This is a genomic window from Burkholderia sp. AU32262 (genome assembly GCF_020419985.1).
Taxonomy (GTDB): domain Bacteria; phylum Pseudomonadota; class Gammaproteobacteria; order Burkholderiales; family Burkholderiaceae; genus Burkholderia; species Burkholderia semiarida.
The window spans coordinates 224,188-279,447 of sequence record NZ_JAIZRS010000003.1; the positions used below are offsets into that span (position 1 = coordinate 224,188).

Genomic DNA, 55,260 nt, shown 5'->3' on the forward strand with positions numbered 1-55,260 from the left:
GTTGCGCTCTACCAACTGAGCTACTCCCGCGTATTGCTGCACTACTGCTTCCCCGTCACACATTCACTTCGTCGTGCAGCGGAGAAGCGAGATTATGTCGAAGGCACATTCGTATGTCAAGGGCTTTTCCAGCCCTTTTTACAAAAACCGCTGCCACCGAGACTGCGCGGAGGCAGACGCGCAGAGGCGACGCGGGTCACGCGCCGCCGCGCTCGCGAATCTGCGGCCATGCGAGCTTCATGTAGTACAGCATCGACCAGATCGTCAGCACCGCCGCGAGATACATCAGCCACTCGCCCCACACGCGCGTATCGATCGTCACGACGCCGAGCGGCACCGGCCCGTAGAACAGCAGCATCGGAATCGCGACCATCTGGCACGCGGTCTTGAACTTGCCGAGCTGGTTCACCGCGACGCTCTTCGACGCGCCGATCTGCGCCATCCATTCGCGCAGCGCCGAAATCGCGATCTCGCGACCGACGATCACGAGCGCGATCGCCGCGTCGACCCGCGAAATCTGCACGAGGATCAGCAGCGCGGCCGTCACCATCAGCTTGTCCGCCACCGGGTCGAGAAATGCGCCGAACGACGACGTCTGGTTCCACTTGCGGGCGAGGAAGCCGTCGAACCAGTCGGTCAGCGCGGCGAGGATGAAGATCGCCGCCGCCGCGAGATTGCGGTGCGCGCCGCCCATCACCGTGTCCGGCAGATAGAACACGCCGACGACGAGCGGAATCAGCACGATCCGTACCCACGTCAGGAAAATCGGGAAATTGAACGGCATGGCATGCGGGACAGTAAAGGATTCGCAATTGTGCCGTGTCGACCGGCCTGCCACAAGAACGCTGGCAACGCCGCCGGCCGCACGGCCGCGTCAGTGAAGCTGCTTGTAGATCTGCTCGGCGAGCGCGTGCGAAATGCCTTCGACGCTCGCCAGTTCCTCGACACTCGCGGCCACCACGCCGCGCAACCCGCCGAAGCGCGCGAGCAACCGCTGCCGGCGCTTCGCGCCGACGCCCTCGAGCTCCTCCAGCCGCGACGTCTGGCGCGCCTTCGCCCGCTTCGCCCGCATGCCGGTGATCGCGAAGCGGTGCGCCTCGTCGCGGATCTGCGCGACGAGCATCAGCGCGGCGCTCTCCTTGCCGAGCTCGAGCGGCGCGCGGCCGTCCGCGAACACCAGCGTCTCGAGGCCGACCTTGCGCCCCTCGCCTTTCGCGACGCCGACCAGCATCGACGTATCGAGCCCAAGCTCGGTGAACACCTGACGCGCGATCTCGACCTGGCCCTTGCCGCCGTCGATCAGCACGATGTTCGGCAGCAGGCTCGACGCCTCTGCCTGGCGCGTCGACTCGCCGTCGATGCCGGCCGCTTCGTCGGCGGCGGCCGCCTGCGCGGCCTGCTCGACCATCTTCTCGTAGCGGCGCGTGAGCACCTGCCGCATCGCTGCGTAATCGTCGCCCGGCGTGATGCCCGTGATGTTGTAGCGGCGGTACTCGCTCGACTGCATCTTGTGATGGTGATAGACGACGCACGACGCCTGCGTCGCCTCGCCCATCGTGTGGCTGATGTCGAAGCATTCGATCCGCAGCGTCGCGAGATCGTCGCTGTCGTAGCCGAGCGTCTCCGCGAGCGCGCGTGTGCGCGCCTGCTGCGACCCTTGTTCGGACAGCAGCCGCATGAGCGCGATCTGTGCGTTCTGCTCGGCCATCGACAGCCACGCGCGCCGCTGCCCCTGCGGCTGCCGCACCAGCGACACCTTGTGGCCGGCCTGCTCGGACAGCAGCTCGAGCAGGTCGCGGCTCGCGGGCGCATGGCTGACGACGAGCACCGGCGGCACGCGGTTGCCAAGATAGTGCTGCGCGATGAACGCATCGAGCACCTCGGCCTCGACCGAGGCCGCCGCCGTGGCACGCGCGCCGCCGGCCTCTTGCGCGGGCTGGTCGGGCACTGCATCGGCCGGCGCGTCGATCGCCTCCGCCGGCTCGGCCTCTTCACCGAGCCCGCCTTCGGCGAGCGTCAGCGCGCTTTCGACGTGCGTCGGGAAATACGCCTTGTCGCCGAGATGCCGGCCGCCGCGCACCATCGCCAGGTTCACGCACACGCGTCCGCCCTGCGCGACGACCGCCAGGATGTCGACGTCGCTGTCGCTGCCGACCTCGATCGCCTGCTGGTGCAGCACGGTCGCGAGCGAGCTCATCTGGTTGCGCACGGCCGCCGCCTGCTCGAATTTCAGCTCGGCCGCGAACGCGTGCATTTTCTGCTCGAGTTCCTTCATCACTTCGGACTGCCGGCCGAGCAGAAACCGCGCGGCGTTCGACACGTCGACCGCGTAATCCTCGTCGGAGATCGCGCCGACGCACGGCGCCGTGCACCGCCCGATCTGATGCAGCAGGCACGGCCGCGTGCGGTTGTTGAAGACCGAATCCTCGCAGGTGCGCAACTGGAACACGCGCTGCAGGATCTGGATGCTCTCGCGCACGGCCCACGCGCTCGGGAACGGCCCGAAATACTGGTTCTGCTTGTCGACCGAGCCGCGGTAGTAGGCCATCCGCGGAAAGCGGTGCGCGGTGAGCTTCAGGTACGGATACGACTTGTCGTCGCGAAACAGGATGTTGTAACGCGGCGCGAGCGCCTTGATGAGATTGTTCTCGAGCAGCAGCGCCTCGGCTTCCGAGCGCGTGACGGTCGTCTCGATGCGCGCGATGCGCGTGACCATCATCGCGATGCGCGGCGACAGCTGCGTCTTCGTGAAATAACTCGACACGCGCTTTTTCAGGTCGCGCGCCTTGCCGACGTAGAGGACGGCGCCCGCCGTGTCGTAATAGCGATAGACACCCGGCATGTGCGGCAACTGCGCAAGGATCTTCTTCGGTTCGAACGGAGTATCGGAGGCTTCTGGGGATGTCATGCGTGATCCGGGCGCCTTGTAACGCGGAACGGGTCTATTAGAATCGCCAGTTTAGAGCATTCACCGGCCCGCTTCGATGCCACGCCCCACCGCCATCCCCCTCCGCACCGTCCCGCTCGCGCCGGGCGAACCGATCGCCTGCGACCTCTTCTGCACGGTGATCGACAACTTCGGCGACATCGGCGTGTGCTGGCGCGTCGCGCGCCAGCTCGCGCACGAGCACGGCTGGCAGGTTCGCCTGTTCGTCGACGACCTGCACACGTTCGCGCGCCTGCTGCCGCAGGTCGATCCCGACGCCGCGCGGCAGACGGTCGACGCGACCGTGATCGAGCACTGGCATGCGGACGTCGGCGACGCGCTGGACATCGCCGATGTCGTGATCGAGGCGTTCGCGTGCGAGCTGCCCGCTCCCTATCTCGCGGCGATGGCGCGGCGCGCGCGGCGCCCCGTGTGGATCAACCTCGAATACCTGAGCGCCGAGGACTGGGTCGCCGATTTCCATTTGCGGCCGTCGCCGCATCCGCGCTACCCGCTGCTGAAGACGTTCTTCTTCCCGGGCCTGTCGGCGGGCACCGGCGGCGTGCCGAAGGAGCGCGACCTCGACGCGCGCCGCACGGCCTTCGACGCCGATCCGGCAGCCCGCGCCGCGTGGTGGCGGCGCGCGACCGGCGGCGCGCCGCCGGCGCCCGGCACGACGGTCGTCAGCCTGTTCGCCTACGAGAATCCCGCCGTCGATGCACTGCTCGCGCAGTGGCGCGACGGCCCGTCGCCGGTGGTCGCGCTCGTGCCGGCCGGGCGCCTGTCGCCCGCCGTCGCGCGTTTTTTCGGGGCCGAATCGTTCGGCGCCGGCGCGCTCGCTCGTAGCGGCAACCTGACCGCCCATGGGCTCGCGTTCGTTCCGCAGGCCGACTACGATCCGCTGCTGTGGGTCGCCGATCTGAATTTCGTGCGCGGCGAGGATTCGTTCGTCCGCGCGCAATGGGCGCGCAAGCCGTTCGTGTGGCACATCTACCCGCAGGCCGACGACGTGCACCTGCCGAAGCTCGATGCCGCGCTCGCGCACCTGTCGGCCGGCCTCGCCGATGCGCCCCGCACGGCGCTCGAGCGGTTCTGGCACGCGTGGAACGGCGCGGGCACACCGGACTGGGCCGATTTCTGGCAACACCGCGCCGCACTGGACGCCAATGCGGCCCGCTGGGCCGACGCGCTCGCGGCCGTTGGCGATCTCGCCGGAAAGCTGGCGGAATACGCAAAATCTCAGTTAAAATAAGCGGTTATCCGACGGCTGGCCACGCAAGCGCTCGCGTTTGAGCTTTAGGCGCCCACCGGAACGCATCTGCTTGGCGCCTCACCCGTTGTGCACCGCTCAGGCACTTATTTATTTGATTTGATCAGGACAGTTTTTTTATGAAAACCGCACAGGAACTCCGCGTAGGCAACGTCGTGCAGATCGGCAACGATGCCTGGGTCATCGCAAAGACGGAATACAACAAGTCGGGCCGTAACGCCGCCGTCGTCAAGATGAAGATGAAGAACCTGCTGACGAACGCGGGCCAGGAATCGGTCTACAAGGCCGACGACAAGTTCGACGTCGTCGTGCTCGACCGCAAGGAAGTGACGTACTCGTACTTCGCCGACCCGATGTACGTGTTCATGGACGCCGACTACAACCAGTACGAAGTCGAAGCCGAAATGATGGGCGAAGCGCTGAACTACCTCGAAGACGGCATGGCTTGCGAAGTCGTGTTCTACAACGAGAAGGCGATCTCGGTCGAACTGCCGACGATCCTCGTTCGCGAAATCACCTACACGGAACCGGCCGTCAAGGGCGACACGTCGTCGGGCAAGGTGCTGAAGAACGCGAAGCTCGCGACCGGCTTCGAACTGCAAGTGCCGCTGTTCTGCAACACCGGCGACAAGATCGAAATCGATACGCGCACGAACGAATACCGCAGCCGCGCATAAGCGCCAGCGATATCCGCGTCGAACAAAGCGCCCTTCGGGGCGCTTTTTGTTTGTCTGGCGCCAACAGCTGCCGCAGGCAGCAACCATGCGCAGCACAAAAGCCACCGGTAAAGATATTCAATTTGTATCATCGGTAACTGTTTTATAGCGCCGGAGAAATAATGCGCGTGACGCGTTCGGTGGGGCATAAAATCAATCTTTAATCCGACATGCGGCTGCGGTCCGCTGGCCGACAGCCCGCCTCTCTTGACTCGACTCGCGTCCACCATGCCACACGCCCTGATTGTCGAAGACGATCCCAACAGCCTGTCAGGCCTCACCGCGCTGCTCGCCGCGGACGGCTTCTCGGTCGACACGGCCACGTCGCTCGCCGAAGCGCGCACGGCGCTCGGCCGCTCGATTCCCGACGTCGTGCTCGTCGACCTGAACCTGCCGGACGGCAGCGGGTTCGACCTGCTCCAGCACCTGCCGCAGCAACAGCCGAACGGCTCGCTGCCGGTGATCGTGCTGACGGGCAACGCGACGGTCGAGAGCGCCATCGAGGGCTTGCGCCACGGCATCTGGGACTACCTGCTCAAGCCGATCAACATTCCGCGCCTGCGCAGCCTGCTCGCACGGATTCCCCGCCCGTACGAGCTGATCGACGAAGTGCAATCGTTGCGTGCGTCGCTGCGCCATCTCGGCCGCTTCGGCGCGCTGGTCGGCCGCAGCGACGCGATGCAGCACGTGTACGACATGATCGAGCACAACGCCCACACCGAAACGGCCGTGCTGTTCTCCGGCGAGGCCGGTACCGGCAAGAAGCTGGCCGCGCGCACGCTGCACGAGCTGAGCCGGCGCCGTAAAGGGCCGTTCGTGTCGTTCGACTGCCGCATGCTCGCGCAGGCCGGCCGGCACGGCGCCTCGCTCGACAGCGTGCTGTTCGGCCACGAACGCGGCGCGTTCGACGGCGCCGAGCGCCGCGAATCCGGCCTGTTCGAACAGGCCGGCGGCGGCACGCTGTTCCTCGACGAAATCACCGCACTGCCGCTCGTGCTGCAGGAAGCGCTGCTGCACGCGCTCGATTCGCAGAACTTCATGCGAATCGGCGGCACGAGCTCGATCACCAGCGATTTCCGGCTGATCGCGGCCACGCGCCGCCCGGCGCGCGAAGCGGTGGCGAACGGCACGCTGCGCGAGGATCTGTGGCTGCGCCTCGACGCGGCGTCGATCACGATGCCGCCGCTGCGCGAACGCGACGGCGACGCACTCGCGATCGCGGATGCGCAGATCGACGAACTGAACCGCGAAGCGCGCGCGACCGGCCGCAGCACGACCGACAAGCGCGCGGCGCCGGGCTTCGTGCGCGAATGCCTGTCCTACGAATGGCCGGGCAACGTGCGCGAGTTGCGGGAACGCGTGCGCTTCGCGTACGACGCATCAGGCGACTTCATCGAGACGCTGCGCGCCGGCGAGGCCAGCTTCTCCGCTGGCGCCGCACTGAACGGCAGCAGCGTGCAGATCAAGGTCGGCACGCCGCTGTCCGACGTCGAGGATCTGCTGATCCGGGCAACGCTCGACGCGGTCGGCGGTACGCGCCACCGCGCGGCGACGCTGCTCGGCATCAGCCCGAAGACGCTGTACAACAAGCTGCAACGGATGAAGGTGAACTGAGCGGACGCGCCCCTGCATGCGGGCGCTGGTCGAGTTTGACCGTTAGTTGCATCAAAGTCCGCTCCGGCGACTGCCCGACTCAGGGCTGTCGCAACGCGTAAAAAAGCCGCGCGACTGCGCGGCCTTTCGTTCGGGGAGACCGGAACGGCGCGACTCGCGCCATCCCTGCCCGCTTACGCGAGCGCGCTGTTCAACAGCGCCCGCGCCTGCCGATACTCGGGTTGCGCGATCAGCTTGTCCCACTTGAGCGCCTTGCCGCGCGCGCGCATCCGCTTGAGGCGCCGCACCGATTCGGCCGAGGCCCGCGCCTTCAGTCCGTTCAGCACGACCTCGGCCGCGTCCGGCTGGTTACAGACGAGCACCATGTCGCAACCGGCGGCGAGCGCGGCGTCGGCTGCTTGCGTGAGCGTGCCGCCTTCGCGGGCGGCCTCCATCGACAGGTCGTCGCTGAAGATCGCGCCCGTGAAGCCGAGCCTGCCGCGCAAGATGTCCTGCAGCCACACGCGCGAGAACCCGGCCGGCCGCTTGTCGACCTGCGTGTAGATCACGTGCGCCGGAATCACCGCGGCCAGCGACAGCCCGAGCCAGTCGTACGGCGCGACGTCCTGTTCGAGGATCGCGTCGAGCGTGCGGTCGTCGGTCGGCAGCGCGACGTGCGAATCGGCTTCCGCGAAGCCGTGCCCCGGGAAATGCTTGCCGCAGTTCGCCATGCCCGCGAGCGACAGCCCGTGATTCAGGCTCTTCGCGAGCAGCGTGACGACGCGCGGGTCGCGATGGAACGCCCGATCGCCGATCACCTTCGAGTGCCCGTAGTCGAGGTCGAGCACCGGCGTGAAGCTCATGTCGATCCCGCATGCGCGCAGTTCGGCGGCCAGGATGTAGCCGACGGCAGTCGCGACCTTCGTCGCGAGCAGTACGTCGCGATCCCACAGTTCGCCGAGGCGGCGCATGGCGGGCAGCACGGTAAAGCCGTCGGTGCGGAACCGCTGCACGCGCCCGCCTTCGTGATCGACGGCGATCAGGATGTCTTCGCGCACCGCGCGGATCGAGTCGGTCAGCGCGGTCAGCTGCGCACGATTCTGGAAGTGCCGCGCGAACAGGATCACGCCGCCGGTATTCGGATGCGCGAGGCGCCGCGCATCGTCGCGCGACAAGGCCGTGCCGACGACGTCGAGCATGACCGGGCCGGGAGTCGTTTTCATCAGAATTTGCTCCGAGAAACTCCGCCATTGATGGCGGGAAGGAAAGGGGTGCTATTGACAGGCAGCTTCTTCCACGGGTTAGGATCACCTGCATGATCCTTGTCTCCAGCTACCGGGTGAAGTCGCTCAACGGACTGCTACGTTCGAGGAAATCAACGAAAGCGGTTCCACCCGGTCCTGTTCGGCGTGCGGGTCGCAAGACAGCACGGCGCGGCCGAAAGGTAACGCGGGACTGAGAATAAGAGAGTGGGCCTGCAGTGGCTGTGGTGTCGTGCATGATCGAGATACCAACGCTGCGCTGAACATTCTCCGATGCGGACGTGCATCGCCAGGTGTGGGAGTCCCACCGCCTTTAGGCGGTGGATGACGTCAACGAATCGGGAATTCCGTCAGGAGGAGGTTCGGGAAACAGGTGCTGGGGCACGCGCGGCGGCCGTTTCAGCGTCCGTCTCGGCGATCACGAACGACACCGCGTAGTCGCGTTCGTCGCTGACCGTCACGCGCGCCGTGATGCCGCGCGCGGCCAGCCAGTCGGCCAGCTCGCCCGATGCGACCACGTACGGCTCGCCGCTCGGATGATTGAGCGTCTGCAGTGCGCGCCACGTCATCGGCCAGTGCATGCCGAGCCCGATCGCCTTCGAGAATGCTTCCTTCGCGGAGAAGCGCGTCGCGAGAAACGCGATGCCGCGCGCCTCGGAGCGCGCGCGCCGGGCGTGGAACACGCGTAGCTCGTCGGGGCCGAGCACCTTCTCGGCAAACCGGCCGCCCGTGCGCTCGAGCACGGCCGCGACGCGGCTCACTTGCGCGATGTCGGTACCGATACCGTAGATCGCCATGTCAGTCTCCGCGGGGGTGGCCCGGCGAGGCCGGGTCAAGAGCGTCGGGAACGGCGCGCGGGGCGCGGCGGCCTCGCATCGTCAGCGCGCGCCGCCGTGCAGCGCGGCGACGCGTGCGGCGACCATGATCGCCTTCATCTCGCGCACCGCGTTGTCCCAGCCCGCGAAGATCGCGTGCGCGACGATCGCGTGGCCGATGTTCAGCTCGACGATGCCGTCGATCGCGGCGATCTGCTGCACGTTCGTGTAGTGCAGCCCATGGCCCGCATTGACCTTCAGGCCCAGCTGCGCGCCGGCCTGCACGCCCGCGACGATACGCTCGTATTCGCGCTGCTGCTGCGCTTCGTCGTGCGCTTCGGCGTAGCGGCCCGTATGCAGCTCGATCACCGGCGCACCTGCTTCGTGCGCGGCGCGAATCTGCGTGTCGTCCGGGTCGATGAACAGCGACACGCGCACACCCGCGTCGGCAAGCTGCTTGCACGCCGCACGCACGGCCTCGAAGTGGCCGGCCACGTCGAGACCGCCCTCGGTCGTCAGTTCCGCGCGCTTCTCCGGCACGAGGCACGCATCGTGCGGACGCACTTCGCAGGCGATGTCGAGCATCTCGGCCGTCACCGCGCATTCGAGGTTCATGCGCGTCTTCAGCAGCGGGCGCAGCTCGCGCACGTCGGCGTCGACGATGTGGCGGCGATCCTCGCGCAAGTGCAGCGTGATCGCGTCCGCGCCCGCCTCTTCGGCGGCGAGCGCCGCGCGGATCGGATCGGGATAGCGCGTGCCGCGTGCATTGCGCAGCGTCGCGACGTGGTCGATGTTCACGCCGAGGTCGATGGCGGTGGGCGTTGTCAGGAAGAAGCTCATAGGTTTTGCAGGTCGATCAGGATCTGACGCGTGGCGAGCGGCGTACCGCCGAGATAGGTGTTCAGCAGGAAGCGCATCAGCGTCTTGCTCTGCGCGACCGTCTGGGCTCGATGGTAATCGTCCTGCTCCATGTCGAGCAACGTCTGCCCGGTGATGACCGGCCAGTGCGACGGCACGTCGTCGTCCGCGTTGCGCACGCCGCGCTCGGGATCGAACACGTAGCGCCGGTCGGGTTCGACCGCACGGCGGGCGACCGTGCGGTTCAGCGCCATCGCATAGCCGGTCTCGCGCAACAGCACGCGCTCGAACGAGCGCAGCACCTGCACGGCGGGCTCGCCGTGCGCGAGGCGCGTGAGGGTCAGCACGTAATGATTGAACAGCGGCGGCTGGGGATCCTCGCGCGCGCAGAATTTGACGAGCAGCTCGTTCGCGTAGAAACCGCACAACAGCCCGTCGCCGCCGAGCGGCAGCATCCCGCCGACCCATTCGGCGCCCGTCAGCGTGCGCACCTCGGATTTGCCCGACCACGACAGCAGCAGCGGCTGGAAGGTCTGCAATACGCCGCGCAACGCGGAGTGCGGGCGCTTCGCGCCCTTCGCGACGAGCGCGAGCCGGCCGTGGTCGCGCGTCAGCACGTCGACGATCAGGCTCGTTTCCCGATACGGATAGCTGTGCAGCACGAACGCCGGCTGCTCGGCGACGCGGAAATCGGACGTGCGAGACGTCGCGCGCCGCGCCTTGCGCGGCGGTTCGGGCGGTGCCGGCAGCGGCGCGTCGTTCGCGCCGGCCGTCACCGCGTCTTCGGTCGACGTCAGCGCGTCATTCGTACCCATAGGCACGCAGCCCCGCCTCGTTGTCGGCCCAGCCGCTCTTCACCTTCACGAAGGTCTCGAGGTACACGGGGCCGTCGAACAGCTTTTCCATGTCCATCCGCGCCTCGGTGCTGATCTGCTTGAGCTTCTCGCCCTTCTTGCCGATCACCATCGCCTTGTGCGAATCGCGCTCGACGAGGATCGTCGCGAAAATGCGCTTCAGGCGGCCCTCCTCCTCGAACTTGTCGATCAGCACGGTGCTCGTGTACGGCAGTTCGTCGCCGGTCCAGCGGAACACCTTCTCGCGCAGGATTTCGGCCGCGAGGAAGCGCGAGCTGCGGTCGGTCAGTTCGTCCTCGCCGTAGATCGGCTCGCCTTCCGGCAGGTACGGCTTGATCGTGTCCAGCAGGCGCTTGATGTCTTCCGGCTTCTGCGCCGACAACGGCACGAGCTCGGTGAATTCGCGCAGCTCGCTCACCTTCTGCATGAACGGGAACAGCGTGGCCTTGTCGTTCACGCGGTCGATCTTGTTCGCGATCAGCAGCGTCGGCATGCCGGGCGGGATCAGGTCGAGCACCTTCTGGTCGTCGGGCCCGAAGCGGCCGGCCTCGATCACGAACAGGATCACGTCGACCGACGTCAGCGTCGACGTGACCGCGCGGTTCAGCGAACGGTTCAGCGCGGTGCTGTGACGGGTCTGGAAGCCGGGCGTGTCGACGAACACGAATTGCGCGTCGTCGAACGTGTTGATGCCGGTGATGCGGTGGCGGGTCGTCTGCGCCTTGCGCGACGTAATGCTGATCTTCTGGCCGACGAGTGCGTTCATCAACGTCGACTTGCCGACGTTCGGGCGGCCCACGATCGCGATCATGCCGCAACGGAAACCGGTAGGAGCGGGAGTGTTCATATCGTTTGGGAGACAGGTTCGGAAACGGCCGCGCGGCGCGCGGCACGATCGATGGGCAATTCAGTGGTCGGCATCGGCCACGCGCGCCTGCGCGGCAGCAAGGCTCGCGCCGCCGGGCGGCGTCTCGGCGTCGGGCGCCGCGGCATCGCGTGCGCGCGCCGGCGTACGCGCGGCGGAGTCGCCCCCCGCGGCAGGCTTGTCGGCCGGCGACGATGCCGGATCGGCTGCGTGGCCGGCCGGCTTGTCGGCTGCGCGAGGCGCGGCCTCGGCGGGCTTTTCCGCGGCCTTGTCGGGCCGCTCGGCCGGTTTGTCGGCAACTTTGTCAGCCGCCGGCTTCGCCGCCCGTTCGCCCTTGTCCGCCGCCGGTTCGACATGCGCCGCGCGAATCGCGGCCATCGGCGCGACGGCCGGTTCGGCGCCAGCCGTCGCAACCGTTACGGCCGGTACCGCGCCGCCCGCCCTCGCCTCGCGCGCCGCCGCACGCTCCTTCCGCTCGGGCGAGCGCAGGTCGAGCGCTTCCTGCACGCCCTTCACGCCCGGCACGATCTCGGGTTCGACATGCTTCGACCCGCGCGCGTTTTTCGAGCGCTTCGGCTTCGCGGCCAGCATCGGCGCGGCCGCCATCACCTCGTCGAGCGCCTTCTTCGCGGCGGCCTGCTCGGCCGCGCGCCGGCTCGCGCCGGAGCCCGATACCTTCACGTCCAGCTTCGGCACCGTGCATTCGACCTCGAACTGCTGATTGTGCGCCGCACCATGCGTCGCGACGACCGTATAGGTCGGCAGCGCGATCTTGTGCCCCTGCAGGTATTCCTGCAGCAGCGTCTTCGCGTCCTTGCCGAGCGTGCGGGGATCGATGTGGTCGAGAATCGGGATATAGAGGCGCTTGATGACCCCTTGGGCGGCTTCGAAGCCGCCATCGAGGAACACGGCCCCGATGATGGCTTCGAATGCGTCCGCGAGGATCGACGGGCGGCGGAAACCGCCGCTGCGCAGCTCGCCCTCGCCCAGCCGCAGGCCGTCCGAGATATTGAGGGCCTGAGCAATTTCATACAGCGACTGCTGTTTGACGAGGTTGGCGCGTACGCGCGACAGGTCGCCTTCGTCCAGCTTGCCGAAGCGCTGGAACAAAAGGGCGGCCACCGCGCAATTCAGAACGGAATCGCCGAGAAACTCGAGCCGTTCGTTGTGCGTGGCACTGTGACTGCGATGGGTCAAAGCCTGGCGCAACAATTCCGCATTGCGAAATTCGTAGCGCAGCCGGCTTTCCAACTGGGATAGGGGCATGTGCAGGAGTATAACGCGGGCGCCCGGTCGGGCCGAAACGGCACGGCCGGACACGAAAAGGCGTGACGAGGCGGTGTTACCGCCGGTTCTTAAAGTAGTTCGGCAATACGCGACGCGGCCCGTGCGTCGCGTAGTGCGTGTGAATCAATGCATCAGTTGAAGGAACCGATGCGCTTCAGGTCGCTGAAGTTCATCCAGATGAAGAACGCGCGGCCGACGATGTTCCGGTCGGGCACGAAACCCCAGTAGCGGCTGTCCGCGCTGTTGTCGCGGTTGTCGCCCATCATGAAGTAGTGACCGGGCGGCACCTTGCAGATCACGCCGCGGCTGTTGTACGTGCAGTTGTCGCGATACGGATAGTCGTATGCGCCCATCACGAACGGCGGCACGGCCGGGTTGTTGAGGATCGCGTTCTTCTTGTTGCCGATCGTTTCCTCGAACTGCTTCGCGTAATTCTGGCGCTCGTCGTCGAAGTAATCGGGCAGCGGCGCTTCGGGCACCGGCTGGCCGTTGATCGTCAACTGCTTGTCCTGATACGCGACCGTATCGCCCGGCAGGCCGATCACACGCTTGATGTAGTCGACCGATTCGTCCTTCGGATAGCGGAACACGACGACGTCGCCGCGCGACAGCGGGCTGCCCTGCGTGATCTTCGTGTTGGTGACCGGCAGGCGCAGCCCGTACTCGAACTTGTTGACGAGGATGAAATCGCCGACGAGCAGCGTCGGCACCATCGAGCCCGACGGAATCTTGAACGGCTCGACGACGAACGAACGCACGACGAACACGGCCAGGATCACCGGAAAGAAACTCGCCGTGTACTCGAGCCACCACGGCTGACGCAGCTTTTCGTCACGCAGCTTCGAGCGCGTCTGCGCCGCGTTTTCGTCCGCGAAACGCTTGTCGATGCGCGACTGCTGGCGATCGAATTCCTCGATCGCCGAATCGGCCGCCTTGCGACGCCGCGGCAGGAACACCAGTTTGTCCAGCACCCACGCTACGCCCGTCACGACGACGAGCACAAAAAGAATCAGCGCAAAATTCATAAAAGGATCAGTCCTGTTATTTGTCTTCGACGCGCAAGATCGCGAGGAACGCCTCCTGCGGGATCTCGACCGAACCCACCTGCTTCATGCGTTTCTTACCTTCTTTCTGCTTCTCGAGCAGTTTCTTCTTCCGCGTGATGTCGCCGCCGTAGCACTTCGCGAGCACGTTCTTGCGCAGCGCCTTGATGTTCTCGCGCGCGACGATGTGCGCGCCGATCGCGGCCTGGATCGCCACGTCGTACATCTGGCGCGGAATGATCTCGCGCATCTTCGCGGCGACTTCGCGGCCGCGGTATTGCGACTGCGACCGGTGCACGATGATCGACAGCGCATCGACCTTGTCGCCGTTGATCAGCATGTCGACCTTCACGACGTCCGACGAACGGTATTCCTTGAACTCGTAGTCCATCGACGCATAGCCGCGCGACACCGACTTCAGGCGATCGAAGAAGTCGAGCACGATCTCGGCCATCGGGATCTCGTACGTGAGCTGCACCTGGCGGCCGTGATACTGCATGTTGATCTGCGAGCCGCGCTTCTGCTCGCACAGCGTGATCACCGAGCCGACGTAATCCTGGGGCATGTACAGGTTCACGGTGACGATCGGCTCGCGGACTTCGGCGATGCGGCCGGGCTCCGGCATCTTCGCCGGGTTCTCGACCATGATCGTCGAGCCGTCGCTCTGCACGACCTCGTAGACGACCGTCGGCGCGGTCGTGATGAGATCCATGTCGAATTCGCGCTCGAGCCGCTCCTGCACGATTTCCATGTGCAGCAGCCCGAGGAAGCCGCAGCGGAAACCGAAGCCGAGCGCCTGCGACACTTCAGGCTCGTACTGCAGCGATGCGTCGTTCAGCTTCAGCTTCTCGAGCGATTCGCGCAGCGCGTCGTACTGGTTCGCCTCGACCGGATACAGCCCCGCGAACACCTGCGGCTTCACTTCCTTGAAGCCCGGCAGCGGCTCGGCGGCGGCCTTGGTCGCGTGCGTGACGGTATCGCCGACCTTCGCGGCCGTCAGTTCCTTGATGCCGGCGATGATGAAGCCCACCTGCCCGGCCGACAGCGATTCGAGATTGCGCGACTTCGGCGTGAACACGCCGACGTGCTCGACCGGATACTGCGCGCCGGTCGCCATCATCTTGATCTTGTCCTTCGGGCGCAGCGTGCCGTTGACGATGCGCACGAGCATCACGACGCCGACGTAGTTGTCGAACCACGAATCGATGATCAGCGCCTGCAGCGGCGCGGCCGGATCGCCCTTCGGCGGCGGCACCTTCGCGATCAGCGCCTCGAGCACGTCCTCGACGCCGAGCCCCGTCTTCGCGCTGCAGCGCGTCGCGTCGGTCGCGTCGATGCCGATCACGTCCTCGATCTCCTCGATCGCGTTCTCGGGGTTCGCGGCCGGCAGGTCGATCTTGTTCAGCACGGGCACGACCTCGACGCCGAGCTCGATCGCCGTGTAGCAGTTCGCGACCGTCTGCGCCTCGACGCCCTGGCTCGCGTCGACCACGAGCAGCGCGCCTTCGCACGCGGACAGCGAACGGCTGACCTCGTACGAGAAGTCGACGTGCCCCGGCGTGTCGATCAGGTTCAGGTTGTAGACCTTGCCGTCGCGGGCGCGATACGACAGTGCTGCCGTCTGCGCCTTGATCGTGATGCCGCGCTCGCGCTCGATGTCCATCGAGTCGAGCACCTGCGCTTCCATTTCACGGTCGGCGAGGCCGCCGCATACCTGGATGATGCGATCCGCGAGCGTCGACTTGCCGTGGTCGATGTGCGCGATGATCGAGAAATTGCGAATATGATCCATTCAGTGCCGATCAAGCGAAAAAGGCGCGCTCGACGACTGCGGAGCACGCCTTGTGTAAGTCGGTGAAAAAACGGCTTATTTTAGCCGAAAAGGCTTACGCCGGGCGGGATTTCGGACGGCCCGCCACGCGGGGCGCCGGCGGGGGCCGCCCGCCGGATCAAGCCCCATGCAATGCGGCGCCGGCCGGCGGCGTGCCAGCATCGCGCCGGGCTGCCAGCGCGTCGCGCACCCGCGCGTCGTCGAACCGGTGGCGGCACACTTCCGCACCGTCCAGCAGCAGCACGGGCACGTCCTCGTCGTAACGCGCGACGAGCGCCGCATCGGTATCGATGTCGACGTAGTCGACCGCGACGCCGAATTCGGCCGCGACCGGCGCCAGTGCGTCGCGCATGTCGTCGCACAGGTGGCACCAGCCGCGGCCGTAGAGCGTGAACATCGGCGGGTTACTTCTGGCGCGGCCGCACGGGCACGAACTGCGTGTTGTCGCCGCGCCGCACGAGCACCGCGACCGCCTTCTGCGGGTCGAGCTGCGCGGTCACGTCGGCGAACTGCTTCGCGCTCGTGATGTCGGTGTCGCCGACGCGCAGCACGATGTCGCCGCGCTGCAGGCCCGCCCGGGCGGCCGGGCCGTCGACGCCGTCGATCTGCACGCCGTTCTTCAGCTTCAGCGTCTTCATCTGCTCCGCCGTCAGGTCGCTGACCGTCAGGCCGAGCGAATTGCTCTGGCGCGGCTTCTGCGGCGCGTTCTTGCGCTGCTCGGCCTTCGCCGTCGACTCGGCCGGCGTCTCGGCGATCGTGATCGGCAGATCGCGTGCCTGACCCTTGCGCCACACGCTGACCGTCGCCTTCGTGCCGGGCTTCGTGTCGCCGACCATGCGCGGCAGATCGGACGCCGCATCGACCGGACGGCCGTTGAACTTCAGGATGATGTCGCCCGGCTGGATGCCCGCCTTGTCGGCCGGGCCGCCCGGCTCGACGCTGCTGACGAGCGCGCCTTCGGCCTTCGGCAGCCCGATCGAATCGGCCACGTCCTTCGTCACCTCGCCGATCGCTACCGCGATCCGGCCGCGCGTGACCTTGCCCGTCGCCTTCAGCTGGTCGGCCACGCGCATCGCCTCGTCGATCGGAATCGCGAACGAAATGCCCATGAAGCCGCCGGTCCGGCTGTAGATCTGCGAGTTGATGCCGATCACCTCGCCCTGCATGTTGATCAGCGGCCCGCCCGAGTTGCCGGGGTTCACCGCGACGTCGGTCTGGATGAACGGCAGGTAGTCGCCCGTGTTGCGGCTCTTCGAGCTGACGATGCCGGCCGTGACCGTGTTGTCGAGGCCGAACGGCGAACCGATCGCGACGACCCACTCGCCGACGCGCACCTTGTTCGAATCGCCGATCGCGACGACCGGCAGGTTCGACGCCTGGATCTTGACGACCGCGACGTCCGTGCGATCGTCGACGCCGATCAGCTTCGCCTTGAATTCGCGCTTGTCGGTCAGCGTCACGTAGATGGTGTCTGCATCGTCGACGACGTGCGCATTGGTCATCACGTACCCGTCGGCCGACACGATGAAGCCCGAGCCGACGCCGCGGTTCTGCTCGGTGTCGGGCGGATTGTCCGGCGTCGGCGCGTTCTTCGGGTTGCCGCCGTTGCCGGGCGCCTGCGGCAGCGGAATGCCGAAGAAGCGCCGGAAGAATTCCGACATGTCGCCGTTGTCGAAGCCAGGCGGGAGCACGCCGCGCGGGCCGGGTACCGGCACGTTCGCGGTAGTCCGGATGTTCACGACCGCGGGGCCCACCTTTTCGACGAGGTCGGCGAAATCGGGCAGGCTGGCAGCCGGAGGCGTGACAGCGATCGCGGTTTGCGGGACGAGCGGCAGGCAGGCACACAGCGCCGCCGCCGCGAGCACTTTGCGCAGCGTGAGTTTCGTCATGTCGGAAGCCGTAGCGTTACTTGGAAGCCTTGTATTCTATGGCAGACGCGAACTGCTGCAACGTTGCCGGCGGCACTTCGCCGAGCACGGTGACCCAGTAGTCGCCGCGACGCTTCACGAGAACGTGCGTCGCACCGGTGCTGCCCGCGCCTTCCTTGCGCGTATTTTTCTCGGCCGGCTCGATGAAGACCGAGACCGTCGCGAGGCCGTCGGTGAAAACGGCCTGATCGACCGGGATCGGCGGATCGCCCGCATCGCGCGCGGCCATCGGCCGGCGCACTTCACGAATCTTCTGGAAGCCGGCCACGCTCGGCGCGAGCTGCCAGCCCTGCGCTTCCATGTCGACCGTCGCGACCGGCGGGCGCACGACCGTCCAGCCGTTCAGGTTGCGCATGCCGGCGGCAATCGCGGCCTTGTCGCCGCTTGCACCGCCCGTCTGCAATTGCGAGAACGCGATCTGCTCGAGCACGTGATCGTTCGCGTCGAGCGTCTGCGAACGCAGCAGCAGCCCGGTGCGGGCGTCGGCCCACAGCTTGTACGTGAAACGGTACGCATCCTTCGGCACGAGCTCGACGACCTGCGCGTCGATCCCGGCCACGCGGTCCTTGCCGAGCGGCTTCGCATCGTACACGGACATCACGTGCTCGCCGCTCGCGCCGAGCAGCGCCGGAAAGGAATCGCGCGTCTGGCGACGCTCGACCACGCACAGCTTGCGCTCGGGTACGAACGTGTACAGCTCGTCGTTATGCCGCAGCAGCTTGCGCGGCTTGCCGTCGAGCGTCTCGATCCGCTCGAATTCGCCGTCGCGGGACGCGACGTGCGCGATGCGCGACGACTGTACGTACCCGCCGCGCTGGTAGACGAACGTCCCTTCGTAGCTCTGCTGCTGCGCCGCCTGCTGGACGCGGTCGAGCCAGTCCGCGGCGCCCTTGCGGGTGGCGAGGGGATCGTCCGGTTGCTGGGCGCTGGCGGGAAGGGATTGAACGGACAACAGGGCGGCTGCGCAAAGCAGGAGGGCCGGCAGCCGCTTCCATCCGGAGATGGCGTGATTCAACTGCAATGTCCGCATCGGGTTTATTGGCCTGGCGTGGTGGTCACGGCAGCGCGGATCAGCGGCATCGAACCCGTGACGACGGGCTGCTGCGCGAATTGCTGGTGCGCTTCAAGGTATTGGTCGAGGCTGGCGTCGCGAATGATGTTGACGTCCTGCAGGCCCGGCTGGGCCGATGCCTGCGCAACCGTCACGCGCTGCAGGTTGCCGTTCTGCGGCGCGCCTGCCGACGCGACCTGGACGGCGCCCGGCGCACCGGCCGTCTGCATCTGCGGGACGACGATCCACGTCAGCGTGGCGGCCGCGGCGGCCACCGCGAACGCGGGCACGACACGGCGGCGCAGCGACAGCAGCTTGCGCGCGACCGGCGCGGCCGCCGGCGCCAGCAGGTGCGGCTCGCTTTCGAGCGCGGCCGACATGCGCGCGGTGAACGCGACGCTCAGCGCGGGCGGCAGCGCGAGTTCGTCCGAGCGCAGCGCATCGCCGATCAGGTGGTAATGGGCCCACGCAGCGCGATCCGCGCGGTCGAGCTCAGCCAGAAACTGCCCGTGATCCGGGCCATCGAACATTTCGCCGTCGACCAGCGCGGAAAGGCGCTCGCCGCGCGAGCACGCCTGCGATTGCGTATTGACCGACCCCATGATGCTCCCCATCTTGCACACCCCGTCGTGACTTCACGACTCTATCCGTAACTAGACCCCGACCCGCGTCGCTCCGCCCGTCGCGCTTACCAGCGCTTGCCTTCGGGCGTATCGAGCAGCGGACGCAATTTGGCAGCGATTGCTTCGCGCGCGCGGAAGATCCGCGAGCGGACCGTCCCGATCGGACAGCCCATCATTTCCGCGATCTCTTCGTAGCTCAGGCCCTCGATCTCGCGCAGCGTGATTGCCTGACGCAGTTCCTCGGGCAGCAGAGCCATCGCAGCGTTGACCGTCTCGGCAATCTGCTTGCTCATCAACATCGACTCAGGCGTGTTGATATCCCTTAGTTGGTCTGCGTCGGAGAAAGTTTCCGCTTCCTCCGCATCGGCCTCGGTGGAGGTCGGCGCCCGGCGGCCTTGCGTCGCAAGGTAGTTCTTCGCCGTGTTGACGGCAATTCGGTACAACCACGTATAGAACGCCGATTCGCCGCGAAATTGCGGCAGCGCACGATACGCCTTGATGAACGCGTCCTGGGCCACATCCTCGACCTCGGCGGGATCCCGCACGAGGCGCGAGATCAGCCGAATGATCTTGCGGTGGTATTTGGAGACCAGGAGTTCGAACGCCGCCTTGTCGCCCTTCTGTACGCGCTCGACCAGAGCCTGATCGATTTCTTTTTCACTCACCTGACAAATCCGTTAACTAGGGATGCAACGCGGAGCGTTATTGTAGCGTTCCGGCGCCGGCCGCTGGTTACGGTCGGTAACCATGCCGTCGTCATGCCCGCCCCGCCGCCCCGGCCGTTCTCGCCAGCACCGACAGCGCGCTGAACGACGCGGCATCGAGCGCGTCGGCCGGAATCAGCAGCGGCCGGGCACGCCGGGCGCCCTGGCCAACCGACAGCACCAGCAGCAGGCTGCTCCAGTGCGCGTGGCCCGTCACGCGGCCGCGGGCGAGCAAGCGCCCGGTGCGGCCAAACGCCGCGATCTCCCCGAACGCATCGATCCGCAACTCGGCCGGCAGCCGGCGAGCGCAAGCCCGCACCGCGCATACGGCCAGCAGTGCAGCCGTCACGGCCGACACGCCCGCGCCGGCGGCAGCGCCCGCGCGCGGCGCCCAGAACAGGTACGCCGAGGCGGCAGCCGACGCGACGAACGCGGCCAGCACGAAATACGACACGGCCGAGGCCCGCAACGCAAAGCGCTGCGGACGCCCGGCCGGAGCATCGAATGGACTCGTCAAGCGATTCAGCGTCAGACGCGCTTGAACACCAGCGTGCCGTTGGTACCGCCGAAGCCGAAGTTGTTCTTCACGGCCACGTCGATCTTCATGTCACGCGCGGTGTTCGCGCAGTAATCGAGATCGCACTCGGGATCCTGGTTGAAGATGTTGATGGTCGGCGGCGACACGTTGTTGTGCAGCGCCAGCACCGTGAACACCGATTCGAGGCCGCCCGCGCCACCCAGCAGGTGGCCCGTCATCGACTTCGTCGAGTTGACCACCATCTTGTACGCGTGCTCGCCGAAGGCCGCCTTCACCGCGTCCGACTCGTTCTTGTCGCCCAGCGGCGTCGACGTGCCGTGCGCGTTCAGGTACTGAACTTCATCCGGGTTCACGCCGGCGTCGCGCAGCGCCGCGACCATGCAGCGGCGCGGGCCGTCCATGTTCGGCGCGGTCATGTGGTACGCATCGCCCGTCATGCCGAAGCCCGAGACTTCCGCGTAGATCTTCGCGCCGCGCGCCTTCGCCGCCTCGTACTCTTCGAGCACCATCACGCCGGAGCCCTCGCCCAGCACGAAGCCGTCGCGGTCCTTGTCCCACGGACGCGACGCGGTGGCCGGATCGTCGTTGCGGGTCGACAGCGCGCGCGCCGCCGCGAAGCCACCGATGCCGAGCGGCGACACCGTCGATTCGGCGCCGCCCGCGACCATCACGTCGGCGTCGCCGGCCTGGATCAGGCGCGCGGCGAGGCCGATGCTGTGCAGGCCGGTCGTGCAGGCCGTCACGGCCGCGAGGTTCGGGCCCTTCAGGCCGAACATGATGCTCAGGTGACCCGAGATCATGTTGATGATCGAACCCGGCACGAAGAACGGCGAAATCCGGCGTGCGCCGCGATCGACGTAGGTCTGGTGCGTATCTTCGATCATCGGCAGGCCGCCGATGCCGGAACCCACCAGCACGCCGATGCGTTCCGCGTTGGCTTCGGTCACTTCCAGCCCGCTGTCCCGCATGGCCTGGACGCCGGCGGCGATGCCGTAATGGATGAACGTATCCATGTTCCGGGCTTCCTTCGCGGGGATGTACTCCTCGGCGCTGAAACCCTTCACTTCGCCCGCGAAATGGCAGGCGAGGTTCGACGCATCGAACTTCGTGACGGTGGCGATACCGGACTTGCCGGCGACGAGATTGGCCCAGCCGTCGGCAACATTATTGCCAACAGGCGAAATCAGCCCCAGGCCTGTAACGACAACACGACGGCGGCTCACGGTAACCTCTTTTCCATTATTGGATGACAAAAACAAAAGCCACAGTGGCCACAGGAACCAGCCCTGCGAGCCCTGTGGCTGTTAGTCCGTCCGGCGCGAAGCCGGCAGGATGGCGCGTCAATCGCGAAGATCGCGGCGACGTGGCGGACAAGCGCGAAAGGCGCTTACGCCTTGACGTTTGCGCGAGCGTAGTCGATCGCTTGCTGAACGGTCGTGATCTTCTCTGCTTCTTCGTCCGGGATTTCCATGCCGAACTCGTCTTCGAGCGCCATCACCAGTTCGACCGTGTCGAGCGAGTCCGCGCCCAGGTCGTTCACGAACGAAGCCTCGTTCTTGATCTCGGCTTCCGCGACGCCCAGTTGTTCAGCGACGATCTTCTTGACACGTTGTTCGATGTTGTCCATTACCCCTCCGAGGGAAAGTTCAGATTTACAAGTGCGCGCATTTTATCAGGTTTGCTGACGCCAAAACGCGCGTTGGCTTGATGGTCGATCAAGCGCCGGTCCGCCTGAAAAACGGGATACGGCGCGGATGGTAAACGAAAACCGTTACGACATGTACATGCCGCCGTTCACGTGCAGCGTCGTGCCGGTGATGTAACCGGCCTGCGGCGATGCGAGGAACGCGACGGCATGGGCGATGTCCTCCGGGCTGCCGAGTCGGCCGAGCGGAATCTGGGTCTTGAGCGCGGCCTGCTGTTCTTCCGGCAGCGTCTTCGTCATGTCGGTGTCGATGAAGCCCGGCGCCACGCAGTTCACCGTGATGCCGCGGCTGCCGATTTCGCGCGCGAGCGCGCGCGTCATGCCCGCGACGCCGGCCTTCGCGGCCGCGTAGTTGACCTGCCCCGGATTGCCGGCCGAGCCGACCACCGACGTGATGTTGATGATACGGCCGCCGCGCGCCTTCATCATCGGGCGCAGCACCGCGCGCGACAGGCGGAACACCGACTTCAGGTTGGTGTCGATCACCGCGTCCCAGTCCTCGTCCTTCATCCGCATCGCGAGCTGGTCCTGCGTGATGCCCGCGTTGTTGACGAGCACGTTCAGCGCGCCGAATTCCTTCACGGTCGCATCGATCAGCGCCTCGGCGGCGGCCGCGTCGTTGACGTTCAGCACCGCGCCGCGGCCCGTGACGCCCGCTTCGGCGAACGCCGCGGTGATCGCGGCGGCGCCCGATTCGCTCGTCGCCGTGCCGATCACCGTCGCGCCCAGGCGCGCGAGTTCGAGTGCGATCGCACGGCCGATGCCGCGCGACGCGCCGGTCACGATCGCAACCTGTTTATCGAGAGTCTTGTCCATGAATCGAATATCCGTTGCTTGGGAAAAGGCGCCGCGTCAGGCGGTCGCGAGCTTGAGCGCTTCGTCGAGCGAAGCCGGATCGAACACCGACGCGCCCGTCAGGTTGCCGTCGATGCGCTTCGTCAGGCCGGCGAGCACCTTGCCCGGACCGCATTCGATCACGTGCGTGACGCCCGTGCCCGCGATGTGACGCACGCACTCGACCCAGCGCACCGGCCCCGCGGCCTGGCGCACCAGCGCATCCTTGATCGCGGCCGGATCGCTGAGCACGGCGACGTCGATGTTGTTGACGACCGGAATCTGCGGCGCCTTCACGTCGACGTTCGCAAGGTAGTCGCGCAGCTGGTCCGACGCCGGCTTGAGCAGCGACGAATGGAACGGCGCCGACACCGGCAGCGGCAGCGCGCGCTTCGCGCCCTTCGCCTTCGCGATCTCGCACGCCTTTTCGACCGCGGCCTTGCTGCCTGCGATCACGACTTGCGCGGGCGCATTGAAGTTCACCGCTTCGACGACGCCCGCTTCCGCGGCCTCGGCGCACACCGCACGCACCGTGTCGTCGTCGAGGCCCAGGATCGCGGCCATGCCGCCCTGGCCGACCGGCACGGCCGTCTGCATCGCCTGCGCACGGAAGCGCACGAGCGGCACCGCGTCCTTGAATGCAATCGCGCCGGCCGCGACGAGCGCCGTGTACTCACCGAGGCTGTGGCCGGCGACGATCGACGGCGCCGGGCCGCCCGCCTGCTGCCACGCGCGATAGCACGCGTACGCGGCGGTCAGCATCACGGGCTGCGTGTTGGTGGTCAGGTTCAGCTCTTCGGCCGGACCCTCGGCGATCAGCTTGCCGAGATCCTGGTTGAGCACATCGGACGCTTCCTGGAGCGTCTCGCGCACGACGGCCAGATCGGCGAATGCGTTGAGCATGCCGATCGCCTGCGAGCCCTGCCCCGGAAAAACGAATGCAAATTTCATATCGTCCCCAATTGAATCGATGCGGACGGCGCGCACGAGCGGCGCGCCGACGGGATCCGCGCGCGGCAAAAACGCGCGCCGCGGATCAGAAACGGAAGACCGACGCGCCCCAGGTGAAGCCGCCGCCGACGCCTTCGATCAGCACGTGCTGGCCGCGCTGGATGCGGCCGTCGCGCACCGCGGCGTCGAGCGCCAGCGGAATCGACGCGGCCGACGTGTTGCCGTGCTGGTCGACCGTCACGACCATGCGCTCCTGCGGCAGGCCGAGCTTGCGGCAGGTGCTCGTCATGATGCGGATGTTGGCCTGGTGCGGAATCAGCCAGTCGATTTGCTCAGGCGCGAGATTCGCCTTCGCGAGCGCTTCGATCGCGACCTTTTCGAGCACGTTGACCGCGAGCTTGAACACGGCCTGCCCGTCCATGTGCAGGAACGCGCTGCCGTCGATCACGCCGCGATTGACGTTGCCCGGCGTGCACAGGATGTTCGAGTAGCTGCCGTCCGCGTGCAGCGCGCTGCCGAGCACGCCCGGCTCTTCCGATGCGGACAGGATCACCGCGCCCGCGCCGTCGCCGAACAGCACGCAGGTCGTGCGGTCCTTGAAGTCGAGAATGCGCGAGAACGTCTCCGCGCCGACGATCAGCGCCGTACGGTGCTGGCCGCTGCGGATGAAGCTGTCGGCCGTCGCCATCGCGTACGCGAAGCCCGAACACACGGCCTGCACGTCGAACGCCGCGCCGCCGTTCTTGATGCCGAGCTTGTTCTGCAGCAGGCACGCGGTGCTCGGGAACACGAAATCGGGGGTCGAAGTCGCGACGATGACCAGGTCGATCGACTGCGGATCGACACCGGCCGCTTCGATCGCACGACGCGACGCCTCGAGCGCGAGATCGCTCGTCGTGACGTCCGGTGCGGCGAAATGGCGCGCATGGATACCCGTGCGCGCCACGATCCATTCATCGCTGGTCTCGATGCCTTCCTTCGCGAGACGATCGGTCAACTGCTGGTTCGTGACGCGGTCGGGCGGCAGGTAGCTGCCCGTGCCGAGCACGCGGGAATAGAGAGTCGATTGGGCCATTTATGCTTTAGAGGATTGCGCAGCGGAAGGTTCGGCGTGATGGCCTGGGGCCGGGCTTGCATGGCCCGAGCCGCCCGCGTCGTGTTCGCCATCGCCGAGCGACACTGAATTATCCGCCATCGCGCGCGCGAGGCGCTCCAGCACCCCGTTTTTGACGGCATCATACCCGCGTTTGATCGCCCACTCAAACGCGTAGGCGTCGGCCGAACCGTGGCTCTTGATCACGAGGCTCTTCAGCCCCAGCAGCGCCGCGCCGTTGTACTGGCGGTGGTCGACGCGCTTCTTGAAACGCATCAGCACGGGCAGCGCGAGCAGCGCCATCAGCTTCGACATCAGCGAACGGCCGAACTCCTCGCGGATGATGTCCGACAGCATCTGCGCGAGCCCTTCGGACGTCTTCAGCGCGACGTTGCCGACGAAGCCGTCGCACACGATCACGTCGACGGTGCCCTTGTAGATGTCGTTGCCTTCCACGTTGCCGCGGAAGTTGAGCGTGCTGGCGCGCAGCAGCTCGCCTGCGCGCTTGATCGTCTCGTTGCCCTTGATGACCTCTTCGCCGATGTTCAAGAGGCCGATCGTCGGGCGCTCCTTGCCTTCGAGCGCGGCCACGAGCGCATGCCCCATCTCCGCGAACTGCAGCAGATGCTGCGGTTCGCAGTCGACGTTCGCGCCGAGGTCCAGCATCATCGTGTAGCCGGTCGGGTTCGGCAGCGCGAACGCGATCGCGGGCCGCTCGATGCCGGGCAGCGTCTTGAGTACGTAACGGGAAACGGCCATCAGCGCGCCGGTATTGCCGGCGGAGATGCAGGCCTGCGCCGCGCCTTCCTTGACCTGGTTGAGCGCGACGCGCATCGAAGAATCCTTCTTCTTGCGCAGCGCCACTTCGACAGGGTCGTCCATCGCCACGACTTCGGTGGCGGGCACGATGGTCAACGCGGGATCGTCGAGGGCTTTCAGCTTCTTGAGCTGAGCGCGAATCGCGCTTTCGATGCCGACGAGCATCAGGTGCGCATCGGGATGCGCGCGGACGAACTTGACTGCCGCGGGAACGGTCACGGACGGGCCGTGGTCGCCTCCCATGCAATCGATTGTGAGCTTTACGGTCATGGAATGCGACGAATTTCAGGCACAAAAAGCGGCAGTTGAATGCCGCCTTCTTGTTGAGCCAGGAAAGTGTCAAGCGAACCAGTTGTCACGCGAACGGCGAACGTAGCGCGCAACGCGTGACTTGACGCTTAGTCGTTCTTCGTCTTGACGACTTTCTTGCCGCGATAGTAGCCGTTCGGGCTGACGTGGTGACGCAGGTGCACTTCACCCGTGCTCGGCTCGACTGCCAGCGGCGCTGCCGTCAGGAAATCGTGCGAACGATGCATGCCGCGCTTCGACGGCGACTTCTTGTTTTGCTGGACTGCCATGACTAACTCCTAAATAATTTTCCGGATTCTAACACAGCCCGATCCGGCGCTTGACTACCCTGGCCCAAAGCCCTTACGCCTTCCCGCGCCACAACTGCTTAGTGTTTCTTGGTGCCGTCACCGTCCTTCTTCAACGCTTGCAGCGCTGCGAACGGATTCGGCCGTTTGCCTTCGTCCCCGGCTTCGTCGGACGCCTCGTCCGCCGCTTCCACGGGACCGCTCGCACCCGACACGAGGCTTTCGTGAACTGCCGGGCAAACCTCGTGCTTGGGCACGAGCGGCAACGAAAGCAGCAATTCCTCTTCGATCAAGTCGACGAGATCGAACTGGCGTGAGCCCACGATCACATCGGCTTCATCGTCGTCGAGCGGAAATTCCTCAGCTTCTTCTTCGGTCGCGACGACGCGGTACGTCATGTCGACGTCGAACGTCTGGTCGTACGGCGTCATGCAGCGCTGGCACGTGAGCCACGCATGACCGTGCACCGCGAGGCGCAGATACGGCTGCTGCCCGTCGGCGCCGTCGTCCTGCAACTCCTTCTGCGTGAACCCTTCCGCCTGCCATGTGAAGACCGTGTCGCGATCTGGCGCGTCCGTCGGCACTTCGTTTAACATGCGCGGCAGTTGCGACAGGTGCGCCGCGCCAGCCGCCTGCCGCCCGCTGCGGGCGAACTCGAACAGGTCCACCGCGTGCGGATCGAGCGCCGCCGCAGGTTTGCCAGAAGAAGTGTTCATGCGCGCTCCTGTCTACAGGCTGACTTGCGGGATCCGGCTTGGCGCCGGGCTCATCGAAGGATGACGTACCTTGCTTCCGAAGACCGGCAGGCGCCACCTCAGCGAAAGCCTGCCGACGAAAAGCGGGAAAGCATACCTGTTTTACCTTTTGCGGTCAATCACTTAAGCTTGCGTCCGCGCAACGCCGCGCCACACCTGACGACTCACCGATCCAACCGACCATGCCGGATACCGTTTGCCGCCCGCCGCGGCTGATTCTTGCTTCCAGTTCCCGTTACCGCCGCGCGCTCCTCGAGCGCCTCGGCGTGCCGTTCGACGTCGTGTCGCCCGACCTGGACGAAACTCCGCTCGCCGGCGAAACGCCGGCCGCGACCGCGCTGCGCCTCGCCGGCGCGAAGGCACGCGCCGTGGCCGCCACGATCGATGCGCCGGACGGCGTGCTGGTGATCGGGTCGGATCAGGTCGCGACCTTCGACGGGCATCAGATCGGCAAGCCCGGCACGCACGAGCGCGCACTCGCGCAGCTCATGTCGATGCAGGGCCGCGAAGTCGAATTCCACAGCGCGCTCTGCCTGTACGACAGCCGCACCGACGACGCGCAGGTCGAGGACATCGTCACGCACGTGCGCTTCCGTTCGCTGCCCGAGGCCGAACTCGACGCCTACCTGCGCGCGGAAACGCCGTACGACGTGGCCGGCAGCGCGAAGTCCGAAGGGCTCGGCATCGCGCTGCTCGACGCGATCGACTCGGACGATCCGACCGCGCTCGTCGGCCTGCCGCTGATCGCCCTCACGCGGATGCTGCGCGCCGCCGACTACCCGTTGTTCGCTACCACCCGAGGAGACCGCGCATGACCGCCGGCACGCTTTATCTCGTCCCGAACACGCTCGGCGAAGGCGACGAATCGATGCTCGCCGCCGTGCTGCCCGCCGCCGTGCAGGCGCGCGCCGGCACGCTCGGCTATTACATCGGCGAGAACGCGAAAACGACCCGCGCGTTTCTGAAGAAGATCGGTACGACGCGGCCGATCCAGGAAATCGAGATCAGCGAGCTGAACGTCAATACGCCGGCCGGCGCCATCGACCGGCTGCTCGCGCCCGTGCTGGCCGGCGCGGACGCCGGTCTCGTGTCGGAGGCCGGCTGCCCGGCCGTCGCCGACCCCGGCGCACTGCTGGTGCGCCGCGCGCACGAGCGCGGCGTGAAGGTCGTGCCGCTCGTCGGGCCGAGCTCGATCCTGCTGGCGCTGATGGCGTCGGGCCTGAACGGCCAGAGCTTCGCGTTCAACGGCTACCTGCCGGTCGATGCGGCCGCGCGCGCGAAACGCCTGCGCGAACTCGAGCAACTGTCGCGCAAGGCGCGCCAGACGCAGATCTTCATCGAAACGCCGTACCGGAATCACGCGATGCTGGACACGATGGCTGCGACCTGCGCGCCGTCGACGCAGATCTGCGTCGCGGCCGATCTGACCCTCGCGACCGAGACGATCGCGAGCCGCACCGTCATGGACTGGAAAAAGGCGCCCGCGCCGAATCTGCACAAGCGCCCCGCGATCTTCCTGCTGCTCGCGAACTGATGCCGCGACCGGCGATCGGCTGACTGAATGAAAGGCGGGCCATCACGGCCCGCCGGGTACCGTCGATCGTCAGCGCAGGCTGACCGCCGCGCCGCCGGCCGTCAACGCCTTCATCGCGGCGCCCCCGACGGCCGCGCCGAACTTGCGCGCGACCCGATTCGTCAGGCTTTCCTTCACCGTATAGTCGACCAGATCCGGCGCCTTCAGCACGTCGCGCGCGACCGTATCGGTCGTGCCGTAGCCGTCGGCGAGCCCGAGCTCGACGCTCTTCTCGCCGGTCCAGAACAGGCCCGAGAACATGTCGGGCGTCTCGTGCAGGCGCTTGCCGCGGCCATCCTTCACGGCCTTGATGAACTGCGCGTGCACCTGGTCGAGCAGTGCCTGCGCGTGTGCGTCCATCTTCGGCGTTTCCGGCGAGAACGGATCGTAGAAGCCCTTGTTTTCGCCCGACGTATGCAGGCGCCGCTCGACGCCGAGCTTGCCCATCAGCCCGGTGAAGCCGAACCCGTCCATCAGCACGCCGATCGACCCGACGATGCTCGCCTTGTCGACGAAGATCTTGTCGGCCGCGGACGCGATGTAATAACCGCCCGACGCGCACATGTCGGTCACGACGACGTACAGCGGCTTGTCCGGATACTTGCCGCGCAACCGCCGGATCTCGTCGTAGACCATGCCCGCCTGCACCGGGCTGCCGCCCGGGCTGTTGATCCGCAGCACGACGCCGACCGTGCCGTCGTCGTCGAACGCGGCGTCGAGCGCCGTGTTGATGTCGTCGGCGTTCGCGTTGACGCCGGCCGCGATCTCGCCGTCGATCGTCACGAGCGCCGTATGCCGCCCGCTCGACGAGAGCTTCGAATCGCCCGAGAAATCGATCAGCGCGAACGCGAACAGCACGAACACGCCGAGAAACGCGAAGCGGAAGAAGATCTTCCAGCGCCGTGCCGCGCGCTGTTCCTTGACGGCCGCGAGCGCGATCCGTTCGAGCGCCGCGCGCTCCCAGCTCGGTTCACGGCTGTCGGGACGGGCGGAGGAATCCGGGGAATTCGGTTGATCGGTCATGCAGTGGTGTCGTCAGTCGGTCGTGGCGGGAGTGGTGGGAGTGGTGGGAGTGGCGGGATGCAGATCGGCATCGGGCACCCAGAATACCGCACGGCCGTCGGGCGTGTCGCGCTCGTCGACCTCGACCGGCCGCAAGCGGCCGCCGCGGCACGGGCCGCCGACGCACTTGCCGGTATCCGGCGCGTAGATCGCACCGTGCGTCGCGCACATCAGATAGAGGCCCGACGACTCGAAGAACTGCCCTTCGGCCCAGTCGAGCTCCATCGGCACGTGCGCGCAGCGGTTCAGGTAGCCGTACGCGCGGCCGTCGTAGCGCACGAAGAACACGACGGCCTGCTCGCCGCGCAGCGTCGCGTCGACGCGCACGCCGGCCCCGCCGTCGGTCAACGCGCTCGATGCGCACACGCGCACGGCGTCCGGCGCCGCGCTCATGCGTGCTCCCGCAGCCATGCGGCCAGCGCGCCGACGTCCGGCGCGACGAAGCGCGGGGTGAGCGCCGCCAGCGCATCGGCCGTATGCGCGCCGTATGCCACGCCGACGCCGGCCGCGCCGGCGCTGGCGGCCATCTGCAGGTCGTGCGTGGTGTCGCCGATCATCACGGTGCGCGACAGGTCCTGCCCCAATTCCCGCGACAACTCGTGCAGCATCGCCGGATGCGGCTTCGAGAACGTCTCGTCCGCGCAGCGCGTCGCGTCGAACCAGCTCGTCAGCTTCGACTGGTCGAGCACACGGTTCAGCCCGACCCGGCCCTTGCCGGTCGCGACGGCGAGCAGATAACCCATGTCGCGCAGCTCGGCGAGCAGCTCGCGGACGCCGGCGAACAGCTCGATGCGCTGGTCGTCGAGCAGATAGTGATAGCGGTAGCGCTCGGCCAGCCGCGCGTAGTCGGACGGATCGAGGGTCGGCGCGGCGATCTGCAGCGCGTCGCGCAGGCCGAGGCCGATCACGTAGCGGGACGCCTCGTCGGACGGCGCGGGCAAGCCGAGATCGCGGCACGCGGCCTGGATGCTGTGCGCGATGTGCGCAGTCGAATCCATCAGCGTGCCGTCCCAGTCGAAGACGATCAGGTCAAATTGCTGTCGTGCCATGCGGTTCAGGCGGTATCGCGCAATGCGCTGAGTTGATCGAGGAAGCGCCGGCATTCGGCCGGCAGCGGCGCATCGAACTGCAGCGCCTCGCCGGTCAGCGGATGGGCGAGCTTGAGGCGGTGCGCATGCAGGAACATCCGTTTCAGCGACGGCTGCGCGTTCGCGCGCGCCAGCGCCTTGTTCAGTGCGAAATCGCCGTACTTGGCGTCGCCGGCGATCGGCAGGCCGAGATGCGCGAGGTGCACCCGGATCTGATGGGTCCGCCCCGTTTTGAGTTCCGCTTCGACGAGCACATAGTCGGACCAGCGGTCGACGAGGTTGAACACCGTATGCGACGGCAGCCCGTCGTCCTGCACGCGCACGCGGCGCTCCCCTTCCGGGGTCGAATACTTGAACAACGGCGCCTTCACCGCGCGGCGGCGCCCCCAGTCGGGCTGCCATTCGCCGTGCGCGCACGCGAAGTAGCGCTTGTCCATCCGGTTCTCGCGGATCTGCTCGTGCAGCCCGACGAGCGCCGTACGCTTCTTCGCGAGCATCAGGATCCCGGACGTCTCGCGGTCGAGCCGGTGCACGAGTTCGAGGAATTTCGCGCGCGGGCGCGCCTGGCGCATCTGCTCGATCACGCCGAACGCGACGCCGCTGCCGCCGTGGACCGCGACGCCGGCCGGCTTGTCGATCACGAGCATCGCGTCGTCCTCGTACAACACGTCGAAATTCGCGGGCGGCACGACGGGCGTGTCGGCGCGCGCGAGGTCGGCCGCCGCCACGCGCACCGGCGGCACGCGGACGAGGTCGCCCAGCTCGAGGCGGTACTGCGCGTCGATCCGGCCCTTGTTCACGCGCACTTCGCCGCTGCGGAGGATCCGGTAAATATGGCTTTTCGGCACGCCTTTACAGACGCGCAACAGGAAGTTGTCGATGCGCTGACCGGCCGAGTTTTCGTCGATCTCGATCATCGATACCTGGCCGCTTGCGACCGAATTCTGGGATATTTTGCCTAACTCATTCATACTGAATATAATTTTGCCCAGCCTGACGTTGTGGGTGGCCTGACCGGCCGGCCCCGGCTGAATCGGGCAAGGCGCAAGCGCAAACTGCTATTTTACTTGCGCCGGGGGTCCGCTGCTCGCCCCTGATCAAAGAGATGCAGCAAGTTGCACGCACGGCGCCGCCCGTCGGCAAGGATCTCGCCCACAGGCGGATTCGGTCGGCAAGGCGCCGCGGTAACGGAAAGTTGGTTGAAAAGAATTCGATCGGCAGCCCGACGGCGCGAAGTGCGTCCGCAGGCTGCCGGTTGCGAAAATTACGGCGTTGCGCCCGATTTGGCCCCGCGAAGCGTGCGGGGCTTGGCGACGTCAAACCAGGGAAGTACACCCCAAGCGGGAAAGTCGGGCTGGATTCGATACTCCCCGCTGCGGCCCAAGCCGCAGCATCTGCCGCCCGTCGGCGCGCGCGACGCATTGCGCGCGCCCGTGGCGATGCCCGGATCAGGCTTAGCGCGCTTTTGCAGCGTGCGGTGTGTGAACGCCGTGCTTTGAAGCCGTATTCGCAGGTGCCCTATGGCCGCCGGCCCCGTCTTTCGGGCCCAAGCGCCTCTTCAGGCAATTCTCCCCGCCAGCGTTCCCGCTCCAGCGTGCTCGTGACAACACAACAAGGTGCGGCCTGCCGTCGTTCCCGCCCTCGCGCCTGACAACCGCGAGGCGTCGGCAGCGGAGCCGCCTGGAGCCGTTCATGAAACGCATGCTGTTCAATGCGACGCAGCAGGAGGAGCTGCGCGTCGCCATCGTCGATGGGCAAAAGCTCATCGACATCGACATCGAAACCGCCGGGCGCGAACAGCGCAAAGGCAATATCTACAAAGGGGTCATTACCCGTATCGAGCCGTCGCTCGAAGCGTGCTTCGTCAACTACGGCGAAGACCGCCACGGCTTCCTGCCGTTCAAGGAAGTCGCGCGCCAGTACTTCAAGGACGGTGTCGACATGCGCTCCGCGCGCATTCAGGACGCGCTGCGCGAGGGCCAGGAACTGATCGTCCAGGTCGAGAAGGAAGAGCGTGGCAACAAGGGCGCCGCCCTCACCACCTTCATCTCGCTCGCCGGCCGTTACCTCGTGCTGATGCCGAACAATCCGCGCGGCGGCGGCGTGTCGCGCCGGATCGAAGGCGACGAGCGCCAGGAACTGCGCGAAACGATGGCGCAACTGCAGATTCCGGACGGCATGAGCATGATCGCCCGTACCGCGGGCATCGGCCGCAGCGCCGAGGAACTGCAGTGGGACCTGAACTACCTGCTGCAACTGTGGCGCGCGATCGAGGCTGCCTCGCAAAGCGGCAACGCCGGCCAGCCGATGCTGATCTATCTGGAATCGAGCCTCGTGATCCGCGCGATCCGGGACTATTTCCAGCCCGATATCGGCGAAATCCTGATCGACACGAACGAAATCCACGATCAGGCCCGTGCGTTCATGGACATCGTGATGCCGGACAACGTCGCGAAGGTGAAGCGCTATCACGACGACGTGCCGCTGTTCTCGCGATTCCAGATCGAGCACCAGATCGAAACCGCGTACTCGCGCACGGTGCCGCTGCCGTCCGGCGGCGCGATCGTGATCGACCACACCGAAGCGCTCGTCGCGATCGACGTGAACTCGGCCCGCGCGACCAAGGGCGCGGACATCGAGGAAACGGCCACCCGCACGAACCTCGAGGCGGCCGACGAAGTCGCCCGCCAGTTGCGCCTGCGCGACCTCGGCGGCCTGATCGTGATCGATTTCATCGACATGGAGTCGGCGAAGAGCCAGCGCGAAGTCGAGCAACGCCTGAAGGACGCGCTCAAGCACGACCGTGCGCGCGTGCAGATGGGCAAGATCTCCCGCTTCGGCCTGATGGAGCTGTCGCGCCAGCGCCTGCGTCCGGCGCTGTCGGAAGGCAGCCACGTGACGTGCCCGCGCTGCAACGGCACCGGCCACATCCGCGATACCGAATCGTCCGCGCTGCAAGTCCTGCGGATCATTCAGGAAGAAGCGATGAAGGAAAACACCGCGGCGATCCATTGCCAGGTGCCGGTCGAGGTGACCGCCTTCCTGCTGAACGAAAAGCGTCAGGAAATCAACAAGATCGAGTCGCGCTTCAAGGTCGGTATCGTGCTGATCCCGAACAAGCACCTCGATACGCCGCACTACAAGCTCGAGCGCCTGCGTCACGACGACGCGCGCCTCGACGATCCGCGCGCATCCTGGAAGATGGCCGAGGAAGCGGCGCGCGAGCTCGAGTCGGAAACCGGCTACAGCAAGCGCGCGGCCGAAGTGAAGCCGAAGCAGGAAGCCGCGGTCAAGGGCATCACGCCCGAGCGTCCGGCGCCGAGCCCGGCCCCGCAGCGCGCGGTCGAGCCGGTTCCAGCGCCCGCGCCCGCGCCTGTCGCGGCCACGAGCGGCGGCTTCATCGGCTGGCTGAAGGGCTTGTTCGGCGTGTCGCCGGCACCGGCGCCCGCACCGGTTGCCACGCCGGCACCGGCGAAGGAGCAGGCAGCCCGTCCGGCTCGCGAACGCACCGAAAAGACCGAGCAGCGCGGCGGCGATCGCAATCGCAACCGTCGCGGCGGCGCCCAGCAGGCGCAAGGCGGCCGCGACCAGGCGGCTGCCGGCCGTGGCCAGCCGCAACGCCAGGAGCGCGAAGGCAAGGAAGTGCGCGAACCGCGTGAAGGCCGCGAGCCGCGCGAGGGCCGTGAGCTGCGTGAAGGTCGAGAGGGTCGCGACGGCCGCGAAGGTCGTGAAAACCGCGAAGGTCGCGAGGGCCGTGGCCCGCGCGAAGGCCGCGAGCCGCGTGAAGGCCGTGAGCCGCGCGAACCGCGTGAGAACCGCGAGCCGCGCGAGCGTGCCGAACAGCCGGAAGGCGTCGAAGCAGGCGGTCGTGGCGAGCGCCAGGAACGCGGCGAGCGTCGCGAGCGCGGCGAACGCCGCAAGCCGACCCAGCATGCGGCCACGCTCGAAACCGTCACCCGTGGCGAAAACCATCCGGAACCGGAAACCGACAAGGCCGCGGCAGAAGCCCTGCCCGGCGCGGACCTGGCAGCCGATGCGGAAGCCGGTGCGCGTGACGGCGAAGAACGCCGCCGTCGCCGTCGTGGCCGCCGCGGCGGTCGTCGCGAGCGCGAGGAAGACGGCGCGGTCGTCGACCAGGCAGAGCAAGGCGCAGATGGCGAAGTCGCGGCGCAAGCCGTGACGCCGGCCGCCCCGGTCGCAGCCGAACCGGCTTACACGGCCGCACCGGCTGTCGTCGCGGCCGTGGCCAGCGCGGTCGCCGTCGAAGCCGTCGCCGAGCAGCAGGCCGCACCGGCCGTTGTCGAAGCTCAGCCGGCTCCGGCACACGCCGAAGCGGCGCCGGTCGCACCGGTCGAGCCCGTCGTCGCCGTCGAGGCAGCAGAACCGGCACCGGTCGCAGCACCGGTAGCCGCGGAAGCAGGTCCGACGCCGGTCGCGGTGTCGCCGACCGATGCGTTCGAAGTGCCGGCTGCCGCTGCGGCCGCTGTCGAGGCGCCGCAAGCCGCGGCCGTCGAGCCAGCCGCACCGGCCGCCGTGGCGATCGAAGCCGCGCCGGTGGCGGTCGAGGCGCCGGTCGAAACCGCGCCTGCGCCCGCGCCGGCCGAGGCCGAGGCCGTTGCCGCACCGGCACCGGCACCGGCATCGGCACCGGCTCCCGCCCCCGCACAACCGGCAGCCGCACCCGCGTCGGCAAGCCTGGATGTCGTGCTGGAGCAGGCTGGTCTCGTCTGGGTGAACACGGACGCCGACAAGTTCGCGGCCGCGCAGGAAGCCGCGTCGCGGCTCCCGCGTCCGGCCCGCGTGCCGCGCGAACGCAAGGTGCTGCCGCCGGTCGATACGGCCCCGATGCAGCAGGTCGAAACGACGCACCGTTGAACGGCGCATCGCCCGACCAGGAAAAGCCCGCCTTCCGGCGGGCTTTTTTACGTCCGCGCTGCGGGTTTCCGCTCACCGGCCCCGTCAGCCGGTTGCAGCTAAAATAGCGGTCTGGCTCGTACTTCTTTCAACATGTCCCGACGCATCATTCCTCTCGCCGACGTCAGCGGGATGCCGGACGTCTCCGGCGTCGCGCATGCCCCCGACGGCACGCTGGCCGACACGTTCGCCAGGCCGCTGCGCGATCTGCGCATTTCGGTGACGGACCGTTGCAATTTCCGCTGCGTGTACTGCATGCCGCGCGCGGTCTTCGACAAGGATTACCCGTTCCTGCCGCACAGCGCGCTGCTCACGCACGAGGAAATCGAGCGCGTGGCGCGGCTCTTCGTCGCGCACGGCGTCGAGAAGATCCGCATCACGGGCGGCGAGCCGTTGCTGCGCAAGAACCTCGAATTCCTGATCGAGCGCCTCGCGCGCCTGACGACGCACGCCGGCCGCCCGCTCGACCTGACGCTGACGACCAACGGCTCGCTGCTCGCCCGCAAGGCGCGCGCACTGAAGGACGCCGGGCTCACGCGCGTCACGGTCAGCCTCGATGCGCTCGACGATACGCTGTTCAAGCGCATGAACGATGCCGAGTTCGCGAGCGCCGACGTGCTCGACGGCATCTTCGCCGCGCAGGCCGCCGGCCTCGCGCCGGTCAAGGTCAACATGGTCGTGAAGCGCGGCACCAACGACAGCGAGATCCTGCCGATGGCCGAGCGTTTCCGCGGCACCGGCGTGATCCTGCGTTTCATCGAATACATGGACGTCGGGACGTCGAACGGCTGGAACATGACCGAGGTGCTGCCGTCGGCGGACGTCGTCGCGCGCATCGCCGAACATTTCCCGCTCGTGCCGCTCGAGCCGCACACGGCGGCCGAAACCGCGCAGCGCTGGGGCTATGCGGACGGCCGCGGCGAGATCGGCGTGATCTCGAGCGTCACGCAGGCCTTCTGCGGCGACTGCACGCGCGCGCGGCTGTCGACCGAAGGCAAGCTGTACCTCTGCCTGTTCGCGTCGGCCGGCCACGATCTGCGCGCGCTCGTGCGCGGCGGCGCGAGCGATGCCGAGATCGCGACCGCGATCGCCCGCATCTGGCAGGCGCGCACCGACCGCTATTCGCAACTGCGCGGCAGCGCATCGGCCGCCGCCGCGCCCGACGGCGCGGGCAAGCGCGTCGAAATGTCGTATATCGGCGGCTGACGCACGCCGCCCCTTTCCGCCTTCGCACGATGCCCGCTCCCGCCTCCACGTCGATCGCCGGCCTGCTGCTTGCGGGCGGACGCGCCACGCGCATGGGCGGCGTCGACAAGGGCCTGCAACTGCTCGACGGTACGCCGCTCGCGCTGCACGTGTTGCGCCGGCTGTCGCCGCAGGTCGACGAGACGCTGATCAGCGCGAATCGTCATGCCGATCGCTATGCCGAACTCGGTGCGCCGTTCGACGCGCGGATCGTCGCGGATGAAACCCCCGACTTCCCCGGGCCGCTCGCAGGCCTGCTCGCCGGCATGCGCGCGGCGCGCGCGCCGCTGGTCGCGTGCTCGCCGTGCGACACGCCCTATCTGCCCGCCGACCTCGTCGCACGGCTGCATGCGGCGCTCGACGCTCAGCAGGCCGACATCGCGATGGCGGTCACCGTCGACGCGCAGCGGATGCGCTCGCCGCAGCCGACGTTCGCGCTGCTGCGCACGTCGCTGGCCGACGATCTGGCCACCCGGCTCGCGGCCGGCGACCGCAAGGTGCGTGCGTGGTACGCACGCCACAAGACGGTCGAAGTCGAGTTTCGCGACGAGCGTGCGTTTTACAATGCCAACTCCTGGCAGGAACTCGCCGCGCTGGCCCGCCGCTGACGGCCCCGTGCCGTTCCCGCCCGGCGCCCGCCACACGCGACACCCGCGCCCAGGCACCCTCCTCGCGCCACCGGCCACGAACCCGATACGCCTCGCGGCGCAGTCCGACTGATGATCACGCAATCCTCGCCCGCCTCCCGAACCGCACCCGACCCCGACGCCCCGCTGTCGCTCGCCGACGCGCAGGCGCTCGCGTGCCGCTTCGCGACGCCCGTCGACGCGTGCGACACGGTGGCACTGCGCGATGCGCTCGACCGCGTGCTCGCGGCCGACGTGCGCGCGCCGTTCGACATTCCCGCGTACGACAACTCGGCCATGGACGGCTATGCGTTCGACGGCGGCAGCGCGGCGCTCGCGGCGCCGCAGGGCGAGGTCGCGATGGCGGTCGCCGGCAGCGCGTTCGCCGGCCATCCGTTCGACGGCGCCGTGGCGGCCGGCGCATGCGTGCGCATCATGACGGGCGCGCCGATGCCGGCCGGATGCGACACGGTGATTCCGCAGGAACGCGTGCGTGTCGACGGCGACACGATCCGCTTCGCCGCGCACGACGTCGCACGCGGCGCGAACCGCCGCCAGGCCGGCGAGGATCTCGCACGCGGCGCCTGTGCGCTCGCCGCGGGCCGCATCCTGCGGCCGTCCGATCTCGGCCTGCTCGCGTCGTTCGGCATCACCGACGTCACGGTGCGCCGGCGCGTGCGCGTCGCCGTGTTCTCGACCGGCGACGAGTTGCGCGAGCCCGGCGAACCGCTCGGCCGCGGCGCGCTGTACGACAGCAATCGCGGGATGCTGATCGCGATGCTCGAACGGCTGCACGTGGACGCGATCGACCTCGGGATCGTCCGGGACGACCCGGCCGCGCTCGAAGCCGCGTTGCGCGACGCCGTCGCCGCGCAGGCCGATGCGGTCATCACGTCGGGCGGCGTGTCGGTCGGCGAAGCCGACTTCACGCGCGACGTGATGGCGCGGCTCGGCGACGTGACGTTCGCGAGCCTCGCGCTGCGGCCCGGCCGGCCGCTCGCATGCGGCACGCTCGCACGCGCAGCCGACGGCGCCGGACACGCGCTGTTCTTCGGGTTGCCCGGCAATCCTGTCGCATCCGCCGTGACGTTCTACGCAATCGTGCGCCCCGCGCTGCTGACGCCGGCCGGCGCACGGACGCCACCGCCGGCCATGTACACGGCACGCAGCACGCAGCCGTTGAAGACGCGTCCCGGCCGCACCGAATACCTGCGCGGCATCGCGACGCGCGCCGCCGACGGCCAATGGCACGTCGCGCCGGCCGGATCGCAAAGCTCCGCGTCGCTGAGCGGTCTTGCCGCCGCCAACTGTTTCATCGTCCTGGGCCACGATACCGCGGCAGTCGACGCGGGCGCCCCGGTCGACATCCTGCCGCTCGACGGCCTGATCTGAATTCCACTATCGGTATATTTCTACGGGGGCAATTCGCACATGAAGAAACAAATCTCGTCGATCGCCGCGGGGCAGACCGCGAAGGCGCTGATTCTCGTCTACCTGACGTTCAGCGTACCGATCGTGCTGCTCGGCATTCTCGTCGCGTACATCCGCTACGGGATGGTCGAGCTGAGCACGATCCTGAGCGCGCTGCTGCTGAACGCGATCCTCGGCTTCGTGCTGCTGTGGATCGCGTGCCACGCGTACAACTGGGTCGCGTCGCGCTTCGGCGGCATCGAAATCGTGCTGTCCGATCCGCCGGAGGAAGCGTGAGCGGCACGCCGCTGATCCGCGCGGCCGATCCGCGCGACGTCGGCGCGATCCTCGCGCTGATGCGCGAGCTGGCCGAATTCGAGCAGCTCACGGCGCTGTTCGTCGCGACCGAAGCCGATCTGGCCGACGCGCTGTTCGGCGAGCGCCCGGCCGCCGAAGCGCTGGTTGCCGAGCGCGACGGCGCGATCGTCGCGTACGCGCTGTTCTTCCACAACTATTCGACGTTCCTCGGTCGCCGCGGGCTCTATCTCGAGGATCTGTACGTGCAGCCGTCGCAGCGCGGCACGGGCCTGGGCACCGCGATGCTGCGTCATCTCGCGGCGCTCGCCGTCGAGCGCCGCTGCGGGCGCTTCGAATGGTCGGTCCTCGACTGGAACCAGCCGGCGATCGATTTCTACGAGAAGATGGGCGCGACCGTGCTGCCGGAGTGGCGCATCGTTCGCGTGACGGGCGACGCGCTCGACATGCTTGCCGCGCATTGAGCGCGCACCGGCCGCGCCGGCGATCGCCGCAAAGGAAAACGGGCGCCGCGGCGCCCGTTTTCTCTATCCGACGGCTATCGACGACGTGCGTCACGCGTCGTCCGCATCCGCGCCGTCGGCCGCTTCCGCGCCGAGCAGCCCGGCCGCCGTCTCTCCCGGCAGCGCCTCGACCTGCTTCAGCTTGCGGCTCATCACACGCGTGCGCTGCTCGGCGGACTCGATCGAGCGCGTGACCGTTTCGAGCTGCGCCTTCGTGCGCGCGAGCACGTCTCCGAACTTGCCGAACTCGGTCTTGACCGCGCCGAGCACCTGCCATACCTCGCTCGAGCGCTGCTCGATCGCGAGCGTGCGGAACCCCATCTGCAGGCTGTTCAGCAATGCGGTCAGCGTGGTCGGCCCGGCGACCGTCACGCGATAGTCGCGCTGCAGCAGGTCGGTCAGCCCCGGGCGGCGCAGGATCTCCGCATAGAGCCCCTCGGTCGGCAGGAACAGCAGCGCGAAATCGGTCGTGTGCGGCGGCGCGACGTACTTCTCGGCGATCGTGCGCGCCTCCATTCGCACCCGCGCCTCGAGCGCACGCGCCGCTTCCTCGACGGCCACCGCGTCGGCACGCTCCTGCGCGTCGATCAGCCGCTCGTAGTCTTCGCGCGGGAATTTCGCGTCGATCGGCAGCCACACCGGCGGCGCGTCGCGCGTGCCGGCTTCGCGCCCCGGCAGCCGGATCGCGAATTCGACGCGCTCTGTGCTCTTCGGCACCGTCGCGACGTTCTTCGCGTACTGGTCGGGCGTGAGCATCTGCTCGAGCAGCGCCTCGAGCTGCACTTCGCCCCAGGTGCCGCGCGTCTTCACGTTGGTCAGCACCTTTTTCAGGTCGCCGACGCCGGCCGCGAGCGTCTGCATCTCGCCGAGCCCGCGATGGACCTGTTCGAGCCGGTCCGACACGAGCTTGAACGATTCGCCCAGCCGCTGCTCGAGCGTCGCGTGCAGCTTCTCGTCGACGGTGCGGCGCATCTCCTCGAGCTTCGCCGCGTTGTTCGTCTCGATTTCCTTCAGCCGCTGTTCGAGCGTCGCACGCACCTCGCCGATCCGGCGATCGTTCGCCTCGGTCAGTTGCGTGAGCTGCCGGTGCAGCGTGTCGCCGAACAGCCGCAGCGCGCCCGTCTGTTCCTCGCGCGCCTGCTGCGCCTGCCGCTGCAGGCTCTCGCGCATCGCGTCGAACTGCTGCGCATTGCCGGCGACGAGCTTGCCGAGCTGCTGCGCGAAGCCCTCGATCTGGTTGTTCTGCACAGTCGCCACGCTCGTCAGTTGCGCGGCGAGCGTCTGCTGCAACTGGGCGAAGCTGCCGGCCAGCTCGGTACGCGAGCCGCGCGCGTTTTCGACGATCTCGCCGCGCAATTCGCGTTCGAGCCGCTCGACGGCACGCGCCTGCGCATGCGCGGCATCCTCGATCTGATCGCCGAGCACGGCCGCATCGTCGTGGCGGCCGCCGCGCACGAGCGCGACGATCGCCACCGCGAGCGCGACGGCCAGCACGACGACCGCCGCAAGCAACAACGTCATCGTCATGCGCGCGGCTTCCCGATCACGTCAGGGTTGATCGGATTCGGCGGCTGCCCCGCGCGCGGCCCCTCGCCCAGCGCGGCGATCAGGTTGTCGGCGGCGAGATTCGCCATCGCGCGGCGGGTCTTTTCGGTCGCGCTCGCGATATGCGGCGTCAGCACGACGTTCGGCACCTCGAGCAGCGCCGGATGCACGGTCGGCTCGCCTTCGTACACGTCGAGGCCCGCCGCGGCGATCGTCCCGTCGCGCAGCGCGGCGGCCAGCGCCGCATCGTCGACGATCCCGCCGCGTGCGATGTTGGTCAGCGTCGCCGTCGGTTTCATCTTCGCGAGCTCGGCCGCGCCGATCGTGTGATGGTTCTCCTTCGTGTACGGCAGCACGAGCACGACATGGTCGGCGCGCGCGAGCAGCGCCTCCTTCGACACGTATTCGGCATTCAGCTCGGCCTCGATCTCGGGCGCGACCCGCGACCGGTTGTGATAGATCACCTGCATCCCGAAGCCGCGCGCACGGCGCGCGAGCGCCTGGCCGATGCGGCCCATGCCGATGACGCCGAGCGTCGAGCCGTAAATGTCGGCGCCGAGGAAACCGTCGTACGCCCACTTCTGCCAGTGACCGGCGCGCAGCCAGTGCTCGGATTCGGCGATCCGGCGCGCGGCGGCCATCATCAGTGCCCAGCCGAAATCGGCGGTCGACTCGTTCAGCACGTCAGGCGTGTTGGTGCCGAGCACGTTCGCCGCGTTGAACGCGGCCATGTCGAAGTTGTTGTAGCCGACCGCCATGTTCGCCACGACGCGCAGGCGCGGCGCCGCCGCGAGCGTCGCCGCGCCGACCGGGTCGCCGGCCGTCAGCGCGCCGTCCTTGTCGGCCAGGCGCGCGGCGAGCGCGTCGGGCGCGAGCGCGTCGCCATCGTTCCAGTCAACGTCGAAATACTGCTTGAGCCGTTCGATCACGTCCGGAAAGATCGGACGCGCGACCAGGATCTTCTGCATCGCCATCTCCGCATGCCGCGGGCCGATCGCGGCGCGCATCGCGCCGCCGGGACTGCCCGCGCTTGGTTGAAAGTCGTCAGGTTACGCCGGGAAGAAAATCACCGACGTCAGCAGGAACACGGGCACCAGGATAACGAGCGCCCAGCCGAGGTACGCGAAGAAGCTCGGCATCTTCACGCCGCGCGATTCGGCGATCGCCTTCACCATGAAGTTCGGCGCGTTGCCGATGTAACTGTTCGCGCCCATGAACACCGCACCGGCGGAAATCGCGGCGAGCGTCGACGCGCCGGCCGTCATCAGCGTCTGCGCGTCGCCGCCCGCGAGGTTGAAGAACACGAGATAGGTCGGCGCGTTGTCGAGGAACGACGACAGGATGCCCGTCGCCCAGAAGTACATCGCGTCGATCGGCTTGCCGCCGGCCCCCGTGACGAGATGGACGATCTGCGCGAACGCGCCGTCCGCGCCCGCGCGCAGGATCACGATCACCGGCGCGATCGTCACGAAGATGCCCGCGAACAGCTTCGCGACCTCCTCGATCGGCGCCCAGTTGAACGCGTTGCCTTCACGTGCGGAACGCGGCGTCAGCGCGAGCGACGCGAGCGTCACCGCCACGAGCGCGACGTCGCGCACGAGATTCTGCAGCGCGACGTGCGTACCCCACACGTCGAACGCGATGCCCGGCTTCCATACGCCGCTCATCAGCACGAGTGCGATCACGGCCGCCAGCAGCACGAAGTTGATCTTGCCGTCGATCGACAGCGCCGCGCCGTCGGGCGTCGGATCGAGCACGGCCGGCCGCTCCTCGCCGCCCTTCCGGTAGAAGTACGTATCGAGCGCGAAGAACAGCGTCAGCAGCACCACGCAGATGAACAGCATCGGCAGCGCGAGATGCGTGGTCGTCCAGAAAAAGCTCACGCCGTTCAGGAAGCCGAGGAACAGCGGCGGATCGCCGAGCGGCGACAGCGAGCCGCCCGCGTTCGCGACGAGGAAGATGAAGAAGATCACCACGTGCACGACGTGCTTGCGGTTGTCGTTGGCGCGCAGCAGCGGCCGGATCAGCAGCATCGCGGCGCCCGTCGTGCCCATCACGCTCGCGAGCAGCGTGCCGAGCGCGAGGATCGCCGTATTCAGCTTCGGCGAGCCATGCAGATTGCCGTTCACGCAGATGCCGCCCGCGACCGTGTAGAGCGCGGTGAGCAGCACGATGAACGGAATGTATTCCTCCAGCAACGCATGCACGAGCGTGCCGAACGCGGCGCCGGCGCCGAACGCGACGGCGAACGGCGCGAGGAACACGATCGCCCAGCCGGCTGCGATCTTGCCGAAGTGGTGATGCCAGAACACGGGGGCGACGAGCGGGAACAGCGCGATGGACAGCAGGATCCCGGCGAACGGGATGCCCCAGAGCGCGGACAACGTGGCTCCGTCGAGCGTGGCGGCCGATGCGAGCGCGGGCGCGGCGCCAAGCGCGATTCCCGACGCCATGCCCGCCCAGGCGGCATGTCGTTTCATGCAGAACTTCCTTGTTCGAGTAGCGGTGGATGCGGCGGGTGCGTCATGCGCCCCGTACGACGATCGCGTGCACGCGGTACGGGCCGTGCGCGCCCAGAATGATCGTTTGCTCGATGTCGCCCGTGCGCGACGGGCCCGACACGAAATTGACCGCACGCGGCAGCTCGCCGCGCTCCGCGCGAATCAGCGCGAACGCGTCTTCATGACCGGCGACGATGCGCGACGCCGGCACGATCGCGATGTGGGTTTCCGGGAGCAGGCCGGCCGATGCATAAGTGTCGGGGCCGGACAGCAATACCAGCGACCCCGTTTCGGCGGTCGCGCAAAAGCAGCCGGTCAAGCCGACGAGATCGCCGTCGCGCGGCTTGCGGCACTCGACCGACAGGCCGGCGCCCGCCCAGTCGAAATCGGCCAGCGTGCGCCATGCGACGGCCTGCGTCGGCAGACCATGAGCGGCAAGATAACGGGCGGCGGCGGCAGGCACGTCGGCCAGCGTCGCGACTTCGTCGACCGTGGTCGACAGGCGTGCAGCCTCGTCGACGAAAGCGGCGACGAGATCGGCCGGCGCCGGCGGGCGCGGGCCCTGCGGATGACGGGCGAGATAGTCGGCGACGCCGTCGCGCTCCGCTGCATCGGGTTCGGCCGCGCGCCCCTGCGCCGCGCGAATGCGCGCGAGGATCTGGCGACGGGCAGCGGAAGTGTCCATGAACGGTCCTCGTGACGTTGGCGTGCAATACGTCGGATTATACCGGCCGCCCCTGCCGCGACGCACCTTCGGCCGAACGGCCAAAGCCTACTTCGACGCGTCTTCCTCGACCGGCTGCGCGATGCCGAAGACCTGCCGCAGGTACGCGAGATACGCCTTGTCGTCGCACATGCTCTTGCCAGGCGAATCGGACAGCTTCGCGACCGGCTGGCCGTTGCAGCGGACCATCTTGATGACGATCTGCAGCGGCACGTAGCCGAGATCGTTGGTGAGGTTGGTGCCGACGCCGAACGCGAGCTTGCAGCGGCCGCGGAACCGTTCGTACAGCTGCATGACCTTCGGAATGTCGAGCGCGTCGGAGAACACGAGCACCTTGGTGCGCGGGTCGCATCGGTTCGCCTCGTAATGGCGCAGCATCCGCTCGCCCCAGTCGAACGGATCGCCCGAATCGTGGCGCGCGCCGTCGAACAGCTTGCAGAAGTACATGTCGAAGTCGTTCAGGAACGCGTCCATGCCGTAGACGTCCGACAGCGCGATGCCGAGATCGCCGCGATATTCCTTCGCCCACATCTCGAAGCCGTAGATCTGCGAATCGCGCAGCCGCGGGCCCAGCGCCTGGCACGCCTGCAGGTATTCGTGCGCCATCGTGCCGAGCGGCGTGATGCCGTGCTTCATCGCGTACAGCACGTTGCTCGTGCCCGCGAACTGCGGGCCGAGCCCGTCGCGCAGCGTGAGCGCGACTTCCTCGTGCCAGACCTTCGAGAAGCGCCGGCGCGTGCCGTAGTCGGCGATCTTGCAGTCGGCGAATTCGGGCTTCGCCCCGAGCAGCTTGATCTTCTCGCGCAGCCGCTCGCGGCCTTCGCGATAGTCGGGCTCGCGCTGCGTGTTGCGGAAATAGACTTCGTTGACGATCGCGAGCACCGGAATCTCGAACAGGATCGTATGCAGCCACGGGCCCTCGATCACGATGTCGATCTCGCCGTTGCCCTTCGGCGACGGCGTGATCGAGATGTACTTCTCGTTCAGGTGGAACAGCGCGAGGAAATCGACGAAGTCGCTCTTGATGAAGCGCATGCGCCGCAGGTAGTCGAGTTCGACGTCGGAAAAGCGCAGCGAGCACAGGCCGCGCACCTCGTCGCGAATCTCGTCGATGTACGGGACGAGATCGACGCCGGGCGTGCGGCACCGGAAACGGTATTCGACGTTTGCGGCGGGGAAGTGATGCAGGACGACCTGCATCATCGTGAACTTGTAGAGATCCGTGTCGAGCAGCGAAGTGATGATCATGATGACGGCAGCGCCAATATCGTGACCGGCCCCGGCGCACCGCGCGCCGCCCGGTCTGTCGGTCATGTTACCCGAATGCGTGCCGGACCATCGTGAAACCGCCCCGCCGGCTCGCGCTTCGCGCCGCCGGTGCGTGTGCGGGTGTCCGCGTTGCGCACGCCATAAACTAATCACGAAACGATATAAGCCGGATAGCCGACCACGACATGCGGGTTTTGCGCTTCAGTTACAATGCCGCTTTTGGCGCAAACGCCACCCCATATACCGCCAAGCAGGAGCGTTTTAATGACTCACGTTGTGACCGAAGGCTGCATCAAGTGCAAATACACGGATTGCGTGGATGTGTGCCCGGTGGATTGCTTCCGTGAAGGTCCCAACTTTCTCGCCATCGATCCGGACGAGTGCATCGACTGCGCCGTGTGCGTCGCCGAATGCCCGACCAATGCGATCTATGCCGAAGAAGACGTTCCGGGCGACCAGCAGCAGTTCACCGAGCTGAACGCCGAGCTGGCGAAGAACTGGCCGTCGATCACGAAGACCAAGCCGGCGCCCGCCGACGCGGACGAGTGGAAGGACGTGCAGGACAAGCTGCACCTGCTCGAGCGCTGATCGCGCGGCGGCCGCAAAAAATTTTTATGTGTCGCGGCTCCAAAGTATTGACAGGTTAGCGAACACTCCATACAATCTCGTTTCTCTGCTGTTGTTGTTTGTTCCCCGATAGCTCAGTCGGTAGAGCGCCGGACTGTTAATCCGTAGGTCCCTGGTTCGAGCCCAGGTCGGGGAGCCAAAAACGCAAAGGCCCGTTGAAAGTGGACGGGTTTTTTGTTGGAAAGCACGACACGCAGATGTACCGATTTATTCCCCGATAGCTCAGTCGGTAGAGCGCCGGACTGTTAATCCGTAGGTCCCTGGTTCGAGCCCAGGTCGGGGAGCCAAATAGCGAAAGGCCCGTCATTCGACGGGCCTTTTGTTTTTCCGGCCACCGTTCCGTCTTTCTGCTTTTCGTGGCCCGGCCATGCGCATGCTAGAGTCTCTGTCCCGCATTCGCATCCTCCGGTTCCGTCGATGAAGCATCGCCTCCTCCGTTTCACCCCCGTCGCCCTCCTGCTCTCCGCCTTCGCCGCCGCACCGCTCGCGCACGCGGAGGAAGTCGGCAGCGTCAACACCCATTTCCGCGTCACGGGTTCCGACCGCGTGGTCGTCGAGGCCTATGACGATCCGGTCGTGAACGGCGTGACCTGCTACGTGTCGCGCGCCCGCACCGGCGGCATCAAGGGTACGCTCGGCGTCGCCGAGGATCCGAGCGAAGCGTCGATCGCGTGCCGGCAGGTCGGCCCGATCAGCTTCAAGGAGCCGCTCAAGCAGCAGGCCGACGTGTTCAGCGAACGCATGTCGTTCATCTTCAAGACGCTGCACGTCGTGCGCGTGGTCGACAAGAAACGCAACACGATCGTCTACCTGACCTACAGCGACCGTATCGTCAGCGGCAGCCCGAAGAACGCCGTCACCGCGGTGCCGATGCCGGCCGGCACGACGATTCCGCTCAAGTAAGCCCGCACCCGCCGGGCGCGCGAGCGATACACTGTCGGTTCGACCGCTCCCGCGCCCGATCATGCCCGCCACCCGCCTTCCCGATTCCGCACGCTACTGGCGCACGCCGCTCGTGCCGGACGCGGATCTGCTCACGGCCACCTACCGCGATCACGCGTTCGCGCCCCACTGGCACGACGCGTACACGATCCCGGTGATTCTCGAAGGCGCGGAACGCTTCACCTATCGCGGCACCGGTTATGTCGCCGAGACAGGCACCGTGCCCGTGATCAATCCCGGCGAAGTGCATACGGGCTCGCGTGCCGCCGACGAAGGCTGGTGCTATCGCGTCAGCTACATGCCGGTCGAATTCATCCGCGAACTCGCGAGTGCGATCGCGGGCCGCCCGCACGATGCACCGTGGTTCGCCCCCGGCGTGATTCGCGACGCCGATCTCGCGGCGCGGCTCACGCGGGCGCACCGGATGCTGGAAGCCGGCAGCGAGCGCGCGCTGTCGTCGCATGCGCGTGCGCCCGGGCAGCCGGTAGACGATCCGGCGGCCGGCGTGCCGCGCCCGTACGATCCGCTCGCCGCCGAAACGGCAATGCTCGACGCGCTGTCGACGCTGATCGCGCGCCACGCCGACGCGCGGCCGCGACCGGCGCCGCTCGCGGCCGACGAACCGCGCGTCGACGCGATGCGCGAGCGGCTCGCCGCCGATCTGACGAGCACGGTGACGCTCGACGATGTCGCACAGGCAGCCGGCCTGTCACCGTTTCACGCGGCGCGCCTGTTCACGCGCACGACCGGCATGCCGCCGCATGCGTGGCGCAACCAGTTGAGGCTGCAGCGTGCGCTGGCGCCGCTGCGCGCGGGCGTGCCGGTCGCCGATGTCGCGGCGGCCAGCGGCTTCGTCGACCAGAGCCACTTCACGCGGCATTTCAAACGGATGTTCGGCGTGCCGCCCGGGCGCTGGCAGGCAAGCTGACGCGCGGCTTCCCGCAGCCGGCCACCACGCTGCAACTCGCTCCGGCCCTCACTCGGGCACCGGCCCCGCTTCGGCGAGCGCAAGAACATACAAGCCGGCCCGCCAGCGGCCCGCTATCCTCCCGCTCATGGAGGAGCGCTTCTTGAACAACACACCCGCATCGCCCCCGCGCCGCCCGCTCAACGAATGGCTCGACGGCGCGCGCGACACGATTCCGATGATGATCGGCGCCGCACCGTTCGGCGTGATTTTCGGCACGCTCGTCGGCGGCGGCCCGCTCGCCGCATGGCACGGCGCACTGATGTCGCTCGCCGTGTTCGCGGGCTCCGCGCAGTTCATCGCACTCGGCCTGATCGCCGGCAGCGCGAGCTTCGTCGTGGTGCTTGCCACGACGCTGATCGTGAACCTGCGCCACCTGTTGTACAGCGCGACGCTCGCGCCCTATGTCGCGCACCTGCCGCTGCGCTGGCGCGCGACGCTCGGCGCGCTGATGACCGACGAAGTGTTCGCGGTCGCCTACGGGCACTACCGGCACCACCCGCCCGGCACGATCGGCCCCCACTACTTCTTCGGCTCCGGGCTCGCGATGTACCTGAACTGGCAGGTCTGGACGCTCGCGGGCATCGGCTTCGGCACGGCGTTCCCCGGCCTGCAGTCGCTCGGCCTCGATTTCGCGATGGCGGCGACGTTCATCGCGATCGTCGTCCCGCAGCTCGGCACGCTGCGCTATTTCGCGGCGGCCGCCACGGCCGGCACGCTCGCGTACTTCTGGCAGAGTTGGCCGTACAAGCTCGGGCTGCTCGGCGCGGTCGCCGCCGGCGTCGCGATCGGCGTCGTGCTCACGCTGCGGCACGATCGCACGCGCGCCCGCTCTCGCCCGGAGGCCGCATCGTGAGCTACGCGCTGTTGATCCTCGGCATGGCCGTCATCACGTACGCGATCCGCTCGACGCTGTTCCTGTTCGGCGAGCGGCTGACGTTCCCGCCGCTCGTGCGCACCGCGCTCGGCTTCGTGCCGGTCACCGTGCTGACCGCGATCATCGTGCCGATGACCGTCTCGCCGCATGGCGGCACGGCCGAACTGACGTGGCGGAATCCGCAGCTCGTCGGCGCGCTCGCGGCCGTACTCGTGTCGGCCGCGACCCGCCGCCCGCTCGTGACGATCGCCGTCGGGCTCGGCGTGTTCTTCCTGTGGCAAGGGGTCGTCCTCCCGCACTGGCCGCCGGCCTGAGCGCACGCTCCACCGCGCGCGCTCAAGTTTCCGCCCGGCGCGCCGATATAGGAGAGGAAGACCCGCCACCGGCCCCGGCGCGCACCGGTCAGTCGACGCTGCGCCCGCTCCGGTGCGCCGTGCCGGCGCCGGCTTGCGCGGGCCGCCATCGAGACGATTCATGGGCCAGATCACCCTTTCCCTCAAGGACGACACGCTCGAGTCCCTGCGCAAGGACTACGACGCGTTCGTGCGCGTGTCGCTGAAACTCGACCCGCAATTCGCGACGCCGTCGTTCGAGGATTTCCTGCGCGCGAAGCTGCTCGACAACATGGTGCCGCTGACCGAGCACGCCGTGCAGCGAATGCTGCAGGGCGGCCAGTACGCGTGGGCCAAGCGCACGCTCGACAAGGAATTCCCGGACGTCGTCGCGATCCTGATGCGGCAGGCCGGCGAATTCGGCTTCGGCTTCGCGTCGCGCTCCGAATGGACGCCCGACGAACTCGCGAAGGCGTGCCGCGACTGGGCGAAGGCGATCGTCGCCGAAGCGCAGGGCGACGCGTCGCTGATCGACCCGCTCGCGTCGCAGATCAAGGGCGCGGCGCAGGACATCCAGACGCTCGAGGAACTGATGCAGACGCCTGCGTGGCGGCTCGCGGAATCGCTGCGGCAGCGGATCTACGAGGCCAAGCTCGCGTGCGAGATGAGCGTCGGCAGCACCGCGCGCGACAAGCTCGGCGAACTGCGCGGGCTGCTGCGGCTCGGGCTCGCGCACGGCTCGTTCCAGAAGCAGGAAGCGCAGCAGATCATGGAATACCTGCAGCTGCTCAAGCCGGAGATCTTCGTCGAGGAACCGTACGACGTCTTCGCGCGGCTCGCCGCGTGGCTGCGCAGCGTGTTCACGCCTGCCGCGGTGCGGCCGGCCCAGGGGCAGGGGCAAGGCCAGCGCCGGCCGTAAGCGCGTCCCGCCGACCGTCTTACTTACCCCACGAAAACGGCCCGGCTCGCGCGAAGCGAACCGGGCCGCCGGACGATCGCCCGTCGCGACGCGTCGTCCGAAGGCGAGCATCGCGACGGCGCCGCGCACCGCTTACTGCGTGGCGCCCTGGGCCGATGCACCGCCCTGCGTGCCGACCGATGCACCGCCCTCGGTCGCGTCGTCGGCCTTCGCCTTCGCCTTGGCCGAACCCGCATGGCTCTTGGCCGACTTCGCCGCATGCTTCGCGTGCTTCTTGGTCGAATGGACGGCCGACGACGTCGTATCCTTCGCACCATCGGCTGCCGCGCCGACCGCATCGGTCGCACCGGTCGTCGCATTGCCCGACGCGTTCGCGCCGGCACCGCCCTGCATGCCTGCACCGGCACCTGCCGCCGGCGTCTGCGCCTGCACGCCGGCACCGGCCGCGCCTTGCGTGGTCGTGCCGGTCTGGGCGAATGCGGCCGAAGTGGCGAACGCCGTCAGCGCGGCACCGATCAGCATCGTACGAATCTTGGACATGGCAATTCTCCTCAAGAAGTTGTGCGCCCGGACCACGGCGATGCGGTCCGTTGCATGCCCCACCGCAACACGCGGCAGGTACGACAGAAGACCGGCGGCCCGCGCGGCCGGTTCGCGAATCTCTCAGACTGTTACCCACCGTTTCATTTGCTGACGAATCGCTCACAGTCCTTTACATCCGCCGGCGACCACCCCGCGCTCGCGTGCCGACGCGCGGTGCCGTATGATGCGGAGCGTTTCCTTCCGCGCGTTGCGCACCTTCCTCGTCATGCCCAATCTGGATTTCACGCTGACCGGCGAATACGTCGAGTTGCACAACCTGCTCAAGATCACCGGTCTCGCGGACAGCGGCGGCACCGCGAAGCTGATCGTCGCGTCCGGCGCCGTGAAGGTCGACGGCGCGGTCGAGCTTCGCAAGACCTGCAAGATCCGCGCGGGCCAGGTCGTGCTGCTCGGCGACACGCGCATCGCGGTACGCGAAGCGTAGCGACCGCGGGGGTTCCCCTGCCCGTGACATGGCCATCGGCGCACGCGTTCGACACGGTACGCATAAAGCCGTAAGCTAGCCGTCTCTCAAAATAAATACACAGAGCGCGGGCCCGCACCCGCGCGAGCGCCCATTCCATGTCGCATTCCGGTCTCACGCGGACGGCCGCCGCGCCGCCGTCCCTGTCCAGTCATGCCGCCGATACCGCGCGCCTCGCCGCGCCGCTCGCGATCGCGCAACTTTCCCAGATGGCGATGAGCGTCACCGACACGGTGCTGCTCGGTTCGCTCGGCCCCGATTCGCTCGCGGCGGGCGGGCTCGGCGCGAACTTCTTCTTCGTGATCGTGACGATCCTGCAAGGCGTGCTGTCGTCGGTCAGCGTGAGCGTCGCGCATGCGCGCGGCGCGCAGGCCGAGGACCGCGTGCCGCACATCTACTGGACCGGCTTCGCGCTGTCCGTGCTGCTCGCGATTCCGGCCATCGTCGCGCTGTCGCTGGCCGAACCGATCCTGCTGATGTTCCACGAGCCGCCGCTGCTCGCGCATCACGTCGGCGAATACACGGGCATCCTGCGCTTCGCGGCGCTCGGCAGCCTGATCGGCGTCGGGCTAATGCGCGCGTTCCTGCCGGCGATCGGCGCCGCGCGGCGGCTGCTGTGGGTGTCGATCGGCGGCGTCGGCGTCAACGGCGTGCTGAACTACGGGCTGATCCACGGTGCATTCGGGCTGCCGCGCCTGGGCTTTCTCGGCTCGGCCGTCGCGACGACGATCACGATCTGGCTCACCGCGCTCGCGCTGATCTGGCTGCTGCACGGCCGGCAGCGCTTTCGCCATTTCGTGACCGCCGCGCGCCCGAAGCTTCCCGTGATGGGCGAGCTGATCGGCATCGGCTGGCCGGTCGCGATCACGTATGGCGTCGAATCGACGCTCTTTCTCGCCACCGGCCTCACGGTCGGCGTGCTGGGCGCGACGTCGCTCGCCGCGCACCAGATCGCGCTGAACGTCGCGTCGGTGTCGTTCATGGTGCCGCTCGCGATCGGCCAGGCGGCGAACGTGCGCGTCGGCTACTGGGTCGGCGCGGGCTCGCCCGTCGCCGCGCGGCACGCGGGCTTCGTCGCGCTCGCGCTCGGCGTCGGCTTCATGTCGCTGTCGGGCCTGGTGATGATCGTCGCGCCGCATACGATCGTCGGCCTGTACCTGCACCTCGACGATCCGGCCAACGCGGCGACGGTATCGCTCGCCGCGTCGCTGCTCGGCATCGCCGCGGTGTTCCAGATCGTCGACGGGATGCAGACCGTCGCGTCGGGTGCGCTACGCGGCCTGAAGGACACGCGCATCCCGATGCTCGCCGCGACCTTCGGCTACTGGGGCATCGGCTTCCCGACCGGCTACTGGTTCGCGTTCCACGCCGGCCTGGGCGCGCGCGGCCTGTGGTGGGGGCTCGCGGCCGGCCTCGCGAGCGTTGCCGCGCTGATGGCCTGGCGCTTTCACCGCAAGACCACCTCGCTCATCGCGGCGGCGCGCTAGCGCCTGTTTGCGCGCGCAACGCGCCCTGGGCGCGACACAACACGAAATCGCGGCCGGCGCTATCCTTGTCGGCTGAGCACCTCGAGACGCCGCGCAAGCGGCGCGACTGCCTCACGATACGTCTGATTACGTCTGACGCCGCGCGACGACGCGCGGCCTTTCCCCTTTCCAGGAGGAGTGCATCATGAACGAAGCAGTTCGGATGGAACGCGACACGTTCGGCGAGATCGCCGTGCCGGCCGACCGGCTCTGGGGCGCGCAGACCGAGCGCTCGCTGCAGAATTTCCGGATCTCGACGGAGAAGCAGTCGCCCGAGCTGATCCACGCGCTCGCGATCGTCAAGCGCGCCGCGGCGGCCGTCAACCAGTCGCTCGGCGTGCTCGCCGACGACAAGGCACACGCGATCATCGCGGCCGCCGACGAGATCATCGCCGGCAAGCATCCGCGCGAATTCCCGCTCGCGGTGTGGCAGACGGGCTCCGGCACGCAGACCAACATGAACCTCAACGAGGTGATCGCGAACCGCGCGAGCGAGCTGATGGGCGGCGAGCGCGGCGAGGCGCGCAAGGTTCATCCGAACGACGACGTGAACCGCGGCCAGTCGTCGAACGACGTGTTCCCGACCGCGATGCACATCGCGGCTGCGTATGCGATCGTCAACCACCTGCTGCCGGCGCTGCGCACGCTGCGCGCGACGCTCGACGCGAAGTCGAAGGCATTCGCCGACATCGTGAAGATCGGCCGCACGCACCTGCAGGACGCGACGCCGCTCACGCTCGGCCAGGAGTTCTCCGGGTATGTCGCGCAGCTCGACCAGGGCATCCGTCACGTCGAATCGGCGCTGCCGCACCTGTACGAGCTCGCGCTCGGCGGCACCGCGGTCGGCACGGGGCTGAACGCGCATCCGGCGTTCGCGGTGCGCGTGGCCGACGAGATCGGCCGTCTGACGAAGCTGCCGTTCGTGACCGCGCCGAGCAAGTTCGAGGTGATGGCGGCCGCCGACGCGCTGGTGTTCGCGCACGGCGCGCTGAAGACGGTCGCGGCGAGCCTGATGAAGATCGCGAACGACGTGCGCTGGCTCGCGAGCGGGCCGCGCTGCGGGCTGGGCGAGCTGTCGATTCCGGAAAACGAGCCGGGCAGCTCGATCATGCCGGGCAAGGTGAATCCGACGCAGTCGGAAGCCGTGACGATGCTGTGCTGCCAGGTGTTCGGCAACGACGTCGCGGTCAACGTCGGCGGCGCGAGCGGCAATTTCGAGCTGAACGTGTTCCGGCCGATGATCGCGCACAACGTGCTGCAGTCGGTGCGGCTGCTCGCCGACGGCGCGCAGAGCTTCAACGATCACTGCGCGGTCGGCATCGAGCCGAACCGTTCGCGGATCGACCTGTTGCTGAACGAATCGCTGATGCTCGTGACGGCGCTCAATCCGCACATCGGCTACGACAAGTCCGCGCAGATCGCGAAGAAGGCGCACAAGGAAGGCACGACGCTGAAGGCGGCCGCGCTCGCGCTCGGCTACCTGACGGAAGCGGAATTCGATGCGTGGGTACGCCCCGAGCAGATGATCGGGACGCGGTAACGGCGGAACGACGGGCGCGGCGCGACGAGCGCGGCGCCCGCGGCACTCAGACGGTGCCCTTCGCGACTTCTTCCGGCTTCATCTCGACGATCTTGTCGAGCGCGGCCCGCACGTCGGCCGCATATTTCGCCAGTACCCGCTGCTCGTCGGTTTCCGGCACGAACGGCGGTACCGGCACCGGGTTGCCGTTCTCGTCGACCGCGACGAACACGACGAGGCAATCGGTCGTCTGACGCAACACGCCGCCCTTCGGATCGCCGGCGTGCACCGACACATGGATGTGCATGCTGGTACGGCCCGTCGCGACGACGCGCGCCTTCAGCTCGACCAGATTGCCGACCAGGATCGGACGCTGGAAGCGGATGTTGCCGACGCTGACCGTCACGCAATAGCGGCTCGACCAGACCGCGGCGCACGCATACGCGACTTCGTCGATCCACTTCATCAGCGCGCCGCCGTGCACCTTGCCGCCGAAGTTCACGGACGAAGGCTCGGCAAGGAAGCGGAATACGGTTTCGGTGCGGTCGAGGGCGGCCGGCACGGGGGACGGTTGGGGCATTGTTCTGGCTCCAGGCGGCAGGGGCGCTGTAATCGGGCCATTATACGTTGCACTGCGGCAATGCGTCGCGGCGAGCCCCGTGTGGCGGGGCTGCCGCGGCCTGCCGACGAGAGCTGTTCACGCCAATAACGGGCTTGCGCTGGCCCGAGCCGAACGGCACCGGTCACCGGCGCACCGTGATGCCCTGGTCGATCGTCCCGTACATCTCGATAT

Annotated in this window: 56 protein-coding genes, 3 tRNA genes and 1 pseudogene (2 of these 60 cut by a window edge); 23 read left to right on the forward strand and 37 right to left on the reverse strand. The window is 67.6% G+C overall.

Annotation, left to right across the window (positions count from 1 at the left end; genetic code table 11):
• From LGN10_RS04540 to uvrC, 3 genes are all read right to left on the reverse strand, one after another.
• A tRNA-Gly gene (locus LGN10_RS04540) sits at window positions 1–30 on the reverse strand (it extends 46 nt beyond the left edge of the window).
• 166 nt (window positions 31–196) lie between these two features.
• Entirely contained in the window at window positions 197–784 is a 588-nt protein-coding gene (gene pgsA, locus LGN10_RS04545) for a CDP-diacylglycerol--glycerol-3-phosphate 3-phosphatidyltransferase (RefSeq protein ID WP_226221985.1), read from the reverse strand.
• 90 nt (window positions 785–874) lie between these two features.
• Window positions 875–2,908: an excinuclease ABC subunit UvrC gene (gene uvrC, locus LGN10_RS04550; protein ID WP_226221987.1), complete on the reverse strand. Its 2,034-nt coding sequence runs from the start codon at window positions 2,906–2,908 to the stop codon at window positions 875–877.
• Window positions 2,909–2,984: 76 nt separating this feature from the next.
• Between uvrC and earP the strand changes: the two genes are divergently transcribed.
• From earP to LGN10_RS04565, 3 genes are all read left to right on the forward strand, one after another.
• Entirely contained in the window at window positions 2,985–4,178 is a 1,194-nt protein-coding gene (gene earP / locus LGN10_RS04555) for an elongation factor P maturation arginine rhamnosyltransferase EarP (protein WP_226221990.1), read from the forward strand.
• Window positions 4,179–4,315: 137 nt separating this feature from the next.
• Window positions 4,316–4,873: an elongation factor P gene (efp, locus tag LGN10_RS04560; protein ID WP_059573996.1), complete on the forward strand. Its 558-nt coding sequence runs from the start codon at window positions 4,316–4,318 to the stop codon at window positions 4,871–4,873.
• A 267-nt stretch (window positions 4,874–5,140) separates the two neighbouring features.
• Window positions 5,141–6,526, forward strand: coding sequence for a sigma-54-dependent transcriptional regulator (locus LGN10_RS04565; RefSeq protein ID WP_059573997.1), 1,386 nt, complete (start codon window positions 5,141–5,143; stop codon window positions 6,524–6,526).
• 173 nt (window positions 6,527–6,699) lie between these two features.
• Here the strand turns inward: LGN10_RS04565 and nagZ are convergent, their stop codons facing one another.
• Window positions 6,700–7,728: a beta-N-acetylhexosaminidase gene (gene nagZ, locus LGN10_RS04570; protein ID WP_059573998.1), complete on the reverse strand. Its 1,029-nt coding sequence runs from the start codon at window positions 7,726–7,728 to the stop codon at window positions 6,700–6,702.
• Window positions 7,729–7,864: 136 nt separating this feature from the next.
• On the opposite strand from nagZ, the pseudogene LGN10_RS04575 reads away from it, so the two are divergent.
• A pseudogene (locus LGN10_RS04575) lies at window positions 7,865–8,095 on the forward strand (zinc ribbon domain-containing protein); the annotation flags it as partial.
• Between the two features lie 22 nt (window positions 8,096–8,117).
• Here LGN10_RS04575 and acpS read toward each other — a convergent pair.
• From acpS to LGN10_RS04680, 21 genes are all read right to left on the reverse strand, one after another.
• Window positions 8,118–8,564, reverse strand: a complete 447-nt coding sequence (acpS, locus tag LGN10_RS04580) for a holo-ACP synthase (RefSeq protein WP_059573999.1) — start codon at window positions 8,562–8,564, stop codon at window positions 8,118–8,120.
• 81 nt (window positions 8,565–8,645) lie between these two features.
• Entirely contained in the window at window positions 8,646–9,422 is a 777-nt protein-coding gene (gene pdxJ, locus LGN10_RS04585; RefSeq protein ID WP_124657614.1) for a pyridoxine 5'-phosphate synthase, read from the reverse strand.
• Entirely contained in the window at window positions 9,419–10,255 is an 837-nt protein-coding gene (gene recO / locus LGN10_RS04590; RefSeq protein WP_059574001.1) for a DNA repair protein RecO, read from the reverse strand. The genes pdxJ and recO overlap by 4 nt, the downstream gene beginning before the upstream one ends.
• The gene (gene era, locus LGN10_RS04595; protein ID WP_006476493.1) at window positions 10,242–11,141 is read right to left on the reverse strand and encodes a GTPase Era; all 900 of its coding nucleotides are present in this window, start codon (window positions 11,139–11,141) and stop codon (window positions 10,242–10,244) included. The genes recO and era overlap by 14 nt, the downstream gene beginning before the upstream one ends.
• Window positions 11,142–11,201: 60 nt before the next feature.
• Window positions 11,202–12,425, reverse strand: a complete 1,224-nt coding sequence (rnc, locus tag LGN10_RS04600) for a ribonuclease III (RefSeq protein ID WP_226221998.1) — start codon at window positions 12,423–12,425, stop codon at window positions 11,202–11,204.
• A gap of 152 nt (window positions 12,426–12,577) precedes the next feature.
• Window positions 12,578–13,471, reverse strand: coding sequence for a signal peptidase I (lepB, locus tag LGN10_RS04605; RefSeq protein WP_059574003.1), 894 nt, complete (start codon window positions 13,469–13,471; stop codon window positions 12,578–12,580).
• A 16-nt stretch (window positions 13,472–13,487) separates the two neighbouring features.
• Window positions 13,488–15,281, reverse strand: coding sequence for a translation elongation factor 4 (lepA, locus tag LGN10_RS04610; RefSeq protein WP_021159691.1), 1,794 nt, complete (start codon window positions 15,279–15,281; stop codon window positions 13,488–13,490).
• A 157-nt stretch (window positions 15,282–15,438) separates the two neighbouring features.
• Window positions 15,439–15,717, reverse strand: coding sequence for a glutaredoxin family protein (locus LGN10_RS04615; protein WP_059574004.1), 279 nt, complete (start codon window positions 15,715–15,717; stop codon window positions 15,439–15,441).
• Window positions 15,718–15,724: 7 nt separating this feature from the next.
• A complete protein-coding gene (locus tag LGN10_RS04620; RefSeq protein ID WP_060313238.1) occupies window positions 15,725–17,209 on the reverse strand; it encodes a DegQ family serine endoprotease in 1,485 nt (494 codons plus the stop codon).
• Window positions 17,210–17,225: 16 nt separating this feature from the next.
• Window positions 17,226–18,278 carry a MucB/RseB C-terminal domain-containing protein gene (locus tag LGN10_RS04625; protein WP_059638278.1) on the reverse strand — a complete coding sequence of 351 codons (1,053 nt, stop codon included), beginning with the start codon at window positions 18,276–18,278 and terminating at the stop codon, window positions 17,226–17,228.
• A gap of 5 nt (window positions 18,279–18,283) precedes the next feature.
• Window positions 18,284–18,901: a sigma-E factor negative regulatory protein gene (locus LGN10_RS04630; protein WP_059574007.1), complete on the reverse strand. Its 618-nt coding sequence runs from the start codon at window positions 18,899–18,901 to the stop codon at window positions 18,284–18,286.
• Between the two features lie 86 nt (window positions 18,902–18,987).
• Window positions 18,988–19,587: an RNA polymerase sigma factor RpoE gene (rpoE, locus tag LGN10_RS04635; protein ID WP_006490873.1), complete on the reverse strand. Its 600-nt coding sequence runs from the start codon at window positions 19,585–19,587 to the stop codon at window positions 18,988–18,990.
• A 91-nt stretch (window positions 19,588–19,678) separates the two neighbouring features.
• Entirely contained in the window at window positions 19,679–20,143 is a 465-nt protein-coding gene (locus LGN10_RS04640; RefSeq protein ID WP_059574008.1) for a hypothetical protein, read from the reverse strand.
• Between the two features lie 11 nt (window positions 20,144–20,154).
• Window positions 20,155–21,387, reverse strand: a complete 1,233-nt coding sequence (fabF, locus tag LGN10_RS04645; RefSeq protein WP_059574009.1) for a beta-ketoacyl-ACP synthase II — start codon at window positions 21,385–21,387, stop codon at window positions 20,155–20,157.
• Between the two features lie 164 nt (window positions 21,388–21,551).
• Window positions 21,552–21,791, reverse strand: a complete 240-nt coding sequence (acpP, locus tag LGN10_RS04650) for an acyl carrier protein (protein ID WP_004197638.1) — start codon at window positions 21,789–21,791, stop codon at window positions 21,552–21,554.
• 144 nt (window positions 21,792–21,935) lie between these two features.
• Complete coding sequence (fabG, locus tag LGN10_RS04655) at window positions 21,936–22,685, reverse strand: 3-oxoacyl-ACP reductase FabG (protein WP_059574010.1); 750 nt, start codon at window positions 22,683–22,685, stop codon at window positions 21,936–21,938.
• Between the two features lie 36 nt (window positions 22,686–22,721).
• Window positions 22,722–23,654, reverse strand: a complete 933-nt coding sequence (gene fabD / locus LGN10_RS04660; RefSeq protein WP_059574321.1) for an ACP S-malonyltransferase — start codon at window positions 23,652–23,654, stop codon at window positions 22,722–22,724.
• Window positions 23,655–23,739: 85 nt separating this feature from the next.
• On the reverse strand, window positions 23,740–24,729 hold the full coding sequence (locus LGN10_RS04665; protein WP_226222000.1) for a beta-ketoacyl-ACP synthase III: 990 nt from the start codon (window positions 24,727–24,729) through the stop codon (window positions 23,740–23,742).
• Entirely contained in the window at window positions 24,730–25,836 is a 1,107-nt protein-coding gene (gene plsX, locus LGN10_RS04670) for a phosphate acyltransferase PlsX (RefSeq protein WP_059574011.1), read from the reverse strand.
• 128 nt (window positions 25,837–25,964) lie between these two features.
• The gene (gene rpmF, locus LGN10_RS04675) at window positions 25,965–26,144 is read right to left on the reverse strand and encodes a 50S ribosomal protein L32 (RefSeq protein ID WP_006051932.1); all 180 of its coding nucleotides are present in this window, start codon (window positions 26,142–26,144) and stop codon (window positions 25,965–25,967) included.
• Window positions 26,145–26,242: 98 nt separating this feature from the next.
• Window positions 26,243–26,878, reverse strand: coding sequence for a YceD family protein (locus LGN10_RS04680; RefSeq protein ID WP_226222002.1), 636 nt, complete (start codon window positions 26,876–26,878; stop codon window positions 26,243–26,245).
• Between the two features lie 221 nt (window positions 26,879–27,099).
• Between LGN10_RS04680 and LGN10_RS04685 the strand changes: the two genes are divergently transcribed.
• The gene (locus tag LGN10_RS04685; protein ID WP_089464634.1) at window positions 27,100–27,732 is read left to right on the forward strand and encodes a Maf-like protein; all 633 of its coding nucleotides are present in this window, start codon (window positions 27,100–27,102) and stop codon (window positions 27,730–27,732) included.
• Window positions 27,729–28,451, forward strand: coding sequence for an SAM-dependent methyltransferase (locus LGN10_RS04690; RefSeq protein ID WP_226222004.1), 723 nt, complete (start codon window positions 27,729–27,731; stop codon window positions 28,449–28,451). Before LGN10_RS04685 ends, LGN10_RS04690 begins: the two co-directional genes overlap by 4 nt.
• Before the next feature lie 69 nt (window positions 28,452–28,520).
• On the opposite strand, the gene LGN10_RS04695 is transcribed toward LGN10_RS04690, so the two are convergent.
• The 4 genes from LGN10_RS04695 to LGN10_RS04710 are packed head-to-tail and all read right to left on the reverse strand — an operon-like array spanning window position 28,521 to window position 31,611.
• Window positions 28,521–29,513: a S49 family peptidase gene (locus tag LGN10_RS04695; RefSeq protein WP_059574015.1), complete on the reverse strand. Its 993-nt coding sequence runs from the start codon at window positions 29,511–29,513 to the stop codon at window positions 28,521–28,523.
• Window positions 29,514–29,525: 12 nt separating this feature from the next.
• Window positions 29,526–29,945: a Rieske (2Fe-2S) protein gene (locus LGN10_RS04700; protein WP_226222006.1), complete on the reverse strand. Its 420-nt coding sequence runs from the start codon at window positions 29,943–29,945 to the stop codon at window positions 29,526–29,528.
• Entirely contained in the window at window positions 29,942–30,601 is a 660-nt protein-coding gene (locus LGN10_RS04705) for an HAD-IA family hydrolase (RefSeq protein WP_059638269.1), read from the reverse strand. The genes LGN10_RS04700 and LGN10_RS04705 overlap by 4 nt, the downstream gene beginning before the upstream one ends.
• A gap of 5 nt (window positions 30,602–30,606) precedes the next feature.
• Window positions 30,607–31,611, reverse strand: a complete 1,005-nt coding sequence (locus LGN10_RS04710) for an RluA family pseudouridine synthase (RefSeq protein ID WP_059574017.1) — start codon at window positions 31,609–31,611, stop codon at window positions 30,607–30,609.
• Between the two features lie 721 nt (window positions 31,612–32,332).
• On the opposite strand from LGN10_RS04710, the gene LGN10_RS04715 reads away from it, so the two are divergent.
• The 6 genes from LGN10_RS04715 to LGN10_RS04740 all read left to right on the forward strand — a co-directional run bounded on the left by LGN10_RS04715 (window position 32,333) and on the right by LGN10_RS04740 (window position 39,614).
• On the forward strand, window positions 32,333–35,515 hold the full coding sequence (locus LGN10_RS04715; protein ID WP_226222007.1) for an Rne/Rng family ribonuclease: 3,183 nt from the start codon (window positions 32,333–32,335) through the stop codon (window positions 35,513–35,515).
• Between the two features lie 132 nt (window positions 35,516–35,647).
• Entirely contained in the window at window positions 35,648–36,760 is a 1,113-nt protein-coding gene (gene moaA / locus LGN10_RS04720; RefSeq protein WP_059638265.1) for a GTP 3',8-cyclase MoaA, read from the forward strand.
• Between the two features lie 29 nt (window positions 36,761–36,789).
• The gene (gene mobA, locus LGN10_RS04725) at window positions 36,790–37,407 is read left to right on the forward strand and encodes a molybdenum cofactor guanylyltransferase MobA (RefSeq protein WP_059574020.1); all 618 of its coding nucleotides are present in this window, start codon (window positions 36,790–36,792) and stop codon (window positions 37,405–37,407) included.
• A 111-nt stretch (window positions 37,408–37,518) separates the two neighbouring features.
• A complete protein-coding gene (glp, locus tag LGN10_RS04730; protein WP_226222009.1) occupies window positions 37,519–38,817 on the forward strand; it encodes a gephyrin-like molybdotransferase Glp in 1,299 nt (432 codons plus the stop codon).
• A 39-nt stretch (window positions 38,818–38,856) separates the two neighbouring features.
• Window positions 38,857–39,132 (forward strand): hypothetical protein, encoded by a 276-nt coding sequence (locus tag LGN10_RS04735; RefSeq protein WP_006476519.1) that lies wholly within the window; start codon window positions 38,857–38,859, stop codon window positions 39,130–39,132.
• Complete coding sequence (locus tag LGN10_RS04740; RefSeq protein ID WP_226222011.1) at window positions 39,129–39,614, forward strand: GNAT family N-acetyltransferase; 486 nt, start codon at window positions 39,129–39,131, stop codon at window positions 39,612–39,614. Before LGN10_RS04735 ends, LGN10_RS04740 begins: the two co-directional genes overlap by 4 nt.
• 90 nt (window positions 39,615–39,704) lie before the next feature.
• Here the strand turns inward: LGN10_RS04740 and rmuC are convergent, their stop codons facing one another.
• The 5 genes from rmuC to pncB form a co-directional block, all read right to left on the reverse strand.
• The gene (rmuC, locus tag LGN10_RS04745; RefSeq protein WP_226222013.1) at window positions 39,705–41,180 is read right to left on the reverse strand and encodes a DNA recombination protein RmuC; all 1,476 of its coding nucleotides are present in this window, start codon (window positions 41,178–41,180) and stop codon (window positions 39,705–39,707) included.
• Window positions 41,177–42,166 carry a 2-hydroxyacid dehydrogenase gene (locus LGN10_RS04750; protein WP_059638337.1) on the reverse strand — a complete coding sequence of 330 codons (990 nt, stop codon included), beginning with the start codon at window positions 42,164–42,166 and terminating at the stop codon, window positions 41,177–41,179. The genes rmuC and LGN10_RS04750 overlap by 4 nt, the downstream gene beginning before the upstream one ends.
• Window positions 42,167–42,247: 81 nt before the next feature.
• Window positions 42,248–43,678 carry a sodium:proton antiporter gene (locus tag LGN10_RS04755; protein WP_226222014.1) on the reverse strand — a complete coding sequence of 477 codons (1,431 nt, stop codon included), beginning with the start codon at window positions 43,676–43,678 and terminating at the stop codon, window positions 42,248–42,250.
• 43 nt (window positions 43,679–43,721) lie between these two features.
• Complete coding sequence (locus tag LGN10_RS04760) at window positions 43,722–44,384, reverse strand: LutC/YkgG family protein (RefSeq protein WP_059574025.1); 663 nt, start codon at window positions 44,382–44,384, stop codon at window positions 43,722–43,724.
• 87 nt (window positions 44,385–44,471) lie between these two features.
• On the reverse strand, window positions 44,472–45,671 hold the full coding sequence (gene pncB / locus LGN10_RS04765) for a nicotinate phosphoribosyltransferase (protein ID WP_034206754.1): 1,200 nt from the start codon (window positions 45,669–45,671) through the stop codon (window positions 44,472–44,474).
• A gap of 285 nt (window positions 45,672–45,956) precedes the next feature.
• Here pncB and fdxA point away from each other — a divergent pair, with 285 nt between their 5' ends.
• From fdxA to LGN10_RS04805, 8 genes are all read left to right on the forward strand, one after another.
• The gene (gene fdxA / locus LGN10_RS04770; RefSeq protein ID WP_011544919.1) at window positions 45,957–46,280 is read left to right on the forward strand and encodes a ferredoxin FdxA; all 324 of its coding nucleotides are present in this window, start codon (window positions 45,957–45,959) and stop codon (window positions 46,278–46,280) included.
• Between the two features lie 102 nt (window positions 46,281–46,382).
• Window positions 46,383–46,458 (forward strand) — tRNA-Asn (locus tag LGN10_RS04775).
• Between the two features lie 72 nt (window positions 46,459–46,530).
• A tRNA-Asn gene (locus LGN10_RS04780) sits at window positions 46,531–46,606 on the forward strand.
• Between the two features lie 130 nt (window positions 46,607–46,736).
• Complete coding sequence (locus LGN10_RS04785; protein ID WP_226222016.1) at window positions 46,737–47,222, forward strand: CreA family protein; 486 nt, start codon at window positions 46,737–46,739, stop codon at window positions 47,220–47,222.
• 61 nt (window positions 47,223–47,283) lie between these two features.
• The gene (locus tag LGN10_RS04790) at window positions 47,284–48,189 is read left to right on the forward strand and encodes an AraC family transcriptional regulator (RefSeq protein ID WP_099316195.1); all 906 of its coding nucleotides are present in this window, start codon (window positions 47,284–47,286) and stop codon (window positions 48,187–48,189) included.
• Window positions 48,190–48,316: 127 nt separating this feature from the next.
• Complete coding sequence (locus tag LGN10_RS04795) at window positions 48,317–49,084, forward strand: AzlC family ABC transporter permease (RefSeq protein WP_059574029.1); 768 nt, start codon at window positions 48,317–48,319, stop codon at window positions 49,082–49,084.
• The gene (locus LGN10_RS04800) at window positions 49,081–49,419 is read left to right on the forward strand and encodes an AzlD domain-containing protein (RefSeq protein ID WP_059574030.1); all 339 of its coding nucleotides are present in this window, start codon (window positions 49,081–49,083) and stop codon (window positions 49,417–49,419) included. Before LGN10_RS04795 ends, LGN10_RS04800 begins: the two co-directional genes overlap by 4 nt.
• Before the next feature lie 160 nt (window positions 49,420–49,579).
• Window positions 49,580–50,356: a DUF4088 family protein gene (locus tag LGN10_RS04805; RefSeq protein WP_226222018.1), complete on the forward strand. Its 777-nt coding sequence runs from the start codon at window positions 49,580–49,582 to the stop codon at window positions 50,354–50,356.
• Between the two features lie 132 nt (window positions 50,357–50,488).
• Here LGN10_RS04805 and LGN10_RS04810 read toward each other — a convergent pair whose 3' ends face one another.
• On the reverse strand, window positions 50,489–50,896 hold the full coding sequence (locus LGN10_RS04810) for a hypothetical protein (protein WP_226222019.1): 408 nt from the start codon (window positions 50,894–50,896) through the stop codon (window positions 50,489–50,491).
• Window positions 50,897–51,164: 268 nt separating this feature from the next.
• On the opposite strand from LGN10_RS04810, the gene LGN10_RS04815 reads away from it, so the two are divergent.
• From LGN10_RS04815 to fumC, 3 genes are all read left to right on the forward strand, one after another.
• Window positions 51,165–51,383: an RNA-binding S4 domain-containing protein gene (locus LGN10_RS04815; RefSeq protein ID WP_006486208.1), complete on the forward strand. Its 219-nt coding sequence runs from the start codon at window positions 51,165–51,167 to the stop codon at window positions 51,381–51,383.
• Between the two features lie 137 nt (window positions 51,384–51,520).
• Window positions 51,521–52,909, forward strand: coding sequence for a multidrug efflux MATE transporter NorM (norM, locus tag LGN10_RS04820; RefSeq protein ID WP_059574033.1), 1,389 nt, complete (start codon window positions 51,521–51,523; stop codon window positions 52,907–52,909).
• Window positions 52,910–53,093: 184 nt separating this feature from the next.
• Window positions 53,094–54,488, forward strand: a complete 1,395-nt coding sequence (gene fumC, locus LGN10_RS04825) for a class II fumarate hydratase (protein WP_059574034.1) — start codon at window positions 53,094–53,096, stop codon at window positions 54,486–54,488.
• Window positions 54,489–54,534: 46 nt separating this feature from the next.
• Here the strand turns inward: fumC and LGN10_RS04830 are convergent, their stop codons facing one another.
• Complete coding sequence (locus tag LGN10_RS04830; RefSeq protein ID WP_023475851.1) at window positions 54,535–55,047, reverse strand: acyl-CoA thioesterase; 513 nt, start codon at window positions 55,045–55,047, stop codon at window positions 54,535–54,537.
• A 163-nt stretch (window positions 55,048–55,210) separates the two neighbouring features.
• On the reverse strand, window positions 55,211–55,260 hold the end of the coding sequence (locus tag LGN10_RS04835; RefSeq protein ID WP_185722998.1) for a hypothetical protein. The gene runs 91 nt beyond the window's last position; only the last 50 of its 141 coding nucleotides appear in the window; its start codon lies beyond the right edge, outside the window; it ends in the stop codon at window positions 55,211–55,213.

What these genes read in the sequence shown, in the direction of transcription:
- LGN10_RS04785 (WP_226222016.1), top strand. Translation starts at nt 46,737, where the DNA reads ATGAAGCATCGCCTCCTCCGTTTCACCCCCGTCGCCCTCCTGCTCTCC.
- LGN10_RS04815 (WP_006486208.1), top strand. Translation starts at nt 51,165, where the DNA reads ATGCCCAATCTGGATTTCACGCTGACCGGCGAATACGTCGAGTTGCAC.
- LGN10_RS04705 (WP_059638269.1), bottom strand. Translation starts at nt 30,601, where the DNA reads ATGGCACGACAGCAATTTGACCTGATCGTCTTCGACTGGGACGGCACG.
- pncB (WP_034206754.1), bottom strand. Translation starts at nt 45,671, where the DNA reads ATGATCATCACTTCGCTGCTCGACACGGATCTCTACAAGTTCACGATG.
- fumC (WP_059574034.1), top strand. Translation starts at nt 53,094, where the DNA reads ATGAACGAAGCAGTTCGGATGGAACGCGACACGTTCGGCGAGATCGCC.
- earP (WP_226221990.1), top strand. Translation starts at nt 2,985, where the DNA reads ATGCCACGCCCCACCGCCATCCCCCTCCGCACCGTCCCGCTCGCGCCG.
- lepB (WP_059574003.1), bottom strand. Translation starts at nt 13,471, where the DNA reads ATGAATTTTGCGCTGATTCTTTTTGTGCTCGTCGTCGTGACGGGCGTA.
- pdxJ (WP_124657614.1), bottom strand. Translation starts at nt 9,422, where the DNA reads ATGAGCTTCTTCCTGACAACGCCCACCGCCATCGACCTCGGCGTGAAC.
- era (WP_006476493.1), bottom strand. Translation starts at nt 11,141, where the DNA reads ATGAACACTCCCGCTCCTACCGGTTTCCGTTGCGGCATGATCGCGATC.
- fabG (WP_059574010.1), bottom strand. Translation starts at nt 22,685, where the DNA reads ATGGACAAGACTCTCGATAAACAGGTTGCGATCGTGACCGGCGCGTCG.
- rmuC (WP_226222013.1), bottom strand. Translation starts at nt 41,180, where the DNA reads ATGACGATGACGTTGTTGCTTGCGGCGGTCGTCGTGCTGGCCGTCGCG.
- LGN10_RS04810 (WP_226222019.1), bottom strand. Translation starts at nt 50,896, where the DNA reads ATGTCCAAGATTCGTACGATGCTGATCGGTGCCGCGCTGACGGCGTTC.
- LGN10_RS04700 (WP_226222006.1), bottom strand. Translation starts at nt 29,945, where the DNA reads ATGAGCGCGGCGCCGGACGCCGTGCGCGTGTGCGCATCGAGCGCGTTG.
- LGN10_RS04630 (WP_059574007.1), bottom strand. Translation starts at nt 18,901, where the DNA reads ATGGGGTCGGTCAATACGCAATCGCAGGCGTGCTCGCGCGGCGAGCGC.
- LGN10_RS04750 (WP_059638337.1), bottom strand. Translation starts at nt 42,166, where the DNA reads ATGCAGAAGATCCTGGTCGCGCGTCCGATCTTTCCGGACGTGATCGAA.
- moaA (WP_059638265.1), top strand. Translation starts at nt 35,648, where the DNA reads ATGTCCCGACGCATCATTCCTCTCGCCGACGTCAGCGGGATGCCGGAC.
- fdxA (WP_011544919.1), top strand. Translation starts at nt 45,957, where the DNA reads ATGACTCACGTTGTGACCGAAGGCTGCATCAAGTGCAAATACACGGAT.
- LGN10_RS04695 (WP_059574015.1), bottom strand. Translation starts at nt 29,513, where the DNA reads ATGACCGATCAACCGAATTCCCCGGATTCCTCCGCCCGTCCCGACAGC.
- acpP (WP_004197638.1), bottom strand. Translation starts at nt 21,791, where the DNA reads ATGGACAACATCGAACAACGTGTCAAGAAGATCGTCGCTGAACAACTG.
- LGN10_RS04830 (WP_023475851.1), bottom strand. Translation starts at nt 55,047, where the DNA reads ATGCCCCAACCGTCCCCCGTGCCGGCCGCCCTCGACCGCACCGAAACC.
- LGN10_RS04755 (WP_226222014.1), bottom strand. Translation starts at nt 43,678, where the DNA reads ATGAAACGACATGCCGCCTGGGCGGGCATGGCGTCGGGAATCGCGCTT.
- LGN10_RS04615 (WP_059574004.1), bottom strand. Translation starts at nt 15,717, where the DNA reads ATGTTCACGCTCTACGGCCGCGGCTGGTGCCACCTGTGCGACGACATG.
- LGN10_RS04710 (WP_059574017.1), bottom strand. Translation starts at nt 31,611, where the DNA reads ATGAATGAGTTAGGCAAAATATCCCAGAATTCGGTCGCAAGCGGCCAG.
- rnc (WP_226221998.1), bottom strand. Translation starts at nt 12,425, where the DNA reads ATGCCCCTATCCCAGTTGGAAAGCCGGCTGCGCTACGAATTTCGCAAT.
- pgsA (WP_226221985.1), bottom strand. Translation starts at nt 784, where the DNA reads ATGCCGTTCAATTTCCCGATTTTCCTGACGTGGGTACGGATCGTGCTG.
- nagZ (WP_059573998.1), bottom strand. Translation starts at nt 7,728, where the DNA reads ATGAAAACGACTCCCGGCCCGGTCATGCTCGACGTCGTCGGCACGGCC.
- acpS (WP_059573999.1), bottom strand. Translation starts at nt 8,564, where the DNA reads ATGGCGATCTACGGTATCGGTACCGACATCGCGCAAGTGAGCCGCGTC.
- LGN10_RS04665 (WP_226222000.1), bottom strand. Translation starts at nt 24,729, where the DNA reads ATGGCCCAATCGACTCTCTATTCCCGCGTGCTCGGCACGGGCAGCTAC.
- mobA (WP_059574020.1), top strand. Translation starts at nt 36,790, where the DNA reads ATGCCCGCTCCCGCCTCCACGTCGATCGCCGGCCTGCTGCTTGCGGGC.
- LGN10_RS04760 (WP_059574025.1), bottom strand. Translation starts at nt 44,384, where the DNA reads ATGGACACTTCCGCTGCCCGTCGCCAGATCCTCGCGCGCATTCGCGCG.
- LGN10_RS04715 (WP_226222007.1), top strand. Translation starts at nt 32,333, where the DNA reads ATGAAACGCATGCTGTTCAATGCGACGCAGCAGGAGGAGCTGCGCGTC.
- LGN10_RS04735 (WP_006476519.1), top strand. Translation starts at nt 38,857, where the DNA reads ATGAAGAAACAAATCTCGTCGATCGCCGCGGGGCAGACCGCGAAGGCG.
- LGN10_RS04565 (WP_059573997.1), top strand. Translation starts at nt 5,141, where the DNA reads ATGCCACACGCCCTGATTGTCGAAGACGATCCCAACAGCCTGTCAGGC.
- LGN10_RS04620 (WP_060313238.1), bottom strand. Translation starts at nt 17,209, where the DNA reads ATGACGAAACTCACGCTGCGCAAAGTGCTCGCGGCGGCGGCGCTGTGT.
- LGN10_RS04790 (WP_099316195.1), top strand. Translation starts at nt 47,284, where the DNA reads ATGCCCGCCACCCGCCTTCCCGATTCCGCACGCTACTGGCGCACGCCG.
- LGN10_RS04625 (WP_059638278.1), bottom strand. Translation starts at nt 18,278, where the DNA reads ATGCGGACATTGCAGTTGAATCACGCCATCTCCGGATGGAAGCGGCTG.
- LGN10_RS04685 (WP_089464634.1), top strand. Translation starts at nt 27,100, where the DNA reads ATGCCGGATACCGTTTGCCGCCCGCCGCGGCTGATTCTTGCTTCCAGT.
- uvrC (WP_226221987.1), bottom strand. Translation starts at nt 2,908, where the DNA reads ATGACATCCCCAGAAGCCTCCGATACTCCGTTCGAACCGAAGAAGATC.
- LGN10_RS04690 (WP_226222004.1), top strand. Translation starts at nt 27,729, where the DNA reads ATGACCGCCGGCACGCTTTATCTCGTCCCGAACACGCTCGGCGAAGGC.
- LGN10_RS04795 (WP_059574029.1), top strand. Translation starts at nt 48,317, where the DNA reads ATGGAGGAGCGCTTCTTGAACAACACACCCGCATCGCCCCCGCGCCGC.
- norM (WP_059574033.1), top strand. Translation starts at nt 51,521, where the DNA reads ATGTCGCATTCCGGTCTCACGCGGACGGCCGCCGCGCCGCCGTCCCTG.
- glp (WP_226222009.1), top strand. Translation starts at nt 37,519, where the DNA reads ATGATCACGCAATCCTCGCCCGCCTCCCGAACCGCACCCGACCCCGAC.
- LGN10_RS04805 (WP_226222018.1), top strand. Translation starts at nt 49,580, where the DNA reads ATGGGCCAGATCACCCTTTCCCTCAAGGACGACACGCTCGAGTCCCTG.
- efp (WP_059573996.1), top strand. Translation starts at nt 4,316, where the DNA reads ATGAAAACCGCACAGGAACTCCGCGTAGGCAACGTCGTGCAGATCGGC.
- recO (WP_059574001.1), bottom strand. Translation starts at nt 10,255, where the DNA reads ATGGGTACGAATGACGCGCTGACGTCGACCGAAGACGCGGTGACGGCC.
- rpmF (WP_006051932.1), bottom strand. Translation starts at nt 26,144, where the DNA reads ATGGCAGTCCAGCAAAACAAGAAGTCGCCGTCGAAGCGCGGCATGCAT.
- LGN10_RS04680 (WP_226222002.1), bottom strand. Translation starts at nt 26,878, where the DNA reads ATGAACACTTCTTCTGGCAAACCTGCGGCGGCGCTCGATCCGCACGCG.
- lepA (WP_021159691.1), bottom strand. Translation starts at nt 15,281, where the DNA reads ATGGATCATATTCGCAATTTCTCGATCATCGCGCACATCGACCACGGC.
- fabD (WP_059574321.1), bottom strand. Translation starts at nt 23,654, where the DNA reads ATGAAATTTGCATTCGTTTTTCCGGGGCAGGGCTCGCAGGCGATCGGC.
- plsX (WP_059574011.1), bottom strand. Translation starts at nt 25,836, where the DNA reads ATGACCGTAAAGCTCACAATCGATTGCATGGGAGGCGACCACGGCCCG.